The following is a 48,441-nucleotide window of genomic DNA, read 5'->3' on the forward strand; positions in this document are numbered from 1 at the left end:
CAGTCTTTAGACTGGATGCTAGTTCCGAGATCGATCACTTCTTTCGGATTATCTTTAGTTTCAATCCTCATCCAGTCTTTAGACTGGATGCTAGATGCAGGCCTATTCAACTTTGCTGGCAAGCCGACGTGTTTCAATCCTCATCCAGTCTTTAGACTGGATGCTAGGTTCGACCCCCTTCCCGATCACCTCAGATAACGGGTTTCAATCCTCATCCAGTCTTTAGACTGGATGCTAGTCTGCACACGCCACCAGCTCCCCCTGCATCAAGCGTTTCAATCCTCATCCAGTCTTTAGACTGGATGCTAGGATCGGGCGCACGCCCCAAACACAGAACGGAATTGTTTCAATCCTCATCCAGTCTTTAGACTGGATGCTAGAGTCCTTGCACCCACGGCACTTGGTTCCGCAGTCCGCCGCGTGTTTCAATCCTCATCCAGTCTTTAGACTGGATGCTAGACCTTGCTCCTTTTTCAACTGCCAGCACTTTGCGCGTTTCAATCCTCATCCAGTCTTTAGACTGGATGCTAGAGTTTCAGGACGTGGTGGACTTGGGGGAGTTTGGTGTTTCAATCCTCATCCAGTCTTTAGACTGGATGCTAGAAATCGATGATCCCACCGATGACGGTCAATACGCCAGTTTCAATCCTCATCCAGTCTTTAGACTGGATGCTAGTCGCCCTGTACCGTGGTGTAAGTCTTGGTCAATACGTTTCAATCCTCATCCAGTCTTTAGACTGGATGCTAGTTGTCCGTTATCGCGATCGCAAGGCGGCTAGGAAATGTTTCAATCCTCATCCAGTCTTTAGACTGGATGCTAGTCGCATCCCTGCTCATACAACTCCTCCAGCTGCACCGAGTTTCAATCCTCATCCAGTCTTTAGACTGGATGCTAGTCTTCTGCGCCGCCTCCTCGATCGAGTAGCCTGCCTGTTTCAATCCTCATCCAGTCTTTAGACTGGATGCTAGGGTGCAGCAGCGAAGATTGGTTTATAGACCGATTCGTTTCAATCCTCATCCAGTCTTTAGACTGGATGCTAGGGAGGTGAAATTTCCCTTTAAAGAGGTGTCAAATGTTTCAATCCTCATCCAGTCTTTAGACTGGATGCTAGAGCACTCCGGCGTCGTGCAGATCGCACCATTCGAGTTTCAATCCTCATCCAGTCTTTAGACTGGATGCTAGCGGTCGACATCGCTTGTCGCAGCAGGCGCTCGATGTTTCAATCCTCATCCAGTCTTTAGACTGGATGCTAGTCTCGCTCACCCCGCTTAGTAGATTCGCACGGGCAGTTTCAATCCTCATCCAGTCTTTAGACTGGATGCTAGACACCCGCCATTTTCAATTGTCGCTTATAGAAAGCTGTTTCAATCCTCATCCAGTCTTTAGACTGGATGCTAGCTCGTAGAGATGAGCGAGGCGTCCGCGCGGGGGACTAGCGTTTCAATCCTCATCCAGTCTTTAGACTGGATGCTAGTGGTACACTTAATAACTGTTGTCACGCTGTTAACTTGTTTCAATCCTCATCCAGTCTTTAGACTGGATGCTAGGACAGAAACTGTGCTATTATTACTTTGTAAACACGTTTCAATCCTCATCCAGTCTTTAGACTGGATGCTAGATAAAGCCGGTCGCTGACTGCGATGCTCATAATCTCGTTTCAATCCTCATCCAGTCTTTAGACTGGATGCTAGAAAGCGGTAAACGCTTGGGATGCGATCGTCATCTGGTTTCAATCCTCATCCAGTCTTTAGACTGGATGCTAGCGCCCCCGCAGGGTGGGGGAGGACTCCCGCAAGAGTTTCAATCCTCATCCAGTCTTTAGACTGGATGCTAGGATTGCAGCTCATGCTGCTGTCGAGGAACTTTTCTTGTTTCAATCCTCATCCAGTCTTTAGACTGGATGCTAGTTCTTCTTCAAGCAGTGGGGCGAATGGGATGACAGTTTCAATCCTCATCCAGTCTTTAGACTGGATGCTAGGTCGAGCTCCCGATCTTGGGCGGGTGCGATGAGGCGTTTCAATCCTCATCCAGTCTTTAGACTGGATGCTAGAAGATCGACCTTGTTGTTCTCCGCAAACCGCTGATAGTTTCAATCCTCATCCAGTCTTTAGACTGGATGCTAGATCTCGGCGATCTCCACTTGCAAGGCTAATACCGTTTCAATCCTCATCCAGTCTTTAGACTGGATGCTAGTATCCATCTTCGTTCCGAGCTCGACCACTTTGGTCAGTTTCAATCCTCATCCAGTCTTTAGACTGGATGCTAGACAATTGACTTGAACAGATCTGCTTCCGCGCGTCGTGTTTCAATCCTCATCCAGTCTTTAGACTGGATGCTAGAACCCACAGCACCTCTTTCCCCAAAAATGTCGATAGGTTTCAATCCTCATCCAGTCTTTAGACTGGATGCTAGGGCTCGCGAAATTGGCCTTGTGGTGACGGGCTTTTCAGTACCATTTGCGCGAACCTCCGTTTCATGTGTCATTCTCCTCTCACAGTTGCAGGCTGATCTTCCCACAAACCCTTGTGGGACAAAGCTTCAAGGACGATCGCGAACCCCTTGGGGTTTTCGCCCCCACATGGGGTTCGCGCAAAACGCGGCTTTTCCACCTAAAGTCTGCCGCAACGTCATCCAAGTCTCCTCACTCATCCCGCACTTCATACATCTCCCATAAGGAGATGAACAATTCAATGGCTCTTCCACAATCGGAACGTTCCAAAAATAACAGATCTTCCCTATCCCCTACTGTATTCTTCGCCGACCTCCCAACCACCTTCGCCACGCGCAAACCGAATCGACTTGCCCCCCTCCCCCTGCTCAAACCACACAAAAAAAGAGCGCCTACACCGAACCTCCGCGTAGGCACCCTTCCAACCCTATGTTCAAGAGAACACCTCAGAGCAAACTCTCCGCCCCTTCAGCTTCTCCCTCATTCACATCAGACTACTTCTCCTCCTCAAGCGCCTCGATCACCTTTTGCGATTCGGATGAAGTTGGTATCATCTTTTGCGGTGCAGGTGAAGCCCCGATCTTCTGCGTAAATCCTTTGATCATCGCTTCCAAGTCCAGCCCCGACACGTCTTTGAGCATCTGCGGAGCGGTCGCCATCAGCTCGGTGACATAGTTGCTCACCCGCGCAGCGCCTTCTCCTTTGCCCGTGTCGACGACGGTCAGCTTGTCGATGCCCTTGATCGGCTCGGCCACGCGCCCTGCAAGCTCTGGCAACATCTTGACGATGATGTCCAGCACGGCCGCCTGACCAAACTTTTCAAACGCCTCCGCCAGCTTCTCTTTCGCTTCCGCTTCCGCCAGACCGCGCAGGCGGATGACTTCCGCATCGGCCGTACCTTTCGCGCGCTCCGCTTCGGCGATCGCCAGACCGTCCAGTCGCTTCTGCTCCGCATTCGCCTTCGCTTCCGCCTCGATCTTATATTGCATCGCATCCGCTTCTCTCATCCGTCTGGCCTTTTCAGCTTCTGCCGACTGCTCCACCGCATAGCGATCCGCATCCGCTTTCTTTTTCACTTCCGCATCGTACTGGCGCTCGCGGCGCACGATCTCTTTCGTCTCCAGATCGATCTCGCGCTCTTTGCGAACCAACTCGATCTTCATCTGCTCTTCGACCACCTGCTGTTTCGCGCGAGCTTCTTGGATGTGGTACGCCTGATCCGCTTCTGCTTTCGCCATATCTTGATCTTTTTTAAACGCTGCAACTTTCAGTTCTTTCTCTTTGGACGCTTCTGCGATATTCGTATCCCGAACCAGTTCTGCCTTTTGCCCTTGCTCTTCTGCCATTGCCTTTTGAATCCTTGCATCGCGCACCGCTTCTGCCTCGGCGATCTCCGCATCGCGCTTGACCGCTGCGATGCGCGGCTTGCCCAGCGCTTCCAAATATCCGTGTTTGTCGCGCACATCTTTGATCGTGAACGATACGATCTGCAGACCCATCTTCTTCAGGTCGCGCGCCGCCACACCCTGCACTTCCTGGGCGAACTTGTCGCGGTTGCGGTAGACCTCTTCCACCGTCATCGTGCCCAAGATCGCCCGCAGGTGACCTTCCAACACTTCCTGCGCTTCCGATTTGAGCGCATCGACCGGCTTGCCCATAAACTGCTCGGCCGCAGTCGCCACGTCTTCGACCGAGCCGCCGATCTTGATGATCGCCACGCCGTCGGCGAGCACCGGCACCCCTTGTTCCGTATATACTTCTGGCGTCGAAACATCCAGTTTGTGCGACAGGAGCGAGATAAACTCCGCCTGCTGGAAGATCGGCAAGATAAAGGCGCCGCCTCCCCGCACAATCTTGATCTTGCGACCAGACTCGTCTGTCATCACATTGCGGCTCCCCAAGAAAGAGCCTGTTACGATCATCGCTTCATCTGGGCCGACCGTCTTGTAACGCGCCCAAAATGCAATCGCGATCACCAACAACCCACCGACGACAATCGCCGGAATTAGCAAATAATCTGGCATCTCGCTGCCCCTCTCTTATCGACTAGTCGAGTTCATCATAACGGGAGACGTACAGCGTGCTCTCTTTCGCCTCCACGACCAAAACTTTTGTTCCGGTTGGAACGGCTTCCCGATCAAAGCTTGCTGCGATCTGATTGGTCAGGCCGGCTCCGATCTTCAGCACCACTTCCCCGTACCCTTCTGCCGGAATCGAGACCGATACCTCACCGATTCGGCCCGTCAGGTCTTGCAGGGAAAAGGCTGTTGAATTCTCCGACCTCTTCATCGGTTTTACATAGAAGAAAAAGAGCATGATAGAAAGGAATAATGCCACCGTAACTGCTAAAAACACAACGGTCCAAGTGGCAAGCGAGGTATAGGTCGTCAAAAGGACCCCCGTCCCGCCAAATGAAGTGATCCAACCTACGATGATCACCGGATCGAACGCTTCAGGTCCGGCAATATGAAACAGATGACCAAAGATCAACGTGATCACCGCGAAGAGAATGCCACCGATCAGACACCCATAAAAGAGTTCGAGCAATCAACTTCCCTCCTTTTTTGATAATTCGCGGCAAGTAGACCACATCTATCCATACGGATTAGAGTCAGAAAAGTTTCACAAAAAAAGCATGCTTCCCTTTTCATTGGAAGCATGCGTACGTTTACGATCAAGTTTTTTTCGTTTGATCAAATGCCGATGTCAGAAATGATGCGCCCAGTTCGAGTTGCTCTTGCTTGGTCAGCTTCCCACTTCTCGCTTTTCGCTCCAACCATTCAAGTCGCTTTTTCAACGAACGCTCGGTCATCTCATCAGGCACCCCCTCACCCCTATTGTGTTCCGCTCTTGGGCAAAGTAGAGGTGACGTTTTTTGGTGCGCCGTCCATCGACTAAATCCTCGCCCTCCCATCCATACTTACGTCAGGGGGTGTTTTCATGTCTATCGCACACATCATGATCAAAAAAGCATCGCCTGACGAATTTCGTCGCGTCTCCACGTCGCTCAACTCGCTGCTCGGCGTCGACTATGCGAAAGCAGATCCTGGCAATCTGATGATCACCGTCGAATATGAAGATCATCTGGTCAACGTGAATCAGCTTCGCAAAACGGTTCAAGCTGCTGGCATTCAGGTGCTGTCCGACTGGAAAGAGAAAGAGCTCTACTAAACGTCAACTCCCCCACAGCTGATCGCCGTGGGGGAGTTGTTTCAATCCTCATCCAACACGAAGGTTGGATGCTAGCAAATAGAGTTTATTAAAGCGATCCCGCTGAAATATGACCGCCTAAAAGTTTTTCTTGCCGAAGTATTCGCTCCAGCGCTCCGACACTAGCTGATCGATATCTGGACGGGTGACCACCTCGTCCGGATAGCCGGGCTTCATCCGCGCATCGATCACGATCGGCAGCTTGTACCCGATGTGATGTCTGACCAGCTCCGACTCGGCGTAGATATCATGCGCCGGGTCGAAGCGGGTGAACGTCGTCCACAGGAACGATGATTGTGATTTGGCGATCGACGCATCGTCGACCAAGAAGACCACCGGCCATTCGCGGAGCTTGTCTGCCGCGAGGTCGACCAAGCGCGGTGCCAGTTCCGGATCGTCTACGAAGGAAGCTCCCTCCACCACCAGACAGCCTTTGCAATACGCCTCGATGTTGCGAATTCCCGGCAGGTCTGGCCCTTGATAGCTGGCGGGCAGCGAGCGGATCGGATCGCCCACGCCCAGCATGACCGCCTTCGACCCATGATTCAGACGGCGACCCGTATAGTCGAGCGTATCCATCGACGTGTTGCCCATCACATAGAGGTCTTGTGCCGGATCGAAGCGCTCCAACACCTGCTCGAACAGTGCGGTAAAGTTCTCCAGCTTCACCGGCTTGTCGGTCAGGATCAAAAACTTGGTCAGCGTCAACTGACCCTCGCCCAAGATGCGGAACGCGTTGGCGAGCGATTCTCGCTTGTAGCTTTCGCGAACGACAGCAGCAGCCAAGGCGTGGAAGCCGGTTTCCGCATAGGTCCACAGGTCGCGAATCCCCGGCATCGCCAGCGGGAAGGCGGGCGAGAGCAAGCGCTGCAAAAACTCCCCGAGGTAATAATCTTCCTGCACCGGCTTGCCGACCACCGTCGCCGGGTAGATCGCATCTTTCCGATGGTACACGCGCTCCACGTTGAAGACAGGAAACTCGTGCGCCAGCGAATAGTAGCCGTAATGATCGCCAAACGGCCCCTCGATGCGGCGCTCATGCGGCGGCACTTTGCCGACGATCGCAAACTCAGCTTCGGCGATCAGCGGATACTTGCCGCCGCGCGGATCGTCTGCCACCGTCAGTTTTTCGCCGAGGATCAGCGAGGTGAGCAACAACTCTGGCAGCATCTCCGGCACAGGCGCGATCGCCGACGCGATCAGCGCGGGCGGCCCGCCGAGAAACACGGTCACCGGAAACTCTTGATCCATCTTCTCCGCCTCATGGTAGTGGAAGCCGCCGCCTTTTTGAATCTGCCAATGCATCCCCGTCGTCCGATCATCATAGATCTGGACGCGATACATCCCGAGGTTGTGATCCTTCTTGTTCGGATGCTCCGTATAGACCAACGGCAACGTCAAAAAAGGACCGCCATCCTCATGCCAGGAGGTCAGCACCGGAAGTTCTGACAATCTGGCAGGCGCATCGACCTGCTCCAAGATCGGCGCTTGCCCGGCGCCGACCTTTTTCGTCCCCGTCTTCATCACGTCGAGCAACAGGCGACGCTCTCCCCACAGCTTCCCAAACGTCGGCGGCACCAGCTTGTGCGTCAGGCCGATGATATCCTTCATCAGCTGCTCAGGACGCGGGCCGAACGCCAAATCGACCCGTCGCGAAGTGCCGAACATGTTGGAAAACACCGGGTACTTGCTTCCTTTCACATTGGTGAACAGCAGGGCAGGCCCCTGCTCGGCGATCACCCGTCGATGAATCTCCGCCAGCTCAAGGTACGGATCGACCTCCGCTGTGATCTCGACGATGTCTCTCTCGTTGCGCAATGTATGAATAAAGCTTCGCAAATCACGATGCAATGAATATCTCCCCTTCCGAATCCTATTGTACCATAACGGTCAGCATATCGATAAAATCGCTAGAGCTCGCAAAGAAAAGCGCACCCCTCAGGATGCGCTTTCCTGTTGCTCGCTCTATGAAGAAAATTTGACGTTATACAGTCTCAGATCGCCCTTGACCGGAGAGTTCGGGTTGGAGCCTTGATGCGCTCGTTGGAACGACTCCCCTTGCGTCCACGCGGTAAAGCTTGCTTCAGATTCCCACTTGGTGTAGACGATCACCTCATCGCCCTCTGTCGGAATCAGAAACTGAAATTCCAGACAGCCCGGTACGTCTTTCATGCGTGCGCCCGACCCGGCAAAGCGCTCTTCCAGATGTGAGCGGTAATCGGCAGGCACGGTCAAACGGTTCATTGCGATGAACATCTGCAACACCCTTTCGCTCATTTATGTAGTATCGTTCGGTTCCTTTCTCATCGTACCACAACCAAACAGCGCTTGCAGAGCATCAATCATGGTAGAATAGAGAAAATTCTCTGAACAAAAAGGAGCTGTTCGCGCCATGAAACTTGCCATCCTCGTCTTCGATCGCTTCACCGATCTCGACGTCTTTATGCCTTGGGATCTGCTCAACCGCGTCTCGCGCTTTCACCTGCACCCCGATTGGACGGTCAAGCTGGTCGGCACGGACGATCATCATACATCGGAGAACGGCCTGACCATCCCGATGTCAGCAGGTCTCTCCTACCTCGCCGAAGCGGATGCTGTGCTGATCGGCAGCGGCCCCGGCCTGCAGAAGCTGATCGGCGTTGAAACGTTTCTCGACGAGTTGAAACGACTCCTCGATCCGGAGCGCCAACTGATCGGTTCGATGTGCTCCGGCTCGCTCTTGCTCGCCAAGCTCGGCCTGTTGGAGGGGCGCAAAGCGACCACCTACCCGACGCGGGTCAAGCAGCTGGCGGCGATGGGCATCGAGGTGGTCGCCGACCAGCCGTTTGTCAAGCAGGGCAGGATCGCGACCGCAGCCGGTTGTCTGGCGGCGCTCGATCTCTCCCGCTGGATGATCGAAGAGCTGACCTCCCCAGAGATCGCCGCCAAAGCGATCGCGACCGTCCAGCCCAACGGCGTTTGATCCCTGCACATCTGGTGAGCGCTGCGCATACGTTATGACATGCTGGGCGAACGCCCTGTCAGAACGCACGCATTGCGAGACTTACCAAATTGGAGGGGAACGAACGAGATGTGTGGGATTACCGGATGGATCGACTGGAAAGTCGACCTCACAGAACAAAGTTCGATTCTCAAACGGATGGCAGAACGGCAAGATCACCGCGGCCCGGATGATGCGGGCATCTGGCTGTCTGCCCATGCCGGGTTTGCCCATCGCCGCCTGGTCGTCGTCGACCCGCGCGGCGGTGTTCAACCGATGACAGGCACGCAGGGAACACGCGCCTATTCGCTGATCTACAACGGGGAATTGTACAATACGGAAGACATTCGCAAAGAGCTCACCGCCCGCGCGCATCGCTTTCTCGGTCACTCCGACACCGAAGTGCTTCTGCACGCCTTTATGGAGTGGGGCCCCGCCTGTGTCGAGAAGATAAACGGAATTTTCGCCTTTGCGATCTGGGACGAGAGCGAGGAGACGCTCTTTCTCGCCCGCGACCGCCTCGGTGTCAAGCCGCTGTTCTATGCGGAGCGAAACGGCGGTCTGCTGTTCGCGTCCGAATTAAAATCGCTGCTCGCCCATCCGGCTGTCGAGCCAGAGGTGGACAGCGAAGGCTTGGCGGAAATCTTCGCCATCGGGCCAGCTCGAACGCCCGGCCACGGCGTGTTCAAAGGCGTGCAGGAGCTCAGGCCCGGACATTGCTTGCAGTTCGATCGCGGCGGTCTGAAAGTGCATGCCTACTGGAGCTTGGAGAGCGCGGAACACCCTGACGATTTTGACACCACCGTCGAGAAGGTGCGCAGCCTGTTGCAAGATGCTGTCCTGCGCCAACTGGTCTCCGACGTCCCCTTGGTCACCCTGCTCTCCGGCGGCCTTGACTCCAGCATGATCTCCGCTTTTGCCGCTGAGAAGTACAGACAGGAAGGAAAGCGGCTGCACACGTTTTCGATCGACTATCTGGACAACGACAAGCATTTTACGGCGAGCGACTTTCAGCCGAACGCAGACGGGCCGTGGATCAAGCGGGTCTCTGAGCACATCGGTTCGGAGCACCACTCGATCGTCATCGACACGCCGCAGCTGATCAGCGCCTTGCAAGCGGCGGTCAGCTTCCGCGATCTGCCCGGCATGGCTGACATCGACGCCTCGCTCTACCTGTTCTCCAAAGAGATCAAAAAGGAAGCGACCGTCGCGCTCTCCGGCGAGTGCGCAGACGAGATTTTCGGCGGCTATCCGTGGTTCTACCGCGAAGAGATGATCCATGCGGGAACTTTCCCCTGGTCGCGCAACGTGGAAGGTCGCGAGTCTTGGCTCAACGAAGAGTTTGCCGCGAAAGTCAAGGTGCGCGACCATATCGACCGCCGCTATCGACAAGCGCTGGCCGAAGTGCCCAAGTTGGAAGGGGAATCGCCAGAGGATGCGCGGGCGCGGGAGATGTCCTACCTCAACCTGTTCCGCTGGATGCCCACCCTGCTCGACCGCAAGGACAGGATGACGATGGGCGCCTCGCTTGAGGTGCGCGTTCCCTTTTGCGATCATCGGATCGTCGAGTACATGTGGAACGTCCCGTGGTCGATGAAGTTTTACCAGCAGCGGGAAAAAGGGTTGTTGCGCCGCGCTTTGGAAGGCGTGCTGCCCGATGATGTGCTCTATCGGAAGAAGAGCCCGTATCCGAAAACGCACAACCCCGCCTACCTGCACGCGGTGCGCCAGTGGCTGCAGGAGATTCTTGACGACCAGACCTCACCGCTGTTACAGGTGGTCAACAAGGACGCGCTGCTGCAGGCGATCCAAGCTGACGACCCCAATTTCGTCCGCCCGTTCTTCGGTCAGCTGATGGCCGGCCCGCAGCTGTTCGCCTATATGGCACAGATCGACACCTGGATGCGCAACTACAGCGTCCGTCTGGTCTAGTCTGCCCAATCGATCTACAAAAGCCCTTGGCGCCAACGTCGCCAAGGGCTTCTCGATGTTCCCCACCGCTCTCCTCGGTCGACGAGGATCGCTTGCAGGCAGAAAACCATATTCTCAATGCTCTTTGCTGTTGAGCACCCGCTCGATGCCTCGCTGTAAATAACGCTTCACCTCATCGGACGAATGATGCTGGCAAAGCCCGTGCTCGACCCGTTGCAAATACCGCTCGGTCGGCAAGGTGAGCGTCTCCTCTTCGCGAGGCAGGAGCACATACGCCTCGACAAGCTCGCTTGCGACCTGCACCTGCAGGCGATGCAGGGCATACTCCTCATCCACCTGTTCGAACAGAGCAAGCTGGCTAGGCTCGATCTGATAGACCACGCCGAGCGCTGCTTCGCCCGCGCTTTTGATCAAGGTGGTCGCTCCCCCGTCATACTCAGCATTGTAAGTAAACGTGCACCCGTGGTCGGGCAGCGTCGCGCTTTGGTAGGACAGGAAGCCGCCCATCTCCGCTTTCATCCGCTCTGGGTCTGTGCTGACCCCATAGGCAAAAAACAACAGCATCTTCCCACGACTCCTTCGCTTCACATCTTTTTCTCGAAACTGCTTCCCACTCTCATCATAAGAAAAAGCTCTTGAGTTCGGCAACCCACAGAGCTTCTTTCTCTTACAGCGCAATATAGCGAGCGATCATCACAAAGTGCAGCGTTGCACCTGCCGACACCCACAGATGGAAGATCTCATGAAAGCCAAACTTCCCCGGAACCCAATCGAACCACTTGGTCGCATAGATCACCGCGCCGACCGTGTAAGCCACGCCTCCGGCGATCATCAGCCAGATCGCTTGCGGCGGGAAGCTCTCGGTCAGCTTGAAAAACGGCACGATCGCGATCCAGCCGAGACCGACGTACAACAAAGTGGAAAGGTAGCGCGGCGCATGAATGAAAAACAGCTTCATCGCCATCCCTGCGATGGCGAGCGCCCAGACGATGATCAGCATCGTGATCTGCCAAGCGCCATCCAGCCCGTAGGCGAACACCGGCGTGTACGTTCCGGCGATCAGCAAAAAGATCGAAACATGATCAAATTTCTTTAACGCCAAGATCTTCTCAGGCGAGGTGCGCACCGCATGATAGAGCGAGCTTGCAAAAAACAGAACGATCATGCTCACCCCGTAGACGGTCATCACCGACACTTTCGCCGCGCTCTCCCGCGACCATACGATCAAAAGCACAAGCCCTACGACTGCCGCCAAACATGTCATCAAATGCGTCCACGTATTGACCGGCTCTCGAAACCGCAAAAACCACATCACCGCATTCCGCCTCTCCCGGATCGTCAGTCTAGCAAACTCCATTTCCATTTTACAATAAAAACTGACCGAAGAGTATAAATTTTAGCCTCATCGGTCAGTTTTATGAAAAAGAACCTGTCGCCAGGTTCTTTGTACGCTTCGCTATGAGATGACTCCGAAAAGTAAGCCTGTAAGCCGAGTTCTGTACTCCTGGTGCTGCAGACGGGAGTCACCCTCGCACTGTGGAGCGGCAATCATCTATCTAGGCGTGCTGTTGCCAACACGCTCAAGCAACCAACCCGAGTCCGCGCCGGGCCGACGCATCTGGACTCCTATCCGGTCTTGCTTCGGGTGGGGTTTACCTAGCCAGCATGTCTCCATGCTGCTGGTGCGCTCTTACCGCACCGTTGCATCCTTGCCCGCACCCCGAGCGGGGCCGCTGGCGGTTTCTTTCTGTGGCACTTTCCTTAGGATCGCTCCCACCGGCCGTTAGCCGGCACCCTTGCCCTGTGAAGCTCGGACTTTCCTCCCGTGCGGCCTTTCGACCTTGCACCGGCGACTGCCCAGCCTACTTTTCGGTTTTAGACAAAGCAATATTATACAGCAACGTCCACCACAATTCAAGCTGTGAATTATGGGTAGAGGGTGAACTTCCGCCCGCGCGGCAGGCTGCTCTTCTTGATCCGCTTGGACTGACAGAATCGGCATTCATACAGCACCTGTCGCTGCTCCTTGTCCTCCAGTAACTCCGTATACATCACTTTTTGCATGATCCGTCCGCAATCGGGGCATTTTGTGATCGTCAGCAACAGGTGAAACAGATAATAGGCGTACGAAAACGCCAGAATCACAACGATCAGTGCAATTGCGCTAATGATCAGGTTCGTCATGCTCGTTCACCCCCATACTCAATCGTATGGGGGCGATATGCAAAAAAGACGTTGCGATCCTCCGATTTTCAGACGAGGCTTACAGAAACGTAAACGGCTCCGTGTTCGTCTCCGAGAGGATCACTTCCACCTCATACTCGCGCTCGCGAACTTTCGCTTCCAGATAGGCCTGTAGGCTGGGCAGACAGATCTTTTCGGTGTTGTGACCAGGGTCGACCAGACAGATGCCATCTGCCAGCGCATCCTGTGCGTAATGGTAGCGAATGTCGCCGGTCACCAGCACGTCCGCCTTCTTGTTCAGCGCCGCCGGATAGAACTCCTCTCCCGATCCGCCGAGCACCGCCACCCGCCGCACGATGCGATCGTGTGGCCCGACGACGCGCGCCGCGGGAACGCCGAACTGAACTTTGACAAATTCGGCAAACTGCTTCAGCGTCATCTCCTGCACCAGATTGCCGACGCGGCCATGCCCGAGCTCTTCGCCCATGATCTCCAGCGGATAGATGTCATACGCCACCTCTTCATACGGGTGGGCGGCCAGCATCGCCGCCACCACTTTGCCCTGATTGGCATCGCTGACGATCGTCTCGATCCGCACCTCTTCCACCTTTTCCAACACGCCTTGCTCGCCGATATACGGATCGGTGCCCGCCTGGGGCACGAACGTCCCGATTCCCTGCATGTTGAACGCGCAATGGCTGTAGTTGCCGATCCATCCAGCGCCCGCATCGCCGAGCGCCTTCAACACCTGCTCATGATGCGTGCTCGGGACAAACACGACCAGCTTTTTCAACCGCGTGTTGTGCACGCGGCTGAGCACTTCCACCTGTTCCAGATGCAGGCGGCTCGCCAAGATGTCGTTGATGCCCCCTTCTGCGATGTCGAGGTTGGTGTGCGCCACATACACCCCGATGTCGTGCTTGAGCAGCTTTTGCAGCTTGCGTCCGTAGGGCGTATCGGTGCGGACAGTCTGCACCGGCCTGAAGATCATCGCGTGGTGCGCGATGATCAGATCCACCCCTTTGGCGATCGCTTCATCGATCACCCCTTCATCGTTGCTGTCGAGCGAGAGCATCACTTTTTTCACCGGGCGGTCGGGATCGCCCACCTGCAGACCGACTTTGTCCCACGACTCGGCAAGCGAAAGCGGCGCGAGCTCTTCGAGCGCCGCCACAACTTGCCGCACCGTTGCCATCTTATGATCTGACATGTGCCTGTACCTCCTCCAGTTGCTTGCGGCGCTGTTGCAGAGCGTCTCGCCGCGCCTGACCGCTCTCACCCCTCGCGTTCTCCAGCCCTTTGAGCGCCAAGGTGATCTTGGAGAGCTCATACTCCGCCCGCGCCAAGATCAGCGGATGTTTGCGCTGGAGCAACAGCGGACCGAATTCGAGCGCCAGCGGATCGGCGAGCACCATCTCTCCCCGCTCGGCGACGACGATCTCATAGATCTTGTCATCTTCCTCCAGCATGTCCTCATCGACGATCTGCCACCCGTGTTCGATCAGCCATCGGCGCAGCGAGTCACCATCTCCCTGAGGGGAGAGAATCAGCCGAGCGACACCTTCCAGCTTGTCGATCCCGTTCGCCAAAATCTCGCGAATCGTTCCTCCGCCCATCCCCGATACGGTGATCGCGTCCACTTCCCCTGCTGTCAATACGGCCAAGCCGTTGCCGTGGCGCACCGAGATGCTCTCTTTCAACCCGTGGGAGCGCACATTGCGCTCCGCACCGAGAAACGGCCCTTCGTTCACTTCTCCTGCGATCGCCTGCACCGCGATCCCCCGCTGTACAAGGTAGATCGGCAAGTACGCATGATCGCTTCCAATATCTGCTACACGAACCCCAACTGGTACGAACGACGCGATTCGCGCCAATCGTTGCGAAATGTTTATCAAATGAGATCACCCGTTATGTAAAATGTCAAAACGCAGTCCCACCTATTATATCCATCCCGTTTCATCCCTTGCAACCGATCTCTCGCCTGGGGAGCGGCGCTGTTACAAGGTGGCCAACAGCTGCGGTACTTCGCCAAGCGTTGCGACAGAGCGATCGTCGGGCAGCCCGATGATCGGCGCATCTTCAAAAATCCAGATCCGCTGCATGCCAAGCTGATCGGCAGGCTCGATGTCGTGCGTGTAGGAGTCCCCGATCATCACCACATCCTCCGGACGACAGGCGGCCAGCTGCAGTGCATGCGCAAAATAGAGCGGCTCCGGCTTCGCATGACCGATCGACTGCGAAAAGACGAGGTGATCAAAATAGTCGAACAGCCCGTTCTCCTTCAGCTTCGCCACCTGCCCCTCCTCCACGCCGTTCGACAGGACGAGCAGTTTCATCCCCTGCTCTTTCGCCCAGCGCAACACTTCGTGCACGCCGGGCGCTGGGCGCCAATCGTCCGGGTGTGCGGCCAGCATCCGCGTAGAATGGTGCGCGGCAAGCTCTGCCGCCAGCGCTTTTGACAGGCCAAACTTCTGTAACTGCTCGTTCCAGATGTGCACTTTCACACCCTCGACGGGCAGATCGAGCTCCTTTTTCACCCATGCGCCCCACGAATGGTTGTTGATCGTGCGATAGGAAATCAGAAAGTCTGCCGCCGTTCCGAACGACAGCTCTGCAAACTGAGCTTGCAGCTCCTGCCAGGCGGTGACCAGATAGGCGCCGCTTCCCATCCCATGTCCGCCCAGCGTTCCATCCAGATCGAAAAAGATCGCTTTCATCATCACAGCTCCTCCCCAAAATGAAAGAGGCAGACTCTTCTCGCCTGCCTCCCCTGCGTTTAGATCGCGGAAAACGCTTCCTGCGCCATCTCGCGAAGCTTGAACTTCTGCACCTTCCCCGACGCGGTCATCGGATACCCTTCCACAAACTGAAAATAGCGCGGAATTTTAAAGCGCGAGATCCGATCCAGGCAATACGCTCGCAGCTCTTCTGCCGTCAGGGTCTCCCCTTCTTTTAGGATGACAAAGGCGCCCACCTCTTCGCCATACTTCGGGTCGGGCACGCCGACCACCTGCACGTCCAAAACCTTCGGATGCGCATATAAAAACTCTTCCACCTCGCGCGGATAGATGTTCTCTCCGCCGCGAATGATCATATCTTTCAGCCGTCCGGTCACGCGCAGGTTGCCCGCCTCATCCATCGTGCCGAGGTCGCCCGTGTGCAGCCACCCCTCTTCGTCGATCGCCGCCCGAGTAGCATCCGGATTCTTGTAGTAGCCTTTCATCACATGATAGCCCCGCGTGCAGACCTCGCCCTGCTCGCCACAAGCCACCGCTTCGTTCGTCCCCGGCACGACGAGCTTCACCTCCACGTTGGGCAAGGCGCGACCGACTGTGGTCACCCGCAGTTCGAGCGGGTCGGTCGTGCGAGTCATCGTGATCGCCGGCGATGATTCGGTCTGCCCATAGGTGATCGTGATCTCGCTCGCGCCCATCTTGCCGACCACCGCCCGCATCACCTCGATCGGACAAGGCGAGCCTGCCATGATCCCGGTGCGCAGCGAGCTGAGATCATACTGTTCGAAGTCAGGGTGGTTCAGCTCGGCGATAAACATCGTCGGCACGCCATGCAGCGCCGTACAGCGCTCCGCCTGCACCGTCTCCAACACATCCTTGACATTAAACTCCACCACCGGCAGCATCGCCGCCCCCACCGTCACGCAGGCCATCGTGCCGAGCACACAGCCAAAGCAATGAAAGAACGGCACCGGAATGCACATGCGGTCGAGCTCGCTCAAGTTCATGCACTCGGCGATGTTGCGCCCGTTGTTGATGATGTTCAGATGGGTGAGCATCACCCCTTTGGGAAAGCCGGTCGTCCCCGACGTGTACTGCATGTTGATCACATCGTCTGGCTGCAATGTCGCCTGCCGCTCCTGCAGCTCCTGATCGGAGACGCTCTTGCCAAGCTCGATCACGTCAGACCAGTTGTACATGCCCGGATACTTTTTCGCTCCGAGGAAGATCACATTTTTCAGAAAGGGCAATCGCTCCGACCGCAACTGTCCAGGCTCGCAGTCGCGAAGCTCCGGTACCAGCTCATACAGCATGTCGATATAGCTCGTCCCCTTAAACTCTTCCATTAAGAGAAGCGTTGTCGTATCCGACTGGCGAAGCAGATATTCCAGCTCGGACGTTCGATAGTTGGTGTTGACCGTCACCAGCACCGCGCCCATCTTGCCGGTCGCAAACTGGGTGATCAGCCATTCTGGATAGTTGGTCGACCAAGCGGCCACATGGTCGCCGCGCTGCACCCCGAGCTTGATCAGCCCTTTGGCCGCCTGTTGGCAGACCTGATTGAACGCAGAATATGAATAGCGCAATCCGCGGTCTCGATAGACCACCGCATCGCGCTCCGGAAATCGTCCAGCAATATCATCGAGAAGCTGTCCCACTGTGGTGTTTAAAAGCTCTGCCATGTCTAGTCTCCTCTTCTCTATTCAGATCGATCTTTTATTTATTCTGATTACAGACTGAAAATTCCTGCAAATAAAACTGGCAGTTTCGGGAACAAAAAAAGGCCCTCCGGCCGAGTCGGTCGAAGGGTGTTGGTCCTTATACGATCAAAGTTATCCTTGCAAATGGATATTTTGATTGCTGTTTGAAATTATATCTAAATTCGCTAAACTTAGCAACCGATATGACGCGCGATGACGATGCGTTGGATCTCCGAGGTGCCCTCGCCGATCTCCATCAGCTTCGCGTCGCGGAAGTAGCGCTCTACCGGATACTCTTTCATGTACCCATAGCCGCCGTGGATTTGGATCGCTTGGTCACAAGCGCGCATGCAGATCTCCGAAGCGAACAGTTTGGCGATCGCCGCCTCTTTGCCGAACGGACGACCTTGATCTTTCAACCAAGCCGCTTTGTGTACAGCGGTGCGCGCAAGCTCGATGTTCATCGCCATGTCTGCCAGCTTGAACTGAATCGCTTGGAACTTCGAGATCGATTGGCCGAACTGTTTGCGATCTTTTGCATATTGCAAAGCGGCTTCATAAGCAGCTTGTGCGATCCCGACAGACAGCGCACCGATCGAGATACGGCCGCCGTCGAGCGTCTTCATGAACTGCATAAACCCTCTGTTGACCTCGCCCAGCACGTTCTCTTTCGGTACGCGCACGTTGTCCATGATGATCTCCGCCGTGTTCGAACCTTTCAAGCCGAGCTTTTCGTATGGGGTCGCAGTGGAAAACCCTGGGGTATCTGTCGGAATGATGATCGCCGTGATCCCTTTCGAGCCGAGCGAACGATCGGTCACAGCGGTCACCACGCATACTTTCGCATAGGAAACGTTGGTGATAAAGCACTTGGAACCGTTTACAACCCATTCGTCACCATCAAGCACAGCGGTCGTCTGCGTGCCGGAAGCATCAGAACCAGCGTTGGGCTCGGTCAGACCGAATGCGCCGAGAATTTTACCTTCTGCCAGCGGCACCAGCCACTTCTGCTTCTGCTCTTCTGTACCGAATGCATCAAACGGGTTGCAGCCGAGCGAGACGGCAGCCGCGTAGGACAGACCGTGCGAACCGCAAGCGCGCCCCACCTCTTCGACTGCCAGCGCATAGGAGATCGTGTCCGCTCCCGCACCGCCATACTCTTCTGAAATCGGCAAGCCCAAGAGACCGAGCTCCCCCATCTTCATAAAGGTGTCGAACGGGAACTCGCCCGTCTTGTCCACATGTTCTGCGTTCGGCTTGATCTCAGCTTCTGCGAAGTCGCGAACGGTGTTGCGAATCATCAACTGATCTTGGGTCAGATCAAAGTTCATCAAGGTCGCCCTCCTCTATCGAAACAAAAATGAGTGTACATTCATTCATCTTCGTTCATTATACACAACAGAGAAAGAAATCGGCAATACTTTTCGACCTATTGCGACAGTTGTCCCGTCCACTTCTTCAAACCGGGGAGAAAGACGATGCCCAGCGTGATCAGCACGGCCAGCTTTAAGAAGACGAAGATTTGCACCAGCAGGTCCATCGTCAAACCGAACAGCAACGTCCGCAGGTCTGGCCCAAACAGGACGACCACCCCGAACAGCAGAAAGACGGGCGCCACGTACACGCGGTATCGTCCGAGCACAGCTGCCAAAAACAGCGAGAGGACGGCCGGCACGAAATAATAAAAATGTTGCACGCCATACGAACTGCCCCCGATGTTCATCACATCTTCCAAGAGCGTCGCGTACAGCAAAACCAGTCCAAGCGTGCCGATGCCCGCCACCAGCCGCGAGCGACCTATTCCCCCGGAGATCACCCAGAGCAGAAAGACGATCGCCATCGTGCCCATCACCGCGCTTCGTTCTCCCAGAAATTGCCCTGTCGAGAGGTAATAATATCCAACACCCGCCACCATCAAAACGGCGACAAACAGCCACGTGGTGCGGGCGAGCAAGCTTTTGTTCCGCGAGCGGAAATACATGATGTACGGAAAAATCGTTCCCAGCAGAAGGACAGCAATTTGCATTGGCTCGGGAAACAAGGTAAAATTAAGAGCAAAGATCAGGAACAGGAGCAACCCGACGATCACGAGCAGGATTTTTCCGAGGATGCCGTTGTTCAAGCTGGTTCTCCAAGTTGACTTTGACGAGGATTCCTTCCCCGTTCTTTGGTCATGCGAAAAGGATTCACCTTCCGCGTATAGGTTCAGCAAAAAGTCGCAATATTCGGTCGGTACCAATTTGCTCTCTTTCCACTTTTTGATCTCTTGGATCATCATTTTCTTCTGTTCTTGATTCATCTGTTCGCCTCCCGGAAAATCGCATAAAAAAGCACTCACCTATTGAGAAGTGAGTGCTGCGAGGGTTCGAAGGAATCGGCTCTATTCAAGAAAGTCTTTGAGTCGCTTAGAGCGGCTCGGGTGACGGAGTTTGCGCAACGCTTTCGCCTCGATCTGGCGAATCCGTTCGCGGGTGACTCCAAACACTTTTCCGACCTCTTCGAGCGTGCGGGTACGGCCATCATCAAGACCGAAACGCAGGCGGAGCACGTTCTCTTCACGTTCTGTCAGCGTATCCAGCACATCTTCCAGTTGCTCTTTTAGCAATTCATAAGCGGCCGCATCTGCCGGTGCGAGCGCGTCTTGGTCTTCGATAAAGTCGCCGAGATGCGAATCATCCTCTTCGCCGATCGGCGTTTCGAGCGAGACCGGCTCTTGGGCGATCTTTAAGATCTCACGGACTTTGTCTGGACTCATATCCATCTCCGCTGCGATCTCCTCTGCGGTAGGTTCGCGACCGAGCTCTTGCAGAAGCTGACGAGAGATGCGGATCAGTTTGTTAATCGTCTCCACCATGTGAACTGGAATCCGGATCGTTCTGGCCTGATCTGCGATTGCGCGCGTGATCGCTTGGCGAATCCACCAGGTTGCATACGTAGAAAATTTAAACCCTTTTTGATAATCGAATTTCTCAACAGCCTTGATCAGACCCATATTCCCCTCTTGAATCAGATCAAGGAAAAGCATGCCGCGTCCAACATAGCGTTTCGCGATCGAAACGACCAGTCGCAAGTTGGCTTCCGCTAGGCGGCGCTTCGCCTCTTCATCCCCATTTTCGATGCGGAGCGCCAGTTCGATCTCCTCTTCTGCCGAAAGCAGCGGCACACGGCCGATCTCTTTCAGATACATGCGAACCGGGTCGTTGATCTTGATGCCCGGTGGTACGCTCAGATCTTCGATGTCGAACTCCTCTTCGTCATCAAGATCCTTCGGCCCATCTTCATCGTCGTCATCATCATCGTCATCGGCGAACGCCGGCTCATCATCCGCTTCGTTGATCACCTCGACCCCTTGTTCCGAGAGGTGATCAAAAAATTCATCGATCTGATCCGAGTCCTGATCAAAAGCGGAAAGTTTGTCCATGATCTCACTGTAGGTGATCACGCCGCGCTTTTTTCCGATTTCGACGAGCATCTGTTTCACTTCTTCAAGAGACATCTGTTGAGTATCTGTGTCCTTCACCTTTTTCACCATCCCGACCCCTCCTTCCCTAAGGAGTAGTTAACAAACGTTTATATATCGGCTTGCGCGTTATCCAGAGATTGAATATTCGACTTTATACGATTCATTTCGTCGTATGCCGCCTGCATTCCTTCTGTATCGCCTCGATTTCCACAATCGATCATCTGCCGCTCATAACGTTTCATTTCCACTTGCAAGTGATACACCTTGATGCGATGGACATATTCGCGAACCAGCGCATTCACCCGATCGGGTCTCAGATCTAACAGATCAGCTTCCATCATGAGAGCGGTCGCCAACTGCAAGAGTTCGCGATCCTCGATCCCGCTGATAAACAGGGAAGGATCTGCTTGCTGGTGCTCTGCGTAAAAGGCGTAAAGATGTGCGGCCAACGCACCGTGCTCATCCACAGAAAATTCATCCGCCAACTCGTATTGAACTTGTCTTGCTACCCCTTCTTGGATTAACATATAAGTAAGGAGTTTCCGCTCTGCGTTGATGTGAGCTGGCAACAGCTTTCCTGTGCGCACAAAGCTCACTTCTGCCGCATTAGTTCTATTAGTATTCCACTTCCTGTCAGGTTTATCCCCAGCAGGAGGGCTTTTCTTGGCGAGCGCAAGTTCCTGTTCCATCGTCTCTTTGGGGTAGCCGAACTCTTCGCTCAGCTCGCGAAGCAGTGTCTCCAGCTCAATCGGGCTCGTGACGTGAACGAGCAATTTGTGAATCACTTCTTTGATGTAGTCCTCCTTGCCAGTCTGTGTGCCAAGGTTGAACTCCTTGCGAAGCGAATGCACGCGAAACGCTGTCATCGAACTTGAGTTGTCAAGAACGACGCGAACGAACGCATCCTTACCATATTTCCGCAGAAACTCATCCGGGTCCAATCCATCAGGGATGGTCGCGACCCGCGCTTTGACAGATGCGCCGATCTCTCTGATGACCTCAGATGATCGCAAGGCTGCCTTCTGACCGGCCGCATCGCCGTCATACATCATGACGATCTCTTGGACGTTGCGTTGCAACAGTCGAACTTGCTCAGAGGTCAAGGCCGTCCCCAGTGCGGCAACCGTGTTGGAAATGCCGTGCTGATACGCCATGATCACATCCATATAGCCTTCCAGCAGGATGACTCTCTCCTCTTGCCGCATCATCGGTCTTGCTCGATGCAAGTTGTAGAGGTTGCGCCCTTTCGAAAACAGTGGCGTCTCCGGAGAGTTGAGGTATTTCGGCTCCCCTTTACTGAGGATTCGACCGCCAAATCCGATCACCTGGCCCTGACCGTCGTGAATGGGAAACATCACACGATGGCGGAACTTGTCGTAGCATCTGCCTTTATATTTCTCGCTTTGCGACAATAACCCTGCTTCGACGAGCAAATCTTCGGCAAATCCACGTTTCTTGAGGAAGCGCGCAAGCACATCCCAAGCGTCGGGCGCGTAGCCAAGCTGAAAGGTCTCGATCATCGTCTTGGTGATTCCGCGCGATTCGAGATACGCGATTCCTGGCAACCCCGCTTCTGTGTTCATCAGGATATGGTGATAGAATTTCGCTGCGAGGTCATGCGCGCGAAACATCTCTTTGCGCCGCTTGTATTCGGGCGAGTCCACCTCTTCCAACTCTTCGACAGGCAGCGCGATGTTCGCACGTCGGGCCAACTGTTCCACCGCTTCGAAAAATGTGACCCCTTCCTTATCCATCACAAAGGAAAAGAGATTGCCGCTCGCCCCGCATCCAAAGCAATGATAGAGCTGTTTATCCTGGGATACGGAAAACGATGGCGATTTTTCATTGTGGAAGGGACAGCACCCCATATAACCGCGACCGCTCTTCTTCAGAGGTACGTATTCACCGATCACATCGACAATATCAAACTGTTGTCGAACCTGTTCGATGATCTCCTCCGGCAGACGCTTCTTCACATGCATCACCCTCGACTGACTATGAGTACGTTAGATATTCGCCAACATTCTACAATATCCTTCTGTACCCATTTCACAAAATCGGAACGCGCAAAATGGTGTTTCGAGAGACATTTATTCTACTTATGCAGAGTGATCTCCTTCTGCGGAGCGAAAACGATTAGACAAATTTCGACACCACAAGCAGATCACCGCCTGCTCATCCGTGCTCTCATTCTCCAAAGTACGTCCCTAGTATAGACTCCCACCTGCAAAAATATTCCGGTCTAAAACCCATCCGAATTGATTTGTCAAGAGCGAAAATGATATTTCTTACATATGTACGCTTCTTTTGCCAAAAAATCCTTCCAAATTACACAGGTTGATCGGCAAGACACAAAAAATTCACAAAATGAAAGGACCCCTTCGCACTGAAGAAGGGGTCTCTCTGTTCATCTCGCCGATCGCCAACTGCGAAATGTCTCAACCTCTACGGGGAGCTCAGGCGCAACCAACGGCAACCTGCCGGCGAACACACGCCCGGTCGTTCCATCGAGCGTGAGCCACTCGCCTTCGCGAAACGTGCGACCTGCGATCTCGATCTGCCGGGAGAGCAGGTCGATCGCCAGGTTTGCACAGCCGACGATGCACGGCTTGCCGAGCGGTCGGGCTGTGACTGCCGCATGGGAAGTCATGCCGCCAAAAGCGGTGAGAATGCCGTTCGCATGCAGCATCGCCTCATAATCGTTCGGGTCGGTCTCTCTCCTGATCAGCAGCACAGGATGACCACCAGCGCTTCTCTCGATCGCCCGCTCGCGATCCAAAGCGATCTCTCCACAGACCGCCCCTGGCACGACGGGCAGTCCGACAACCAGCGGAACTGCATCCACGTTTGGATCGAGCTCTGGCTGCAACAAGCTTTGCAGCGACTCCCATCCGACCCGCTGCAAGGCTGTCTGGCGGTCGATCACGCCCGCTTGGCACAGATCGACCGCGATCTTTACCGCGGCGAGCGCGGTGCGTTCCCCGACCCGCGACTGCAGAAGATAGAGCGTCCCCCGTTCGAAGGTGAACTCGATCTCCTGCATGTCCTTGTCGTGCTCCTCCAATCGGGTTGCCACTGCCGAAAGCTCTTCATAGACGTCTGGCAGCTGCTGTTGTAAGCAGGAGATGTCGGACGGCGTGCGCTTGCCTGCCACAACCGCCTCGCCCTGCGCGCGAAGCATCACCTCGCCGAACAGCTCTCGCTCGCCGCTGGCAGGATGGCGCGAAAAGACCACGCCGCTCCCCGAACGCTCTCCCCAGTTCCCGAACACCATCTCCTGCACGATGACAGCTGTGCCCAGATCGTCTGGAATGCGGTTGACCTGACGATAGACCGCCGCCCGGCGGCCATTCCAAGAAGCGAAGACGGAAGATACCGCCTGGAGCAGTTGCTCGATCGGGTCATCGGGGATCTCTGGCGCGACCAATTCGCCATACGCCTCCTGAAAGCGGCTCTGGCAGTCGAGTGCGAACTCACAGTCGCCCGTTCGATCGGCAAGTCCTTGTACCACTTCGTCCTGCAGCCCGACGTTCAAAAGGGTATCCATCATCCCCGGCATCGACACCGGCGCACCCGAGCGGATCGCCAACAAGAGCGGTGCCTGCGGGTCACCAAGCCGCTTGCCCGTCCTCCGCTCCAGCTCGCAGAGCGCAGTCAGCAACCGCTCTTTCAAATCGGACGTCAGCGTCCGCCCCGCTTGAAAATAGTGCCGACAAGCTTCGGTGGTCAGAATGAACCCATCCGGCACTCGCAAGCCTGCCCGCTTCATCTCGATCAGCCTCGCTCCTTTGTTGCCGAGCGAGCGGCGCTCGACGTCCCCCTCGTGATCGAGAAATACGATCACTATCTGCGGCCGCCGCGCTTGATCTGATCGAAGATGATGCTCGTCGTCTCCTCGACCGCCTTGTTCGACACGTCGATCACCGGACAGCCGATCTTTTTCATGATGCGCTCCGCATATTCGAGCTCCGCCTTGATGCGCTCAAAGGCGGCATAGTTCGCCTCCTCGCGCAGCCCCAGCGCCTTCAAGCGCTCCGTGCGGATCAGATTGAGCTCTGCGACGGAGATCGTCAGCCCGATCACCCGGTGTGGCGGCACTTCGAACAGCTCCTCCGGCGGTTCCACCTCCGGCACGAGCGGCACGTTCGCCGCTTTCAACCGCTTGTGCGCCAAGAACATCGACAGCGGGGTTTTGGAAGTTCGCGAAACCCCGATCAAGATCACATCGGCGCGCAACAAGCCGCGCGGGTCCTTCCCGTCATCATATTTGACCGCAAACTCGATCGCTTCCACCCGCCGAAAATATTCATCATCCAATTTGTGCACCAAGCCAGGGCGGTTTTTCGGTTCCGCCTGAAAGGTCGATTCGAACGCCGACAGCATCGGGCCCATGATGTCCACCGCCGTGACACCGTTTGCTGCCGCCTCGCGCACCAGCCCCTCCTTGAGCTCGGGGATGACCAGCGTATAGGCGATCAGCGCACCGACCTCTTTCGCCGCCTGCACCGTCTCCCGAATCGGTTCCATATCATCCACATAGGAAATTCGTCTGATCTCCGCACGGCTGCCGTTAAACTGGCTGGCGGCCGCACGAACCACAAACTCAGCCGTTTCGCCTACAGAGTCAGAAATCACATATACGATCGGCGTCATCCGCTTCCCTCCTACACATCTTTGATCTCACCAAGCTCGACGAAGATCTTGGCGATCGTCGTCTTGGTAAACCGCCCGACCACTTCGAGGTTCTTGCCCGACTCATCGAGCGGGCGCACGACGGGGACCGAGTCGATCGCATAATCGATCAAGCGCTTCGCCGCCTCGTACACGCTGTCATCTGGTGACAGGGTGACGATGTTCGGCATCCGCGTCATCGTCAGCGATACTGGCACTTTGTGCGTATCTTGGTTGCCGATCGCTACCTTCAATAAATCTTTGCGCGAGATCACGCCGGACAGAATGCCGCCTTCCTTCACGACGAAGATGCTGCCCACATCCTCCATGAACATCGTGACGATCGCATCGTACACCGAAGCGTCATCGTTGATCACGACGGGCACCGATTTATACTGCTTGACTTTCAGCTTGCGCAGTTGCTCTCCAAAAATCTGCCCAGATTTTTTCCCAGCATAAAAATAGCCTACACGAGGTCTTGCTTCTAAAAAGCCGGCCATCGTCAAAATCGCAAGGTCAGGTCGCAAGGTAGCTCTGGTCAGCCCGAGTTTATCTGCGATGTGCTCTCCGGTGATCGGACCCTCTTCCCTTACGATTTCGAGGATTTGTCCTTGGCGTTTGGTCAGTTCGATGGTATCCACCACCTTTTTTATCGCTCGAATGAAAATGTGACATACAATATCCTGAATTAGCCCATATAGTATATATTATTAGTATACCATCGCCGTGTCACCTGCTCAAACAGTGTCTTTTATTTTTTGCCACGTTTCAAGCAGCCACGAGGAATTAGATTATAAATATCATCCTTTGGAATAGCTTGTGGCTCGTTATGGTCGCGGCTTTGTTAGCAACTGTGTTGCGATGACAGCATATGCAAAAAGCCTGGCTGGTGAAAGCAAAAAAGACCCCGCTTGTTGAAAGGGATCTCTTTGCTAAAAAGAGTGGAGTCACTAAAACATGCCAAGTTTTTGTGACATGCTAAGTGTTTTAGAAAATATCCAACCAACCACTTGCCGATACACCACCAACCAGAGTTGCCTTTACTCGATAGACACCCTCAGGGACGACACCGAAGGAGCCTGAGAAATATCCTGTCCCAGAAACGGTTGAAGCTGTGTAAGTGTTGTAGGGGTAACTTGTATTTTCAAGTTGATACTGGACAGAGGGCGCCAAAGTATCCCCAAGTGAAGGGGACTGATGCCCATCGAAGTTTACTTTTCTGGTGTAATCGATCAAGAGACTTTGAGAACCGTTGAAGTAGAGATAGGCAAAAGTTTTGGTCGAATACGGAGAGCTATAGGTATCTGGTGAAACTGATGCAATCTCCATATGATTCCCCTCTGTTACGGTGTTGACTGGCGCAGCGCTACTGATTGGAGCGAACATCCCCATCACTACAAGTGTTGTTGCGACTACCACGAGTTTTTTCATGTTTATCCCTCCGTTTTTATTATCTGAATATTTTCAATTCTATAGATATACAATATCAAATTAATAATTTTGATGATTCCTTCCTCTCGAACAATAATTATCAACTAACTGGTTATCGGATGAGAATACTCGGCTAGAGCGATAAAGATATTCATTTAGGAATATGCAGTGTAATAGAACTCGCGATGCAATACTTTTTTAATCGCTAGGATGGCATCATCTGGATATAAATGTCACAAAATCAGCTAAACTTTGGAGGATGTTTGCAAAAAAAGTTTATTTTCCCCTCCTCTGGCGCATACCAAATGAAACGCAAGGATATGAGGGGGCACCGATAGCATGTCATGGTTGATCTATGGACTACTTTCCGCACTTTTCGCTTCTTTTGTCGCCATCCTCGGGAAGATTGGCATCCAGAACGTCGACTCCAACGTGGCGACCGCTGTGCGCGCTGTGGTCATGGCGGTCGCCACACTGCTGTTCATCACCTTCAACGGCACGATCGGACACATTCGGGAGATCAGCATGCGGCCGCTTTTGTTCATCATTCTCTCCGGCCTCGCCGGAGCCGCCTCGTGGATGTTTTACTTTGGCGCTCTGCAACAGGCGTCCGCGTCAAAAGTAGCACCGATCGACCGCCTGAGCATCGTCTTCACCCTCGTGCTCGCCGCGCTTTTCTTAAAGGAAAAAGTGAATCTGGGCATGGTGGCCGGGTGTGCTCTGATCGTGATCGGTTCAGTTCTGATCGTCAAGGCATAGTGTGACCTGAATCACCTTCCTTTCTGCTTCGCGGTCGGCTACAATTATTTTGAAGTCGTCCGCTTTCTGAGCGAATTTGGGAGGTATGCTTCGTGCATCAAATACTCTTTTACATCGGGGATTTCCCCATTCGATCCTACGGAACGGTCGTCGCGATCTCCATCCTGCTGGCGATCGGCATGGCCAGCTACATGGCGAAGCAGGAAGGTAAATATGCGGAGCACATCTCGGGGATGGCGATCTGGGCGATCGTCGGCTCGTTGATCGGGGCACGCCTCTGGCAAGTGCTTTTCTTCGAGTGGGGCTATTACTCGCAAAATCTCGGCGATATTTTTGCCATCTGGAATGGCGGCATGTCGATCCAAGGCGGGCTCGTTGGCGGCTTTATCGGCGGTGGCCTGTACACATGGCGCAACAAGATCCTCTTTTGGGAGTTTGCCGACATCGTGGCACCTGGCATCATCTTAGGACAAGCGATCGGGCGGATCGCCTGCTTGCTCAACGGCGATGCGTTCGGCTCGCCGACCGGCAGCTCGTTCGGACTCGTCTACCCGGAAGGCACCTTCGCATATGCCACCTACGGCTCACAACCGCTCTGGCCAGCTGAAGTCTGGGAAGGGCAATGGGATCTGATCGTGTTGGCGCTCCTGTTCCTGATCAAGATGCGCCGCGTGCCGACCGGCTATCTGTTCCTCGCCTATAACATTCTCTATTCGATCGGGCGCTTCGCTCTGGAGTTCTTGCGCGGGGATTCGGATCGCATGGTCGGGCTGACCGCAGCGCAGTGGACGAGCTTGACGGTGATCGTGCTCGCCATCGGGTTTATGATCTATCTCCACTATCGTCCAGCCAAGACCAGCCCCGCAAACAAAGCGGAAGAAGCGGTTCCCACCTCTTAAAACAAAAGTGGCATCCCAATCTGGGATGTCACTTTTCATTTGTTCTTTTCATTTGCTTATGTCTCTTCCTCCTCGATGTTTTGCATATAGGCTGGCACCTGCTCATAAGGGATCACTTCCGCGCGGAGAACCTCTTCGACCATCGCGTCGACACTCTCCTGTTGTGCGTTTGTGGACGGTGGCTGGTAGGTCGAAGTCGATGGGGGAGTGTACTGTGCGCTTGGCCAAGGGATTGAGTTCTGCGCGGAGTAAGTGTTTTGCATGGGGTTTGCAGTTTCTTCGGGGACTGAGTTTTGCACAGGGTCTGTGTTTTGGTCGGGGACGGTAGCCTGCATGGGAGTCGTGTTCTGTATCGGAGCTGTGTTCTGCGTAGGAGCTGTGCTTTGCAAGGGGATTGTGCTATGCGCAGGAACTGTGCTTTGCATTGGGACTGTGCTTTGCATTGGGACTGTGCTTTGCATTGGGACTGTGCTTTGCATTGGGACTGTGCTTTGCAAAGGGGCTGTGCTTTGCATTGGGGCTGTGCTTTGCATTGGGGCTGTGCTTTGCATTGGCGCTGTGCTTTGCATTGGCGCTGTGCTTTGCATTGGGGCTGTGCTTTGCATTGGCGCTGTGCTTTGCATTGGGGCTGTGCCCTGCATTGGCGCTGTGCTTTGCATTGGCGCTGTGCTTTGCATTGGCGCTGTGCTTTGCATTGGGGCTGTGCCCTGCATCGAGTCTGTGTTTTGCATCGGATCAGCACTCAGCGTCTGATCTCCGTTCAATGACTGCTCGATCTCTTGCCTACTCACACTCTCTTCCTCTGCCGCCTGCAGCGCCTGAAGAGTCTCTCGAAACAACTCCGGTATCTGCTCCGCATTAACTTGAGACGTGATCGTTTTCATCAACTCCGCTTTCGACCGCATATTCAGTTTCAGTCCAAAACGTCTGCGTTGCATCTCGAACACCCCCTCTTTCGTTAGTACTACAAATATGCAAACGCCCGAGCGTCTGGAAGGTACAAACACACAAAAAGGGGTACAAACTTCCCAGAGAGGCACCGCCCGCTCAACACAGTTCGACTTCGACCGAAGCGCTCGGCCATCGTGCTCTCTGCACTCTGCACTCTGCTCTCTCGTCCTCCACCACACAAATCAACAAGGCAGATCCTGACATCTGAAACGTCAGAACCTGCCTTGTTCGCTTTCGCCTATTCCTACACCTATACTTGCACGCGATTCAGATTGCCCATCTTGCCAGAGGATACGGATGGCGTGACACCCACATTTTGCTCATCTGCTTGAGGTTCGGCCGTCTCATGATGCACGTTGACTACACTTGGACGATGTCCAACACCGCTCGGCTGTCCGACGCGCTTGTCGATCACAACTTCGTAGCGAGCTGCCACTGCTGCCGCCGTTCCCAGCACTGCCAAATACGGAAAGATCAGCGCACCGACCACGCCCACCGCCGTCGGAATCGCCATCACGGTGCGCCCATCTCGCATGACGCGAATGCTCGACGCTTGTCCGGTTTGCACGATCTCCTGAATCTTCCCCACCAAGTCGCTTCCCATCACCTGAATCCGCTCTTCCATCTTCCCTGCAAGACCGGTATCACATGCGTGCCCCTCAAGCTCGATGCAAGCGCGCACCACATTGCGATCATTTCTCTCCAACACATCGTACGCCTCGCGATAAGAAATCTGGAAGCGTTTGCGCAAGATGTCCACTTTCTCAAGCATCGGGTCTGCCATCGTCTGTCACTCCTCCAAGATGTGCTTCAGCTATAGGTCGTATTTATGGAGTTGTTCTAAAAATGTACGAGACCGAAAACTCACGCCGCTGTATTCATCCAGATATTGCTTCATGATCTTGCCCAACTGACGGCGCACATCATCGCCGACCTTCACCTCACCGAGCCTGCGCACATCCATCGTTTGAAATGTCTGCAACAGTTTGAGCGCGACCGGCTTCATCCAGATCGCCCGCTCGTCCGCATGATGACAATCTCCGCACAGCGGCCCGCCATGCTTGATGCTGAAGCGAATCGACTGCTCCAACTGCCGGAAACAGTGCGCACAGTGGAAGAGCTCAGGACGGATGCCGGCGAGATCGAGCATCTTCATCTCGCAGAGCCGCACCAGGATCTCCGGGTCTTTGCCTTCTGCAAGATGGGTGAGCAAGGTCAAGATCAATAAAAAAACGCCTCGTGAGGGCTCGCGTTCTTCCACAAAGCGGTCGGCTAACTCCACCACATAAGACGCGTATGCAGCTTTGAACAGATCTTCTCCGATCGTCCGAAAGGAATCGTAAAGCTCCGCTTGCATGATCGTTCCCATCCCGCGCCCTTCGCCGATCGTGATCATGTACGATGCGTGAACAAAAGGCTGGGAAACGGAGTTTAACTGGCTCTGCGGCTTTTTTGCCCCGCGCGCCATCGCTCCGAATTTCCCGTGCGTGTCAGACAGCAATGTCAGGATTTTGTTGCTCTCCCCATAATCGACCGTGCGCAACACGATCGCATCCACTTTTTTCATCGGGCAACCTCTTTCGTCCCGTCAAACAAGCGCTCTATTCTGTGCGTGCTTCCAGCTCGTACTCCAACCTCTGCTCTGCTGCCTCTCCAAAGGATTCACGGTTCAAGCTCTGACATGCTTTATAGAGAAGATAGGCATCAATCTCACCTGTACTCTCGAAGTATCGCCACGAAAAATCTCGCATGTAGCTCATCCTTTCTTCCAAGAGTGAGGGTGCTGCCAAACATCGTAACTCTATAGTTCGCAATCGACCTGTACCCTATACTATGGAAATACTGTCAGAGATGATTGTATGGATGCCTTCTACTCCTCAGTAAATCCGAAGTTGCGCAGCATATGTTCCCGATTGCGCCAGTCAGCTTTTACCTTGACCCACAGTTCCAGATATACTTTTGATCCGAGCAGCCGTTCGATATCCGTTCGAGCCATCTGGCCGACCTTTTTCAGCACAGAGCCTTGTTTGCCGATGATGATCGCTTTTTGCGAATCTCGTTCTGTGTAGATCGCCGCATGGATGTAGAGCATGTTGCGATCCTCTTTTGCCTGCATCTGCTCCACTTCCACCGCCACAGAGTGCGGCACCTCTTCCCTGGTCAGACGGAGCACTTTTTCACGGATCAGCTCCGCGACGATAAACCGCTCCGGATGGTCGGTCACCTGATCGGGCGGGTAGTAGTACGGACCTTCGGGCAGCAGATCTAAGATCAGATCGCGAAGCCGCTCCACATTGTCTCCTGCCATCGCCGAGATCGGGATGATCTCAGCAAAAGGAAACTCATCTTTGTACGAGGAGATGATCTTTAGCAGCTTCTCCTTTTCGATCAGATCGATCTTGTTGATCACGAGGAAGATCGGCGTGTCTTTGACCGACTTTAAGATCTCGATGATATATTCGTCGCCCGCCCCTTTTTGCATCGTCGCGTCGACGAGGAACAGCACCGCTTCCACTTCCCGCAGCGTCTGCACTGCCACTTTGACCATGTGCTCGCCCAAGCGGTGTTTCGGCTTGTGGATGCCAGGCGTATCCATGAAGATGATCTGCCCTCGCTCATGGGTGACCACCCCGTGAATTCGGTTGCGCGTCGTTTGCGGCTTGTCGGCTGTGATCGCCACCTTCTGACCGACCATGTAGTTCATCAGCGTGGATTTCCCCACGTTCGGTCTTCCTACGATTGCGACAAAGCCGGAACGTGTCTTCTGTTTCGAATCTCGATTGCTCACTCCACCAAGTCCTCCTTTTGAAATGCAAACGGCAACAATTCTCCCACCGTCGTCTCACGGATCGCATCTTGTAAGTTCGACAAGATGACCGGCGTGTCTGCCGGGCAAAATTCGGCCATCACCTGGCGGCAGGACCCGCAAGGCGAGACCGGCCCGTCCGTGTCGGCGACGACCGCGATCTTCTGAATGTTAGCCTTCCCATCTGATACCGCTTTAAAGATTGCGGTCCGCTCTGCGCAGCAGCACAGCGGAAACGCCGCATTTTCGATGTTGCATCCGGTCACCACTTCGCCATCTGCAAGCAGAAGCGCCGCTCCGACCGGGAACTTCGAATAAGGTACGTACGCTCTCTCCCGCGCCAGTTTCGCCATCCTCACCAGTTCCATCATTTCCATGTAGGTCACCCCTGCTTTTTAGTTCGTGCGTACGCCCGCCAAGAGATCAAGAGGAGCACGAGGATGCCGAGCGGGATGAACGCCACGTAGATCGCCATCTCCCCCGTGTCCTGCAGATTGCGGAATTTGGGCGGAAACAATTTATCAAAGAAGACAAAAAAACCGACTATCACCGCATGTACTGCCGTCAGCAAGACGGCTGCTGCTGCCATATCTTTGGCAATCTTCGCCAGCGGGTGATAGTCGTGGGTCACAAGATCGACGACCGCTTCGATCGCCGTATTGAACAGCTCTGCTGCCACGACCAAGATGATGGAAAAAAAGACGAGCACGATCTCCAGCTTGCTCAGGTCGAGCAGCAAGCTCAAGATCATGGCACACAGCGCAACAACAAAATGAATCCGCATGTTGCGCTGTGTGGTCAGGGCATGGGTCATGCCCTCGACCGCATATGAGAAGCTTTTCAACAGCTTGCTTTGCTGAAACATTTCGGGCTTCACCCCCGCTTGATTCCCGCTGCCTCCATGATCGCTTCCTGACGGGAAAACATCTCCTGCTCCTCTTCCTCGGTGCCATGATCATAGCCGATCAGATGCAGGAAGCCGTGCACCGCGAGAAACGCCAACTCGCGCTCCAAGCTGTGGCCGTAGCTTTCCGCTTGACGCTTGGCGGTCGGCACCGAGATGATGATGTCGCCGAGCATGTCGTCCTGTTCGATCTGATCCGCATCTTCCGCATCGAAAAAGATCTCAGGCTCCTCTGCCGCCTCTTCCATCATCGCAAAGGAAAGCACATCTGTCGGCGCATCCTTGCCGCGATAGGTGCGGTTGAGCTCGTGGATCTCCTCATCGCTGACGAGCGAGATCACCACATCTCCGCTTTCGATGCGCTCATGGTCTGCGGCGCTGGCGAGCGCTCGACCGAGCAGTTCTTCGACGTCAAAACTGAATTCTTCCCCGTACTCATTCACTATTTCCACCGTGATCGGGTTGCGTTCCATAGCTCTAACTCCTTCAACTTGCGACTAGTCGTTCGATGTGGTAGCAGATCATTTTGATTTAGGCAGTTCCGGATATTCGATACGCGCGTGGTAGATCCCGTTGAGCGTGCGCAAAAACGCGTCGGCGATCCTGTCCAGATCTTTGAGCGTCAGGTCGCACTCGTCGAGCTGACCATCGTTTAGGCGGTCCTTAAAAATCTTGTGGATCACCGACTCGATCCGATTGGGCGTCGGGCGGTTCATCGAGCGCACCGCCGCCTCGACCGCGTCGCAGAGCATGACGATCGCCGCCTCTTTAAACTGCGGCTTCGGCCCGTCATAGCGGAAGTCGTCCACGTTGATCGTGCCGCTCTTGTCCTGCTCCAGCGCCTTGTTGTAAAAGTACCACAGGATCGTCGTGCCGTGATGCTGCAGACAGATGTCGCGAATCGGCTTCGGCAGGCGGTGCTCCTCCTGCATCTCCAGACCGTCGCGAACGTGTGAGGTGATGATCAGGTGTGACAGGCTCGGCGCGATCTTGTCATGCGGATTTTCCTTGGACAGCTGATTCTCGATAAAGAACAGCGGCCGCTTCATCTTGCCGACATCGTGGTAGTACGCCCCCACCCGGCAGAGCAGCGGATCGGCGCCAACCATCTCTGCTGCAGCTTCGGCGAGGTTGCCGACGATCAGCGAGTGATGGTAGGTCCCCGGCGCTTCCATCAGCAGCTTCTTGAGCAGCGGATGGTTCGGGTTGGACAGCTCCAAGAGCGAGATCGGCGTCAGGATGCCAAACGAGCTCTCCAAAAACGGCAGCACGCCGATGGTGACGACCGCTGAGAACACGCCGGAGATGATGCCGAAGAGCAGCGATTGCAGGTACTGGCTAAACTCTGTCCCCGACGAGGCGAGCGCCTGCATCACCGTGATCGTCAAGAGGTTGACCCCGGCGATGATAAACCCTGCCCGCATGATCACCATGCGGTGTTTGACGCGCGAGACTGCAAACGTGCCGACCAGCCCTGCGATAAACGAGACGAAGACGAATTGGAGCTTCGCATCGAACACCTGTCCGGTCATCAGCGCGAACAAAAAGGAGAGCATGATGCCCAGCTGCGCATCGAACAGGATCGTCACTATCATCGTGCCCATCGCCACAGGCGTCAGATACCCGATGGTGGCAAATCCGAGCGATTCGCCGAGCGAGAGCACCTTCATCCCCGCCGCCGTCAGTACAATGATGATCGCCAGACAGAGCAGCAGGAGGTTGTTCTTGCCGACCTTCGACCCGATCAGCTCCAGATAGAAGGCGAGCACGAGCGTCCAGAGCACGACAAACCCTGCCAGGCCGACATACATCAGGTAGTTCGGCTCTTCGTCTGTCAGCTTGAGGTCTTTTAACCGCGAATAGATGCTCTCATCGATCCGCTCTCCCTCTTTGGCGATGATCTCCCCCATGTAGATCATGATCGGCGAGACGTTCTGCATCGCTTCTGCGCGCTTTTTCTCCGTCGCTTCCTTGTCATAGATCATATTCGGGCGGACGACCGTCTTGACCAGCTCTTTGACGATCATCCGCTTGTCGCGATCGAGGTCCGAGTAGCCCAGCTGAGCGTCGAGCTTCTGATCGATCACCGGCATCGTCTCTTCATAGATCTCTTCGGAGTAGATATTTTCTGCGATGCGAACCGCTTCTTTGTTCACGCTTTGCAAGCTTTCGGTCGGGAGGGTGAGGAAGCTCTTGACCGCATCCTCCTTGATCATCGCCTGCAGATTCGCTTTGCGCATGTTCTCATATCGTTCCGCTTCCGGAATCGTCGGATCGCCCTTCACCCGCTTGATCGCTTCGAAAAACTTGTCCAAGTTCTCGACCGCTCGCTGCTCGACCCCGGTGTCGCGATTGAATTGGCGGGTGATCTTGCCTGCCGCCTCTTCGCGCGCCAGCTCGGTCGCACGCTTGTCCACAGCATCTGTCGGCGCCTTGATCTGCTTCTCCGCGATCGAGCCGACATGATAGTCGTAGCGCTCCGGCAACACGTTGCCAATAAAAAGAAAATAAAGGAGCACCGAGAGAACGACATAGATCGTCACCCGCAAGGAGCGGCTTTTTTTCGTTTCAGGACTTAGTGTGATCTGTCGAATGTGTCTCAGCAGATTGCTCCTCATCATCGCTTCTTCTCCTTACCTTTTCCTTGCTAGGCCGACCGATCAACCTAGCTCTTCATCGTACGCTTGGATGATCTTTTGCACCAGATGATGTCGTACGACATCCTGCTCCGTCAAGAAGATAAACGAAATGTCCTCAACCTTTTTTAAAATGCGAACCGCTTCGTTCAAGCCGGACAGCTTGCCGCGCGGCAGATCGATCTGGGTCACATCCCCTGTGACGACCATTTTCGACCCAAAACCGAGCCGCGTCAAGAACATTTTCATCTGTTCGGGCGTGGTGTTCTGCGCTTCGTCCATGATCACGAAGGAATCTTCCAGCGTGCGCCCGCGCATGTAGGCGAGCGGCGCGACTTCGATGATGCCGCGCTCCATATACTTGGCTGTGTTCTCCGGGCCGAGCACGTCGTAGAGCGAATCGTAGAGCGGCCGCAGATACGGATCGACCTTCTCCTGCAGGTCGCCTGGCAGAAAGCCGAGGTTCTCTCCCGCCTCGACCGCCGGACGGGTCAGCACGAGCTTCTTCACCTCGCCCTTTTTCAGCGCGGTGACCGCCATGACGACTGCGAGATAGGTCTTGCCCGTGCCGGCCGGTCCGACCCCGAAGACGATGTCGCGCTTTTTGATCGCGCGGATGTAGTCGCGCTGCCCGAGCGTCTTGATGCGAATCGACTTGCCCTTGTAGGTGGTGGCGATCTCCTCTGCGTACAGCTCTAACAGCTGTTCAGCAGAGCTCGTCTGCGCCAGCTTGATCGCATAGGCGATGTCTCGCTCCTTGATCGCCTGCCCTTTGCGGATCAGCTTGATCAGCACGGAGAACAGGTGCTCCAACACTTCGATCTCCTCTTGACTGCCCGTCATCGTGATCTCGATGCCGCGAACATGAATCTTGGTCGCAAACGCCCCTTCGATCTGTTTGAGATGGGCATCATGAGGGCCAAACAGTTGAGTCGCCTCATGATTATCTTGCAAAGCCAGCTTTTTCGTGATCGGTTGGTTGTCCAATCCTTTGCTCCACTCCTTTAGATGCGTATCTATCTTGAACTCGCCGTCGAGTCTGCTAACTTCCATTCGGTTTCACAATTCTTTCGACCCGCGCGATCCTCTGTCATCATCCTTGAGGAGTCCCGATGTTTTCCAGAACTTCGCTGAATACTTCTACCTCTAAATTACCATCTTTTATAGTACTCCGCAAAACTTTTTGCTTGGTGAACTCCGCGTCCTCCCCGATCTTCCCCTGCAAGTCCATTCTGGCGAGCCGAAGCGCTTCTTCTTCCGCCTGTTCCTTGGTCAGCGTCACCTGCTCCGCTTCCACCTCCTGATAGGTGGTGGTTCGAAACTGGATCGGGAAGACAAAGTCCCCGATTTTCAGCGCCTTGTCCTCGCTTGTCTCCTCTGCATTTTCGAACGGAACCTTGCCATAGCCCCAGATCTGCACCGGATGGCCAAAAAAGGTGAGAAACTGCTTCTCGACCGCTTCGCCGGTGAACGCCTTGCGCGACGTCTTGAGCGCGACGGTCAGCTTGGACGTGTACCACACCGCCGCCTTGACGACACCTGACGCATGCACGCGCGTCTTTCCATCGTCGAGCGTGCCGGAGATCAGCACCTGCCCAGGAACGACCAGCGTCTCGCGCTTGACCATCGCGACCCCGCGATGCGGTTGGATCTGCTTGACCACCCCTTTTTTCGACGCGACAATATTTTGCGGTTGGTTGGAGGGCGCTTCGATACCTGGTACCTTCTCGACGACTTGGATCGAGATTTTCGTGCCCTGAATCTGCACGCCCGCCCAGAAGAGCTCCGGAATTTTATCCAGCAGTTGATTCTGCAAGATGTCGGTGTCCGGCAGTTTGCCGATCCGCATCCCGCGGTGAATCCCGATCTCAGAAGCGGCCTGCAAAATGCGCTCTTGCTGCAGGCGCTGAAGATCTCCGCTGACCTCCACCTCCCAGACGAACGAGGTGAGCGCATAGAGCGAGATGAAAAAAGTGAGCGCTCCTGCGACGAAAAACTTCCGCCGCCGCGCCCGCCACGCCAAAAAAGGCACCCCTCGCTTGCGCTCAAAGCGGATGCGCGTGCGCGTCTTGCTGAGCAGAGCGCGCAGTCTCGCCACATCCTTGCGGTGCATCTTCAGACGATAGACATTTTCGCCTACCTGTTTGATCTCCCAGAACAGAATCCCCTGCTCGGTCGCCCTGTTCAATAGCTCCGGAATGCGCTCTCCCCGCAAAGACATGACCACATAGCCATGCCAAAAGTCAAGCAACCACCTTCCTAACATGAGCGGTTCCTCCTGTAACGGCTTATTCTTTGTATTGGATGCCCGAGATGCTTCCTTCGATCACCACTTCGGCCGGAAAGATCGCTTTGATCGTCAGCTCTTTGCCATGCACACTGAGCTCGCCTTGGGAAAGCGCGAGGCGAAGCAGATCATCTCGAAACTCTTTGACGCCTCGGTAATTCTCCACATACAGTTGCATGCCCCCGATCAGGGTGATGCGGGGCAGATCGAGAACCGAGTCTTTTGGCACGTCGAGCAACTCGGCAGCCAGTTTCTTTACGCGTTGACTCCACGTGGTGCGCACAGCGGCCCCCTCCTTTTCTATGTACATATGCGCCGGTCGCCCGCGCTAGTACGAAGACAACGCAAAAGGAGAGACCTTCCCAGTAGGGAAGAGGTCTCTCCTTTTGCTGTTTGACGCTTTGCTTGTTGAGATGCGTTCGCTAGCGCCCTTTGCGATTTGGCCGCCACGGTTGTTTCGAGCGCGGCTCGCCGAGGACTTCGCGCAGGAATACCGCTCGCTTGAGGTTCTGTTTGGTCAAGAGCTCCGGGTGTGCAGCTCGGGTCGGCCTTTGGGCAGCATGAACAGGTGCAGCTGCGCCTCTCGAACCGACGCTCATGCTCGGCACAGCTACCTTCAGCTGTTCGGGCAGCATTTCTGGCAGCGATTCTGGCGATGGCTCTGGCGGGCGATTCGCTTCCGCTCGATGATCAGGCTGAAGCTCCGGCTGGCTCGCCTCTTTTGGCTTGGCCGCTTGCTCTTTCTTCTGTTCATCGTCAGAGCCGATCTCCAAATATTCTTCTACCGTTTTGCCGATCACCTTCCAAAGCTCAACGTTTTGCTGGCGATTCCCCTTTTTTTCAGCTTCCGACTTCTTTTTGAAAATGTTCCACACGATGGCGACAAGTATCGGAATGATCCAAGTATACTCAAAGTCCACCCTGCCTCACCTACTTTTTGGTCAAGTCTCCGCCTTCAGACTCCTCATCGCTCAGGGTCGCAAAGGAGGTGCGCATCTCCGTGTCGGCCATCAGATTCTGCAGGTTCAGATAATCGACCGCTCCCAGCTTGCCGGTGCGCAGCGCTTCTGCCATCGCGCGCGGCACTTCCGACTCCGCTTCCACAACTTTTGCGCGCATCTCTTCGACGTACGCTTTCATCTCTTGCTCGCGAGCGACCGCCATCGCCCGGCGCTCTTCCGCTTTTGCCTGCGCGATGCGCTTGTCAGCTTCCGCCTGGTCGGTCTGCAACTCTGCCCCGATGTTTTTACCGACATCGACGTCTGCGATGTCGATCGAAAGAATTTCGAAGGCGGTGCCCGCATCCAGCCCTTTGGTCAGGACCGTTTGCGAGATCGCATCCGGATTTTCCAGCACTTGCTTGTGCGATTCGGCCGAACCGATCGTCGTGACAATCCCCTCGCCGACGCGGGCGAGAATCGTCTCTTCCCCTGCACCGCCGACGAGACGGTCGATGTTAGCCCGCACGGTGACGCGAGCGCGAACTTTCACTTCGATACCATCTTTTGCGACTGCCGCTACGATCGGTGTTTCGATGACGCGCGGGTTGACAGACATCTGCACCGCTTCCAACACTTCACGACCTGCCAGATCGATCGCAGCCGCCCGTTCGAAGGCGAGGTTGATGTCGGCGCGCTCCGCTGCGATCAGCGCATTGACGACGCGGTCGACGTTCCCGCCCGCGAGATGGTGGCTTTCCAACTGGTTGGTGTTCAGGTTGAGACCCGCTTTATGCGCTTTGATCAGCGGGTTGACGATGCGCGAGGGAACCACTCGGCGCAAGCGCATCCCGATCAGCGTAAAGATCGACACTCGCACTCCAGATGCCCATGCCGAGATGTAGAGCATCACCGGCACGAACGTAAAGATCACGGCCAGCAAGATCAGGCCGACTGCGACCAGAGCTAACAAGCCCACAAGCGTTGCATCCATAGTCATGAACATTTCTCCTCCTTATTTCTCCTGTTCGCCCTGAACGGGAATCACGACGTTGCGCTCCCCCTGTTTCACCGGGCGCACGACGATGCGCGTTCCTTCGATCAGGACGATCTGCACTTCTGTCTCCACAGGCAGCCATGCGCCTTCGCTGACCACATCAAACCTCTGGCCTTGGAAGACGGCCGTCCCGGAGGGACGAAGCGGTGTGACGGTGCGCCCGACCTGATACATCATGTGTCGGTAGCTGCGGGTCGGCACATACCCGTCCGCCTTTTCCTGTCGCTCGGTGTGGATGATGTTTTTCCAGATGCCGAGATGTCCAAAATATTTGAAGAGCACTGCGCCAAGCACGACCGATAAAATGATTGCGAACAACATCGCCTTCAATCCGTAGGTGGTATCATGCGCTGCCAGCACCACCCCGGCTCCCAGCGAAATCACGCCAAGCGCACCGACGATGCCAAATCCGGCTACAAATATTTCGGCGATCATCAGCACTACGCCTGCCAAGAAGAGAATCACCGATTCCCATCCGGCAAAGCCGGCCGCCATATGGCCCCAGAAGTAGAGCGCCAAACTGCTCGCCCCGATCACGCCCGGCAAGAGCTTGCCTGGCACAACCATCTCCCATGTCAGACCCATCAAGCCGATGATCAACAACAGCGGAATCACCAACGGCTGCGTGACAAACCGTCCGAGTTTCTCCGAAAGGGTCGGCTCGTAGATTTGGATCTCAGCGCCAGCATAGCCGTACTGCTGCAAAGCCGCTTTCAGATCCGGAAAAATGCCATCTGCCAGCTTGTACTTCACCGCTTGCTCGGCGGAGAGGGAGACCAGCTCCCCTTTTTCTTTCAGCCCATCGATCACCACATTGCGATCGACCATTCCTGCGACGATGTTCGTGTCGCGCTTGGTGTGCTCGGCGGCGGCGACCATCTCTGCTCGCCAGAATGCGACCACCTTCGGGTCGGCCACCTCTCCGTCCGCCTGTCGCACTTCTGCCGCGCCGATCGTCGAGCCTGGTGCCATCGCAAGGTGCGGTGCGTTCAAGGCGATATACGAGCCCGCCGAGATCGCTTTGCTGCGGATGTAGGCGATCACCGGCACATCTGCGCCGCGAACCAGCTCGCCGATCTCCATCGCGGCATCAACACGCCCGCCGAGCGTGTTGATATCGAGCACGATCGCCTTCGCGTCCTGCTCTGCTGCCATCGTAAACGCACGGCGCAGCGATGTGGTCAAGCCGGTCTCGATCTCATTTTCCACCGGGATCACAAAAACGCTTCCGCCACCGACCGCTTGGGCAGGTGTCGGAGTCAACCCCGAAAAGGAGGCGATCATCAGCAAACAGACGATGATACCAAGGAGAAATCGCTTCACATTTGCGCCTCCTTTCTTTTGCCTATTCTTACTCTTTTCTACGGATGAACACGATAAAGGTTGCACCTACACACAAAAAGCCATGTACCGAACGTTCGGCACATGGCTTTTGCATGCAATCATTATTGAAGCTCTTGTTGCACCACTTGGTTGACGAGCTTGCCGTCGGCACGCCCTTTCACCTTTGGCATGAGCGCGGACATCACTTTTCCCATGTCCTTTTTTCCCGCAGCGCCAGTTTCGGCGATAGTTTCCTTGACGATAGCACGGACCTCTTCTTCCGACATCTGAGTCGGAAGGTAATCCATCAGGACCGGAATCTCCCGGTTCACTTCATCAACTAAATCCTGGCGGCCTGCAGATTCAAATGCTTGGAGGGAATCACGACGCTGTTTGAGTTCGCGATTCAATACGGCGATCACTTCATCGTCTGAAAGCGTCGTTTTACTATCGATCTCAGCGTTCTTGATAGCCGTCCGAACCATGCGAATAACCGACAAGCGGACTTTGTCTTTATCCTTCATCGCTTGTTTCATATCTTCGTTAAGGCGTTCGGTTAGACTCATGGTAAAACTGCCTCCTTAGTATTTCTTCTTCTTACGAGCAGCTTCGGATTTTTTCTTACGGGCGACGCTGGGCTTTTCGTAATGTTTGCGCTTCTTGACTTCCGCGAGGATACCATCCTTTGCGGTAGCACGCTTAAATCTACGAAGTGCGCTATCCAAAGATTCGTTCTTGCGAACCTTGACTTCTGACACCTTGATTTCCCTCCCTCCGCCAAGCAACTACATACCGAATGCATCATTCGGTAGACCAGAGAGCAGACAATAGTCCGTCAAAAAACATTATAGTATAGCCCTAAAAACAATGTCAACCGATGGGCTACCTCAATGCCCAACAATTATAGAGCATCCACTTCGAAAAGTAAACAATCGGCCCCATACTGTCATTCTCTTGCTAAATTCTAAACAGCGAAGAAGAAAGACTCTTGTACCTGCTGTCTTCAGCCTCTGCTTCTCACTTCGAAGACTGCGAACTTCAGATAGTTGTTCTCCTCCATCCCCTGCAATTTCGGATGGTCACGACCGGCCGAGCGAAACTCGACGAGGCGCAAAATTTTTCTCGCGTCGACCGCCGCTTCGGCGATCGTCTCCAAAAAGAGATCGGGGTGCATGTGATACGAGCAGGAAGCGGTGATCAAAAAGCCGCGCTCCTTGACCAATTTCATCCCCCGCAGGTTGATTTCCTTGTATCCTCTGATCGCCCCTGGGACCGCCTGGCGCGATTTTGCAAATGCGGGTGGGTCGAGGATCACCGCATCCCACTTTCTGCCCTCTCGCTCCCACACGCGCAGCTGTTCGAACGCATCGGCGACCACAAACTCAAAGTCTGCTTCCTCTTCCAGCCCGTTGATCTCCACGTTGCGAATCGCCGTGTCGATCGCATGCTCCGAAATATCCAGACAGGTGATCTGCTTTGCGCCAAATGCGGCTGCGTGCACGGTGAACGATCCGGTATGGGAGAAGCATTCGAGCACCGAAGAGCCCGGTTGACCGTCGACGCCCGTCTTCACATAGTCTTTGATCGCAGCTCTGTTTTCCTGCTGGTCAAAAAAGTAGCCCGTCTTCTGGCCTCCGACCACGTCGACGATCATCTTCAGGCCGTTCTCCTGAATGACGATCTGCTCTTCCAGCTCACCGTGAAGAAGCCCTGTCGTCTGCTCCAGACCTTCCAGCTCACGAACGCCAACATCGCTGCGCTCATAGATCGCTTTTGGCTGGATCACAGCGAGCAGCGCTCGCACGATCTCCTGTTTTCTGATCTCCATGCCGAGCGATAAGACCTGGAGGACGAGCGTATCGCCAAACTTATCCACGATCAGGCCGGGCAAAAAGTCTGCCTCGCCGTAGATCAGGCGGCAACCGTTCACGTCGGAGAGCATGCGCTGGCGATAGTCCCACGCCTCTTGAATGCGCCGCACAAAAAAGCTCTCGTCGATCTCCTCCGCCTGTTTGTAGGTCATCACACGAACTCTGATCTGCGAGCGCGAATTGTAATAGCCTTTTGCTAAAAACATGCCGTTATGCGCATGAACGGAGACGATCTCACCCGGTTGCGGGTCGCCTTCCATACGTTCAATCTCCCCAGCAAAAATCCAAGGGTGACCTTGTTCCAAGCGCTTTTTGCGCTTTTTGTTCAGATACACGCTTGCCATCGTGACAGATCTCCTTTTTCTACATACAAGTCTGTGGACGAGTCTGCATATGCATTATTAATATCGAAAGCGCCTGGAGGTGGTTCAACTGTTTTGGAAGTCCTTCTTGCTGCTTGCGCTCGGGCTCTCCGGCTTTCTAGCTGGAATGTGGATCATGCGCACCGGGATGGAGCGCATGGCGCTCGACCGCCTTCCTGACCTGATCGGACGCTTCGTCAAGACGCCGACGCGCGGTCTGGTCACCGGAACGGTGCTGACCGCGCTGATCCACTCAAGCGCCGGTGTCAGCATCATCTCCATCGGCCTCGTCTCAGCCGGCGTGATGACCTTTGCCGACTCGCTCGGCGTGATCTTAGGCACCAACATCGGCACGACGATCACCACGCAGATGCTCTCTTTTGACCTCGACGCGCTGATCCTTCCCTCGTTGGTCCTCGGCGTGTTGCTGTCTCTGCTGTTGCGCGGCAAATATAAGTACATCGGGCTCGCTGTGCTCGGCTTTGCCGCGATCTTTCTCGCGCTGGAGCTGATCGAACGCGCCCTGCAACCGCTCAGCCAAACCGATTGGTTCAAGAGCTTCCTGTCCGAGTCTGCTCAGCATCCGCTGCTCGGCGTGCTCGCTGGCTGCCTGCTGACGGCGATCATCACTTCGTCGACCGCGACGACGATGCTGACGATCGTCTTGGCCGGCCAGGGGCTGATCGGCTTGGAAGGCGCGATCGCAATCGTGTTGGGCAACAACATCGGCACCTGCGTGACCTCTGTGATCGCCGCGATCGGACAACCGCTCAATGCGAAGCGCGTCGCGCTCGCTCACGTCATCCTCAACGTGTTTGGCGTGGTGCTGTTCCTGCCGTTCCTAACCGGGTTTGCAGATCTGTGCCGGCTGTTCAGCGACAACATCTCGGTTCAGGTGGCGACCTCACATCTGCTGTTCAATCTGATCTCTTCGCTCGCCGTCTGGCCGTTCACCAAGTGGTATGCGAGCCTCGTCATCTGGCTGATGCCGGAGCCGGTCAAATGATCGCCCGGCTCGGAAAGCAAAACGTTTTGCGCGCATCTCCTGTCGAGAACGGAACTAGTAGCTCGAAGCGGATGTTTTCCCTTCGGCGATCGACACGCCCGCCGAGCAGCCGATGCGGTTCGCACCCGCTGTGATCACATGTACTGCGTCCTCAAGCGAACGGACGCCGCCAGACGCTTTTACGCCAACGTTCGGCCCGACCGACGCACGCATCAGCGCGATATCTTCTGGCGTCGCACCCCCGGTGGAAAAGCCGGTCGATGTTTTGACAAAATCGGCTCCTGCCGCCGCCGACAGCAAGCAGGCGATCGCCTTCTCCAAATCGGTGAGCAGCGCAGTTTCGATGATGACCTTGACGAGCGCACGCTCTCCGACCGCGTCGACAACCGCTCTGATGTCCTCATAGACCGCCTTGAGCTGACCTGCTTTGAGCAGGCCGACCGGAATGACCATGTCCACCTCGTGCGCCCCTTTTTCGACCGCATCGTGCGCTTCAAACGCCTTGACCTCCGACGTGTTGGCACCGAGCGGGAACCCGATGACCGTGCAGACTTTCACTCTGCTTCCGGCAAGTTTTTCTGCCGCGCGCGCCACGTAGACCGGGTTCACGCAAACGGAGAAGAAATTATATGTTTTTGCCTCACTGCAAAGCTGGTCGATCGCCTCTGGCGATGCGTCCGCCTTGAGCAGCGTGTGGTCGATGATAGCGGTCACCTCTTCGAGTGGCACTGGGGTATAGTTCCCTTCCTCCATATGTACAGAACCGATCGCAGCTTCAACTGCCGCTTTCGCTTGCGAAATGATCTCAAGCATTGTTTTTCCTCCTCTGGCAAATCTGTGACCGTTATTATATCATTTCCAAGTTGCTCCCGTCCTATCGAAAACAAAATGAATCGGTTCTCTCTTCTGCGCAGGGTCGATTCGGTTCAAAAAAAGACCCGATTCCAAAAGGAACCGAGTCTTTTCATGCTGCCTAGCGGCGACCTACTCTCCCAGGACCCTGCGGTCCAAGTACCATACCTTCGCTTTCGCTCCGGTGGTTCTCCGCTCCGCTTCGAACGCGGCACCTCTTCTATTCCCTTTTCACATACAAAAAGAAAAAGACCCGATCTCTCAGATCGGGTCTCATCACGCCTAGCGGCGACCTACTCTCCCAGGACCCTGCGGTCCAAGTACCATTGGCTCTGCGGAGCTTAACTTCTGTGTTCGGGATGGGAACAGGTGTGACCTCCGCGACATTACCACTAGACTATGGGGATGTAAATTGTAAGAAATGGTGGGCCCAAGAAGATTCGAACTTCCGACCTCACGATTATCAGTCGTGCGCTCTAGCCAACTGAGCTATGGGCCCTTATGGAGCGGAAGACGGGATTCGAACCCGCGACCCTCGCCTTGGCAAGGCGATGCTCTACCCCTGAGCCACTTCCGCGTACAGGATGTACCGCGTCCAACGTTGCGACAGGACGTCGCGTTCTTAGTTGGACTTCCTCTTCGCATTGCACAGCATCCAACGCTACGCCAAAATGTCGCGCCCTTAGTTGGACTACCTTCAAAAAGGTACTTGAAACAAATGGTGGCTCGGGACGGAATCGAACCGCCGACACGAGGATTTTCAGTCCTCTGCTCTACCGACTGAGCTACCGAGCCTTGCAGTTTGAAAATGGCGGAGCTGACGGGATTCGAACCCGCGGTCTCCTGCGTGACAGGCAGGCATGTTAGGCCTCTACACCACAGCTCCAGGTTGGTTGCGGGGACAGGACTCGAACCTGCGACCTTCGGGTTATGAGCCCGACGAGCTGCCAACTGCTCCACCCCGCGACAATATTAGGTTAAAGAATGGTGGAGGTTGACGGGATCGAACCGCCGACCCTCTGCTTGTAAGGCAGATGCTCTCCCAGCTGAGCTAAACCTCCAAATGGTGACCCGTACGGGATTCGAACCCGTGAATGCCGCCTTGAAAGGGCGGTGAGTTAAGCCGCTTCTCCAACGGGCCAAACATGGTGCCTTCAACCGGAATCGAACCGATGACCTCATCCTTACCATGGATGCGCTCTACCTACTGAGCTATGAAGGCGGGTGGTGCCAGAGGTGGGACTCGAACCCACAAAATCACGATTTTGAGTCGCGCACGTATGCCAATTCCATCACTCTGGCAAATGGCTGGGGAGGAAGGGATCGAACCTTCGCATGACGGAGTCAAAGTCCGTTGCCTTACCGCTTGGCGACTCCCCATTGATTGTGGTAGCGGCGGAGGGACTTGAACCCCCGACCCACCGGGTATGAACCGATTGCTCTAGCCAACTGAGCTACGCCGCCACATGGCGGAGAGAGGGGGATTCGAACCCCCGAGACGGTTTCCCGCCTACACGATTTCCAATCGTGCTCCTTCGACCGGACTCGGACATCTCTCCATCAATGATTCTTATGATTGCTCGTCATCCACATCAGTTCTCGTGGCGACAGGACTTATCTTAACACATCAACACTCTGGAATCAATCAGTTTCTTTCCTGTTCAGCAAACAAAATCGACCATTTTCGACATTATGTAAAAACCTTGTCCCCTTTGATCTCGTTTCCTCAGTTTTTCACATTCTATCACTTTCATTTGCCAGCTTTTCAGGCGGAGCGCAGAGACGAACAAACCTCACCGAATGCTTGAGGTTTGCTCGTCGCCGCTTATCCGTTCATTCGAGGCTGAATCGGGATGTAGATATCCATCTGCTTCGCCTCTCGGTTTTGTGTGCGCTCATCGTACAACTCGATTTCAGGCGCGCCAGCATGCTCATATCCCGAGTCAGGAAACCAGTTTTGGAAGATCTCTTTCCACGTCGCTTGAATCGTATCGGAGAACTTTTCTTCCGGCACCGGCGGCGTGGTAAACACCGCGTAGGTCGCAGCTGGAAGGGTGCGGCAGATCAACTCGCTGTCTGTAAGATCGAGTTCAGCGTCCGTCTCGAACCCGATCAGATAGGTGAAGTCGCCACCTTCGCAGTCGCAATCGATCGAGACACCCATCTCAACGCGGTCGTTCAACTTGTTCGGGATCGTCTCCCACATCTTCTCCTCAATGTATCGTTGCCAGAAGATTGGGATCTCACGCAGGCTGCGCTGCTCGACCGTCGAAGTTCTGATCGCATAGCCGACCACTTTCATTTCTGGTTTGTTGAGAATGATTGGTTTCATCTCAGTTCCTCCTTCTCCTTGATGACCGTCAATTTTTAGACTGATGCGAGGGAAGATCGGTACATGACAACCCGTTTTGCGATATTCGCCTGGCGTTGTCTGAAAGCAGCGCTTGAACGCTCTTGTGAACGTTTCATGACATCCAAACCCGTATTCCAAGGCGATATCCACTATCTTGCGATTGGAGCAGATCAATTCAGTTGCTGCGCGATCCAAACGCCGATTTTTGATATAGCTGACCGCCGATACTCCAGTGATCAGCTGGAACAGGCGGTGAAAGTGGAATGCGGAATAGCACGCTTCCCTTGCCAACTCACTCAGTTCAATATCTGTTGTCAGATGTTCTTCAATATAATCGATCGTCGCTTGGACACGCTGAATCGCTTCCATCGCTTCCATCGCTTCCCCTCCCACATCTTCATCATAATGGAAACAGAACGATTCTTCTTGACGTTTTCTGCTCTAAGTAATGTCGATCCGTTCAGATCTGTCGAAGTCAATCTCATCTCCACTACAAGTGCAGTGCGCTCCCCGAGCAGTGCATTCGCACCCGCTCCGATAGTTCTCCGTTTCGAACACGATCCCCTACATTCTCAAACACAAAACTCTAAGCACAAAAAAGACCCGATCTCTCAGATCGAGTCTCATCACGCCTAGCGGCGACCTACTCTCCCAGGACCCTGCGGTCCAAGTACCATTGGC

The 48,441-nt window shown here is 54.9% G+C and carries 46 protein-coding genes, 12 tRNA genes, 1 rRNA gene, 1 other RNA gene, 1 pseudogene and 1 CRISPR repeat array (1 of these 62 cut by a window edge); of the genes and pseudogenes, 6 read left to right on the top strand and 55 right to left on the bottom strand.

Translation table 11 applies throughout. The annotated features are described in order from the left end of the window. Window positions 1–2,413: a CRISPR direct-repeat array (repeat unit 37 nt; unit sequence GTTTCAATCCTCATCCAGTCTTTAGACTGGATGCTAG) (it extends 1,462 nt beyond the left edge of the window). Window positions 2,414–2,944: 531 nt separating this feature from the next. The 3 genes from ACFSOY_RS13850 to ACFSOY_RS13860 all read right to left on the bottom strand — a co-directional run bounded on the left by ACFSOY_RS13850 (window position 2,945) and on the right by ACFSOY_RS13860 (window position 5,262). Beyond that, window positions 2,945–4,474 (bottom strand): flotillin family protein, encoded by a 1,530-nt coding sequence (locus ACFSOY_RS13850; protein ID WP_386047549.1) that lies wholly within the window; start codon window positions 4,472–4,474, stop codon window positions 2,945–2,947. 22 nt (window positions 4,475–4,496) lie between these two features. Then, window positions 4,497–4,997 carry an NfeD family membrane protein gene (locus ACFSOY_RS13855; RefSeq protein ID WP_386047551.1) on the bottom strand — a complete coding sequence of 167 codons (501 nt, stop codon included), beginning with the start codon at window positions 4,995–4,997 and terminating at the stop codon, window positions 4,497–4,499. 127 nt (window positions 4,998–5,124) lie between these two features. Then, window positions 5,125–5,262 carry a hypothetical protein gene (locus ACFSOY_RS13860; RefSeq protein ID WP_386047553.1) on the bottom strand — a complete coding sequence of 46 codons (138 nt, stop codon included), beginning with the start codon at window positions 5,260–5,262 and terminating at the stop codon, window positions 5,125–5,127. A gap of 128 nt (window positions 5,263–5,390) precedes the next feature. Here ACFSOY_RS13860 and ACFSOY_RS13865 point away from each other — a divergent pair, with 128 nt between their 5' ends. Then, window positions 5,391–5,621: a heavy-metal-associated domain-containing protein gene (locus ACFSOY_RS13865; protein WP_386047554.1), complete on the top strand. Its 231-nt coding sequence runs from the start codon at window positions 5,391–5,393 to the stop codon at window positions 5,619–5,621. 117 nt (window positions 5,622–5,738) lie between these two features. On the opposite strand, the gene ACFSOY_RS13870 is transcribed toward ACFSOY_RS13865, so the two are convergent. After that, on the bottom strand, window positions 5,739–7,511 hold the full coding sequence (locus tag ACFSOY_RS13870) for a UbiD family decarboxylase (protein ID WP_386047556.1): 1,773 nt from the start codon (window positions 7,509–7,511) through the stop codon (window positions 5,739–5,741). Between the two features lie 114 nt (window positions 7,512–7,625). Next, entirely contained in the window at window positions 7,626–7,916 is a 291-nt protein-coding gene (locus ACFSOY_RS13875) for an antibiotic biosynthesis monooxygenase family protein (protein ID WP_386047558.1), read from the bottom strand. A gap of 136 nt (window positions 7,917–8,052) precedes the next feature. Here ACFSOY_RS13875 and ACFSOY_RS13880 point away from each other — a divergent pair, with 136 nt between their 5' ends. Together ACFSOY_RS13880 and asnB are read left to right on the top strand one after the other, a co-directional pair. Beyond that, window positions 8,053–8,622: a DJ-1/PfpI family protein gene (locus tag ACFSOY_RS13880; protein WP_386047559.1), complete on the top strand. Its 570-nt coding sequence runs from the start codon at window positions 8,053–8,055 to the stop codon at window positions 8,620–8,622. Between the two features lie 108 nt (window positions 8,623–8,730). After that, window positions 8,731–10,572, top strand: a complete 1,842-nt coding sequence (gene asnB, locus ACFSOY_RS13885; RefSeq protein WP_386047561.1) for an asparagine synthase (glutamine-hydrolyzing) — start codon at window positions 8,731–8,733, stop codon at window positions 10,570–10,572. Between the two features lie 114 nt (window positions 10,573–10,686). Here the strand turns inward: asnB and ACFSOY_RS13890 are convergent, their stop codons facing one another. From ACFSOY_RS13890 to ACFSOY_RS13965, 16 genes are all read right to left on the bottom strand, one after another. Further along, window positions 10,687–11,136, bottom strand: a complete 450-nt coding sequence (locus tag ACFSOY_RS13890; protein WP_386047563.1) for a gamma-glutamylcyclotransferase family protein — start codon at window positions 11,134–11,136, stop codon at window positions 10,687–10,689. A gap of 103 nt (window positions 11,137–11,239) precedes the next feature. After that, window positions 11,240–11,884, bottom strand: coding sequence for a PAQR family membrane homeostasis protein TrhA (trhA, locus tag ACFSOY_RS13895; RefSeq protein WP_386047565.1), 645 nt, complete (start codon window positions 11,882–11,884; stop codon window positions 11,240–11,242). A gap of 157 nt (window positions 11,885–12,041) precedes the next feature. After that, window positions 12,042–12,441, bottom strand: an RNA gene (gene rnpB / locus ACFSOY_RS13900) — RNase P RNA component class A. A gap of 57 nt (window positions 12,442–12,498) precedes the next feature. After that, window positions 12,499–12,756 carry a hypothetical protein gene (locus ACFSOY_RS13905; RefSeq protein ID WP_386047567.1) on the bottom strand — a complete coding sequence of 86 codons (258 nt, stop codon included), beginning with the start codon at window positions 12,754–12,756 and terminating at the stop codon, window positions 12,499–12,501. 79 nt (window positions 12,757–12,835) lie between these two features. After that, on the bottom strand, window positions 12,836–13,966 hold the full coding sequence (locus ACFSOY_RS13910) for a Nif3-like dinuclear metal center hexameric protein (RefSeq protein ID WP_386047569.1): 1,131 nt from the start codon (window positions 13,964–13,966) through the stop codon (window positions 12,836–12,838). Next, a complete protein-coding gene (locus ACFSOY_RS13915) occupies window positions 13,953–14,651 on the bottom strand; it encodes a tRNA (adenine(22)-N(1))-methyltransferase (RefSeq protein ID WP_386047570.1) in 699 nt (232 codons plus the stop codon). Before ACFSOY_RS13915 ends, ACFSOY_RS13910 begins: the two co-directional genes overlap by 14 nt. A gap of 102 nt (window positions 14,652–14,753) precedes the next feature. Further along, the gene (locus tag ACFSOY_RS13920) at window positions 14,754–15,476 is read right to left on the bottom strand and encodes an HAD family hydrolase (RefSeq protein WP_386047572.1); all 723 of its coding nucleotides are present in this window, start codon (window positions 15,474–15,476) and stop codon (window positions 14,754–14,756) included. Between the two features lie 56 nt (window positions 15,477–15,532). Further along, window positions 15,533–17,173: an AMP-binding protein gene (locus ACFSOY_RS13925; RefSeq protein ID WP_386047574.1), complete on the bottom strand. Its 1,641-nt coding sequence runs from the start codon at window positions 17,171–17,173 to the stop codon at window positions 15,533–15,535. A 209-nt stretch (window positions 17,174–17,382) separates the two neighbouring features. Further along, a complete protein-coding gene (locus ACFSOY_RS13930) occupies window positions 17,383–18,522 on the bottom strand; it encodes an acyl-CoA dehydrogenase (RefSeq protein ID WP_386047575.1) in 1,140 nt (379 codons plus the stop codon). Window positions 18,523–18,620: 98 nt separating this feature from the next. Then, on the bottom strand, window positions 18,621–19,490 hold the full coding sequence (locus ACFSOY_RS13935; RefSeq protein ID WP_386047577.1) for a hypothetical protein: 870 nt from the start codon (window positions 19,488–19,490) through the stop codon (window positions 18,621–18,623). A gap of 81 nt (window positions 19,491–19,571) precedes the next feature. Then, a complete protein-coding gene (gene rpoD, locus ACFSOY_RS13940) occupies window positions 19,572–20,723 on the bottom strand; it encodes an RNA polymerase sigma factor RpoD (protein ID WP_386047579.1) in 1,152 nt (383 codons plus the stop codon). Window positions 20,724–20,761: 38 nt separating this feature from the next. Further along, on the bottom strand, window positions 20,762–22,630 hold the full coding sequence (gene dnaG, locus ACFSOY_RS13945; protein ID WP_386047581.1) for a DNA primase: 1,869 nt from the start codon (window positions 22,628–22,630) through the stop codon (window positions 20,762–20,764). 431 nt (window positions 22,631–23,061) lie between these two features. Then, window positions 23,062–24,498: a pyruvate, phosphate dikinase gene (locus ACFSOY_RS13950; RefSeq protein ID WP_386047583.1), complete on the bottom strand. Its 1,437-nt coding sequence runs from the start codon at window positions 24,496–24,498 to the stop codon at window positions 23,062–23,064. After that, entirely contained in the window at window positions 24,498–25,307 is an 810-nt protein-coding gene (locus ACFSOY_RS13955) for a pyruvate, water dikinase regulatory protein (RefSeq protein ID WP_386047585.1), read from the bottom strand. Before ACFSOY_RS13955 ends, ACFSOY_RS13950 begins: the two co-directional genes overlap by 1 nt. Before the next feature lie 11 nt (window positions 25,308–25,318). Next, a complete protein-coding gene (locus ACFSOY_RS13960) occupies window positions 25,319–25,966 on the bottom strand; it encodes a helix-turn-helix transcriptional regulator (RefSeq protein ID WP_386047648.1) in 648 nt (215 codons plus the stop codon). Window positions 25,967–26,312: 346 nt separating this feature from the next. Next, window positions 26,313–26,756 (bottom strand): hypothetical protein, encoded by a 444-nt coding sequence (locus ACFSOY_RS13965; RefSeq protein ID WP_386047587.1) that lies wholly within the window; start codon window positions 26,754–26,756, stop codon window positions 26,313–26,315. Window positions 26,757–27,095: 339 nt separating this feature from the next. Between ACFSOY_RS13965 and ACFSOY_RS13970 the strand changes: the two genes are divergently transcribed. Both ACFSOY_RS13970 and lgt read left to right on the top strand, forming a co-directional pair. After that, window positions 27,096–27,515, top strand: coding sequence for an EamA family transporter (locus tag ACFSOY_RS13970; RefSeq protein WP_386047589.1), 420 nt, complete (start codon window positions 27,096–27,098; stop codon window positions 27,513–27,515). A gap of 92 nt (window positions 27,516–27,607) precedes the next feature. Next, a complete protein-coding gene (gene lgt / locus ACFSOY_RS13975) occupies window positions 27,608–28,414 on the top strand; it encodes a prolipoprotein diacylglyceryl transferase (protein WP_386047590.1) in 807 nt (268 codons plus the stop codon). A 56-nt stretch (window positions 28,415–28,470) separates the two neighbouring features. Here the strand turns inward: lgt and ACFSOY_RS13980 are convergent, their stop codons facing one another. From ACFSOY_RS13980 to ACFSOY_RS14065, 18 genes are all read right to left on the bottom strand, one after another. Further along, a complete protein-coding gene (locus ACFSOY_RS13980) occupies window positions 28,471–28,677 on the bottom strand; it encodes a hypothetical protein (protein WP_386047592.1) in 207 nt (68 codons plus the stop codon). Between the two features lie 938 nt (window positions 28,678–29,615). Next, the gene (locus tag ACFSOY_RS13985; protein WP_386047594.1) at window positions 29,616–30,149 is read right to left on the bottom strand and encodes a DUF4342 domain-containing protein; all 534 of its coding nucleotides are present in this window, start codon (window positions 30,147–30,149) and stop codon (window positions 29,616–29,618) included. Between the two features lie 30 nt (window positions 30,150–30,179). Then, window positions 30,180–30,932, bottom strand: coding sequence for a DNA repair protein RecO (gene recO / locus ACFSOY_RS13990; protein ID WP_386047596.1), 753 nt, complete (start codon window positions 30,930–30,932; stop codon window positions 30,180–30,182). Window positions 30,933–30,966: 34 nt separating this feature from the next. Then, on the bottom strand, window positions 30,967–31,125 hold the full coding sequence (locus ACFSOY_RS13995; RefSeq protein ID WP_386047597.1) for a YqzL family protein: 159 nt from the start codon (window positions 31,123–31,125) through the stop codon (window positions 30,967–30,969). Between the two features lie 110 nt (window positions 31,126–31,235). Continuing rightward, complete coding sequence (gene era / locus ACFSOY_RS14000; protein WP_386047599.1) at window positions 31,236–32,153, bottom strand: GTPase Era; 918 nt, start codon at window positions 32,151–32,153, stop codon at window positions 31,236–31,238. Beyond that, a complete protein-coding gene (gene cdd / locus ACFSOY_RS14005) occupies window positions 32,150–32,548 on the bottom strand; it encodes a cytidine deaminase (protein ID WP_386047601.1) in 399 nt (132 codons plus the stop codon). The genes era and cdd overlap by 4 nt, the downstream gene beginning before the upstream one ends. Before the next feature lie 5 nt (window positions 32,549–32,553). Beyond that, the gene (locus ACFSOY_RS14010) at window positions 32,554–33,036 is read right to left on the bottom strand and encodes a diacylglycerol kinase (protein ID WP_386047603.1); all 483 of its coding nucleotides are present in this window, start codon (window positions 33,034–33,036) and stop codon (window positions 32,554–32,556) included. A gap of 8 nt (window positions 33,037–33,044) precedes the next feature. Further along, the gene (ybeY, locus tag ACFSOY_RS14015) at window positions 33,045–33,548 is read right to left on the bottom strand and encodes an rRNA maturation RNase YbeY (protein ID WP_386047605.1); all 504 of its coding nucleotides are present in this window, start codon (window positions 33,546–33,548) and stop codon (window positions 33,045–33,047) included. A gap of 48 nt (window positions 33,549–33,596) precedes the next feature. Then, entirely contained in the window at window positions 33,597–35,696 is a 2,100-nt protein-coding gene (locus ACFSOY_RS14020) for an HD family phosphohydrolase (protein WP_386047606.1), read from the bottom strand. Between the two features lie 39 nt (window positions 35,697–35,735). Beyond that, window positions 35,736–36,698 (bottom strand): PhoH family protein, encoded by a 963-nt coding sequence (locus ACFSOY_RS14025; RefSeq protein ID WP_386047608.1) that lies wholly within the window; start codon window positions 36,696–36,698, stop codon window positions 35,736–35,738. 106 nt (window positions 36,699–36,804) lie between these two features. Continuing rightward, window positions 36,805–37,977 carry a sporulation protein YqfD gene (gene yqfD / locus ACFSOY_RS14030; protein ID WP_386047610.1) on the bottom strand — a complete coding sequence of 391 codons (1,173 nt, stop codon included), beginning with the start codon at window positions 37,975–37,977 and terminating at the stop codon, window positions 36,805–36,807. A 22-nt stretch (window positions 37,978–37,999) separates the two neighbouring features. Further along, on the bottom strand, window positions 38,000–38,281 hold the full coding sequence (yqfC, locus tag ACFSOY_RS14035) for a sporulation protein YqfC (protein WP_386047612.1): 282 nt from the start codon (window positions 38,279–38,281) through the stop codon (window positions 38,000–38,002). A gap of 139 nt (window positions 38,282–38,420) precedes the next feature. After that, a complete protein-coding gene (locus ACFSOY_RS14040; protein ID WP_386047614.1) occupies window positions 38,421–38,918 on the bottom strand; it encodes a hypothetical protein in 498 nt (165 codons plus the stop codon). Window positions 38,919–38,928: 10 nt separating this feature from the next. Next, window positions 38,929–39,930: a flotillin-like protein FloA gene (gene floA / locus ACFSOY_RS14045; protein ID WP_386047649.1), complete on the bottom strand. Its 1,002-nt coding sequence runs from the start codon at window positions 39,928–39,930 to the stop codon at window positions 38,929–38,931. A gap of 21 nt (window positions 39,931–39,951) precedes the next feature. Then, entirely contained in the window at window positions 39,952–41,316 is a 1,365-nt protein-coding gene (locus tag ACFSOY_RS14050) for an NfeD family protein (protein WP_386047615.1), read from the bottom strand. A gap of 122 nt (window positions 41,317–41,438) precedes the next feature. Further along, on the bottom strand, window positions 41,439–41,882 hold the full coding sequence (locus ACFSOY_RS14055) for a GatB/YqeY domain-containing protein (protein ID WP_386047617.1): 444 nt from the start codon (window positions 41,880–41,882) through the stop codon (window positions 41,439–41,441). A gap of 15 nt (window positions 41,883–41,897) precedes the next feature. Next, on the bottom strand, window positions 41,898–42,074 hold the full coding sequence (gene rpsU / locus ACFSOY_RS14060) for a 30S ribosomal protein S21 (protein ID WP_038086206.1): 177 nt from the start codon (window positions 42,072–42,074) through the stop codon (window positions 41,898–41,900). A 245-nt stretch (window positions 42,075–42,319) separates the two neighbouring features. After that, window positions 42,320–43,531 carry a class I SAM-dependent rRNA methyltransferase gene (locus ACFSOY_RS14065; RefSeq protein WP_386047619.1) on the bottom strand — a complete coding sequence of 404 codons (1,212 nt, stop codon included), beginning with the start codon at window positions 43,529–43,531 and terminating at the stop codon, window positions 42,320–42,322. A 79-nt stretch (window positions 43,532–43,610) separates the two neighbouring features. Between ACFSOY_RS14065 and ACFSOY_RS14070 the strand changes: the two genes are divergently transcribed. After that, window positions 43,611–44,555 (top strand): Na/Pi cotransporter family protein, encoded by a 945-nt coding sequence (locus ACFSOY_RS14070; protein ID WP_386047621.1) that lies wholly within the window; start codon window positions 43,611–43,613, stop codon window positions 44,553–44,555. Between the two features lie 54 nt (window positions 44,556–44,609). On the opposite strand, the gene deoC is transcribed toward ACFSOY_RS14070, so the two are convergent. From deoC to ACFSOY_RS14150, 16 genes and pseudogenes are all read right to left on the bottom strand, one after another. Continuing rightward, complete coding sequence (deoC, locus tag ACFSOY_RS14075; protein ID WP_386047651.1) at window positions 44,610–45,308, bottom strand: deoxyribose-phosphate aldolase; 699 nt, start codon at window positions 45,306–45,308, stop codon at window positions 44,610–44,612. A 379-nt stretch (window positions 45,309–45,687) separates the two neighbouring features. Next, window positions 45,688–45,804 (bottom strand): 5S ribosomal RNA (rrf, locus tag ACFSOY_RS14080). Between the two features lie 25 nt (window positions 45,805–45,829). After that, window positions 45,830–45,906 (bottom strand) — tRNA-Ile (locus tag ACFSOY_RS14085). 3 nt (window positions 45,907–45,909) lie between these two features. Next, window positions 45,910–45,984, bottom strand: a tRNA-Gly gene (locus ACFSOY_RS14090). Window positions 45,985–46,126: 142 nt separating this feature from the next. After that, window positions 46,127–46,202 (bottom strand) — tRNA-Phe (locus ACFSOY_RS14095). A gap of 14 nt (window positions 46,203–46,216) precedes the next feature. Then, window positions 46,217–46,293 (bottom strand) — tRNA-Asp (locus ACFSOY_RS14100). Between the two features lie 4 nt (window positions 46,294–46,297). Continuing rightward, a tRNA-Met gene (locus ACFSOY_RS14105) sits at window positions 46,298–46,373 on the bottom strand. Between the two features lie 19 nt (window positions 46,374–46,392). Continuing rightward, a tRNA-Val gene (locus ACFSOY_RS14110) sits at window positions 46,393–46,468 on the bottom strand. 3 nt (window positions 46,469–46,471) lie between these two features. Continuing rightward, window positions 46,472–46,548: transfer RNA gene (locus tag ACFSOY_RS14115), tRNA-Glu, on the bottom strand. Window positions 46,549–46,553: 5 nt separating this feature from the next. Next, window positions 46,554–46,629, bottom strand: a tRNA-Thr gene (locus ACFSOY_RS14120). 3 nt (window positions 46,630–46,632) lie between these two features. Then, a tRNA-Leu gene (locus tag ACFSOY_RS14125) sits at window positions 46,633–46,709 on the bottom strand. A 3-nt stretch (window positions 46,710–46,712) separates the two neighbouring features. Next, window positions 46,713–46,787, bottom strand: a tRNA-Gln gene (locus tag ACFSOY_RS14130). Between the two features lie 7 nt (window positions 46,788–46,794). Further along, window positions 46,795–46,871 (bottom strand) — tRNA-Met (locus ACFSOY_RS14135). Between the two features lie 3 nt (window positions 46,872–46,874). Next, window positions 46,875–46,966: transfer RNA gene (locus ACFSOY_RS14140), tRNA-Ser, on the bottom strand. Window positions 46,967–47,232: 266 nt separating this feature from the next. Beyond that, complete coding sequence (locus ACFSOY_RS14145) at window positions 47,233–47,739, bottom strand: GyrI-like domain-containing protein (protein ID WP_386047653.1); 507 nt, start codon at window positions 47,737–47,739, stop codon at window positions 47,233–47,235. A gap of 135 nt (window positions 47,740–47,874) precedes the next feature. Next, window positions 47,875–48,138 (bottom strand): annotated as a pseudogene (locus ACFSOY_RS14150) (helix-turn-helix transcriptional regulator); the annotation flags it as partial. Between the last annotated feature and the right edge of the window lie 303 nt (window positions 48,139–48,441).

Source organism: Tumebacillus lipolyticus, from assembly GCF_042682745.1.
Taxonomy (GTDB): domain Bacteria; phylum Bacillota; class Bacilli; order Tumebacillales; family Tumebacillaceae; genus Tumebacillus_A; species Tumebacillus_A lipolyticus.

Excerpts from the sequence above, each read along its gene's own strand:
- ACFSOY_RS13890 (WP_386047563.1), bottom strand. The coding sequence starts at position 11,136 with ATGCTGTTGTTTTTTGCCTATGGGGTCAGCACAGACCCAGAGCGGATG.
- trhA (WP_386047565.1), bottom strand. The coding sequence starts at position 11,884 with ATGTGGTTTTTGCGGTTTCGAGAGCCGGTCAATACGTGGACGCATTTG.
- floA (WP_386047649.1), bottom strand. The coding sequence starts at position 39,930 with ATGGATGCAACGCTTGTGGGCTTGTTAGCTCTGGTCGCAGTCGGCCTG.
- ACFSOY_RS13935 (WP_386047577.1), bottom strand. The coding sequence starts at position 19,490 with ATGAATCAAGAACAGAAGAAAATGATGATCCAAGAGATCAAAAAGTGG.
- ACFSOY_RS13880 (WP_386047559.1), top strand. The coding sequence starts at position 8,053 with ATGAAACTTGCCATCCTCGTCTTCGATCGCTTCACCGATCTCGACGTC.
- ACFSOY_RS13970 (WP_386047589.1), top strand. The coding sequence starts at position 27,096 with ATGTCATGGTTGATCTATGGACTACTTTCCGCACTTTTCGCTTCTTTT.
- ACFSOY_RS14020 (WP_386047606.1), bottom strand. The coding sequence starts at position 35,696 with ATGATGAGGAGCAATCTGCTGAGACACATTCGACAGATCACACTAAGT.
- ACFSOY_RS14145 (WP_386047653.1), bottom strand. The coding sequence starts at position 47,739 with ATGAAACCAATCATTCTCAACAAACCAGAAATGAAAGTGGTCGGCTAT.
- ACFSOY_RS14065 (WP_386047619.1), bottom strand. The coding sequence starts at position 43,531 with ATGGCAAGCGTGTATCTGAACAAAAAGCGCAAAAAGCGCTTGGAACAA.
- ACFSOY_RS14055 (WP_386047617.1), bottom strand. The coding sequence starts at position 41,882 with ATGAGTCTAACCGAACGCCTTAACGAAGATATGAAACAAGCGATGAAG.
- ACFSOY_RS13860 (WP_386047553.1), bottom strand. The coding sequence starts at position 5,262 with ATGACCGAGCGTTCGTTGAAAAAGCGACTTGAATGGTTGGAGCGAAAA.
- ACFSOY_RS13865 (WP_386047554.1), top strand. The coding sequence starts at position 5,391 with ATGTCTATCGCACACATCATGATCAAAAAAGCATCGCCTGACGAATTT.
- ACFSOY_RS13920 (WP_386047572.1), bottom strand. The coding sequence starts at position 15,476 with ATGATGAAAGCGATCTTTTTCGATCTGGATGGAACGCTGGGCGGACAT.
- ACFSOY_RS13850 (WP_386047549.1), bottom strand. The coding sequence starts at position 4,474 with ATGCCAGATTATTTGCTAATTCCGGCGATTGTCGTCGGTGGGTTGTTG.
- ACFSOY_RS13980 (WP_386047592.1), bottom strand. The coding sequence starts at position 28,677 with ATGCAAAACACTTACTCCGCGCAGAACTCAATCCCTTGGCCAAGCGCA.
- ybeY (WP_386047605.1), bottom strand. The coding sequence starts at position 33,548 with ATGGAACGCAACCCGATCACGGTGGAAATAGTGAATGAGTACGGGGAA.
- ACFSOY_RS13955 (WP_386047585.1), bottom strand. The coding sequence starts at position 25,307 with ATGACGCCGATCGTATATGTGATTTCTGACTCTGTAGGCGAAACGGCT.
- cdd (WP_386047601.1), bottom strand. The coding sequence starts at position 32,548 with ATGGAAATGATGGAACTGGTGAGGATGGCGAAACTGGCGCGGGAGAGA.
- recO (WP_386047596.1), bottom strand. The coding sequence starts at position 30,932 with ATGAAAAAAGTGGATGCGATCGTGTTGCGCACGGTCGATTATGGGGAG.
- ACFSOY_RS13985 (WP_386047594.1), bottom strand. The coding sequence starts at position 30,149 with ATGGCAGACCCGATGCTTGAGAAAGTGGACATCTTGCGCAAACGCTTC.
- ACFSOY_RS13905 (WP_386047567.1), bottom strand. The coding sequence starts at position 12,756 with ATGACGAACCTGATCATTAGCGCAATTGCACTGATCGTTGTGATTCTG.
- ACFSOY_RS13875 (WP_386047558.1), bottom strand. The coding sequence starts at position 7,916 with ATGTTCATCGCAATGAACCGTTTGACCGTGCCTGCCGATTACCGCTCA.
- rpoD (WP_386047579.1), bottom strand. The coding sequence starts at position 20,723 with ATGGTGAAAAAGGTGAAGGACACAGATACTCAACAGATGTCTCTTGAA.
- ACFSOY_RS13995 (WP_386047597.1), bottom strand. The coding sequence starts at position 31,125 with ATGAGCTACATGCGAGATTTTTCGTGGCGATACTTCGAGAGTACAGGT.
- ACFSOY_RS13965 (WP_386047587.1), bottom strand. The coding sequence starts at position 26,756 with ATGAAAAAACTCGTGGTAGTCGCAACAACACTTGTAGTGATGGGGATG.
- ACFSOY_RS14010 (WP_386047603.1), bottom strand. The coding sequence starts at position 33,036 with ATGTTTCAGCAAAGCAAGCTGTTGAAAAGCTTCTCATATGCGGTCGAG.
- ACFSOY_RS13910 (WP_386047569.1), bottom strand. The coding sequence starts at position 13,966 with ATGTCAGATCATAAGATGGCAACGGTGCGGCAAGTTGTGGCGGCGCTC.
- ACFSOY_RS13930 (WP_386047575.1), bottom strand. The coding sequence starts at position 18,522 with ATGAACTTTGATCTGACCCAAGATCAGTTGATGATTCGCAACACCGTT.
- ACFSOY_RS13925 (WP_386047574.1), bottom strand. The coding sequence starts at position 17,173 with ATGGCAGAGCTTTTAAACACCACAGTGGGACAGCTTCTCGATGATATT.
- yqfD (WP_386047610.1), bottom strand. The coding sequence starts at position 37,977 with ATGTTAGGAAGGTGGTTGCTTGACTTTTGGCATGGCTATGTGGTCATG.
- deoC (WP_386047651.1), bottom strand. The coding sequence starts at position 45,308 with ATGGAGGAAGGGAACTATACCCCAGTGCCACTCGAAGAGGTGACCGCT.
- asnB (WP_386047561.1), top strand. The coding sequence starts at position 8,731 with ATGTGTGGGATTACCGGATGGATCGACTGGAAAGTCGACCTCACAGAA.